The following is a 57671-nucleotide window of genomic DNA, read 5'->3' as shown; positions in this document are numbered from 1 at the left end:
TCGCCGAACTCGGCGCGGTAGCCCAGGTTGAGCCGCAGGCTGTCGGAGAGCTGCGCGCTCACGCCGGCGCCCAGGCGCATGCGGGTGCGGTCGGTCTCGGCGCCGTCCACCGTCATCGCGCCGAGATCCGAGACGGCGGCGAAGCCGCCGGTGGCCGTGTCGCTTGCGTCATCGAGGCGATGGCGCAGGCCGACCTCGACCCACGGCCGCAGCATGCCGGCTTGGCGCCCGAGCGTGACCGAAGCATCGGCGAACCAGGCGTTGGCCTTGCCCTCGGCCACGTCGAGCGCGAAGGCGGAGCCGGTCTCGCGCACTGCGTCGCGCCGGCCCTCGACCCAGGTCACGCCCGCTTGCGGCCGGACCGACCAGTCGCCCACCTCCAGGTCGTAGGACACCGCCGCGTCGGCGACGAAGCCGCCCAGGTCGTACTTGCCGGTGATCGTCTCCTGCGGGCGCACGCTGCGGGTCGTCTTGGCGTCCGATGCATCATAGGCGAGCGCCGCGTGGAGGCCGAGGCCGCCGACGGCGACATCCGCGAAGGCGCCGACGATCACGCCGTCGAGCTTGGTCCGGGCGCCGAGGCCGTCCACCTCCTGCGTCGTGCCGATGCCGCCGATCCAGGCGCCGAAGCGCGAGCCCTGCTCGGTGGCGTAGCCGATGCCGCCCAACGCACCTTGCGTGTCGGACTTGGCCGAGGAGGCGCCGGTGCCGGCATCGCCGCCCTGGCGGCTCCATTGCGCCAGGCCCTGGGCGAAGCCGTACCAGCCCGGCGTGGAGGGTGCGGTGAACGTGACCGTGCGCAGCGCATCGGTGACCGCCAGGCCGTTGTCGATGCTGGCCTGCGAGGCGGTCGCGTAGCTCTCGGGCGTCAGCCGCGCGAAGCCCTCGGGGCGAATCGCACCGGTGGCGTCGGTGAGCTGCGGCAGGATGCCGGTGAAGGCCTGCACCATCTGCCCGTCGCCCAGCAGCCCGTTGGCGTAGTCGATCGCCGTCTGGACGTTCGTCGCGTAGTCGTCGTCGTTCTGGAACTCACCGACGATCTGCACGCGGTTGCCGCGGGTGACCACGTAGCCGAAGATCGTCTCCGACTTGTTGATCGTGGTGAACCCGCCGGTGATGCCGCCGTCCGCGACGATAAGGTCGATCGCGCCGCCGACGGGAGAGGAGCCGAGCGCGCCGGTAATGTCCATGGTGGTGCCGCCGGCGATGGTCAGCTTGCCCGAGATGTCGAGCAGGTCGTGCGCCGTCGGCAGGACCTCCAGCGCCAGGCGCGAGCCGGCGAGGAAGCTGACGTTGCCCTCCACCGTCATGGTGCCCGGCGAGTTGCCCGGCGCCAGGGTGCCGCGCACCTCGATGTCGCCCACGACCTTGCCGGCCGAACCGAACACCGCGCCCTGCGCCACCACCAGCGTCTCGGCCGACGTGATTGTGGTACCCGCCGAGCCCCACAGCGTGCCGCCGGCCACCGTGACGCGCTGGTACGCGGTGTTGCCCGTCAGGCGCAGCGAGCCGCTGCCCAGCTCGAAGCGCTCGAAGCTGTCGAAGCCGGTGCCGTTCCACTCAGTGGGTGCCGTCGCGGTTCCGCCGGTGCGCAGTTCCAGCGTGTCGGTGCCGGCGCCGCCCGAGCGGCTTCCGCTCACGCCGCCGAGGCTGGCGAGCGTCAGCCGGTCGTCGCCCTCGCCCAGGTCGACGTTGCCCGTCACCGTGCCGAGCACGGCCAGGTGGTTCGCGGCGGCGCCTCCGGCAAGGACCGGAACGGTGAGCGTGCTGCCCGCGTCGATCGTCATCTTCGCGCCCAGCAGATCGACGACGTCGAACGCCGCATTGCGGTCGATCACCAGTTCACCCGGGCCGCCGCTCTCCATTTCCTCGAAGCCGGTGGCGTCGACGCTGGAGAACTTGCGGACCTGCTGCGCATTCTGGAACAGCACCAGGCGGTCGGTCCCCTCGCCGCCCTCGATCGCACCGCTGAGGGTGGCGTTGCCTTCGAGCGTGAGGACGTTGTTGCCCGCGCCCATCGTGGTCGTCCCGCTGGTGACCTGCGCCCCTTCATCGATGACGAGGTTGCCTTCGATGGCGATGGTGTCGAACGCGGCGTTGCCCTGGACCACGAGCGTGCCCGCACCCAGGCCGAGCAGGGTCTCGAAGTTGACGACGTGACCGCCCGCCAGCGTGGAGGTCTGGTTGGCGGCGGTGTCGAAGGCAATCGTGTCCGCGCCCGCGCCGCCGTTGGCCACACCCTGGATCGATCCGCCCGCGACGATCAGCGTGTTCTCGCCGCCGTCGAAATTGAGCGTCTGCCCCTGGCCGATGGTGCCGCCCAGCGTCAGCGGCGAGGCGCCGTTGACGTTGATCGTCTCGAAGTTCGCGATGCCGCCCGCGATGGTCGCGGCGCCGGTGAGCTGGAGGGCCAGGGTGTCGTTGCCGGCCCCGCCGTCGAGCGCGCCCGAGAGCGTGCCCTGCAGCTCGATGTCGAGCAGGTCGTCGCCGCCGCCCAGCGAGACGCTGCCGGTGAGCGGGGCGCGCAGGGTGACCGTCTGCGCGCTGTCGTCGCCGATGATGGCGCCGATAGTGTGCGCTCCCTCTCCCGCGGTGAGCGTGAGATCGGCGCCGTCGCGCAGCGTGATGGTGGAGAAGTCCTGCGCCGCGGCGATGGTCAGCAGGCCCTCGCCCGCCACGTCGAGCGATTCGAAGTTGATCACGTCGGGCAGGCCGCTGACGGTGCCGGCGATCTGGAACGCGACGGTGTCGATGCCCTCGCCGCCGTCGATCAGCCCGGTCGCCGTGCCGCCCTGGAGGACCAGGCGATCGTCGCCGGTGCCCAGGTCGATGGCGCCCTGCACCAGACCGCCCTGCTGGAGGGTGACGACGTCGCTGCCGCCGCCCAGCGCGATGGCGCCGCCGACGGTGCCCGCCACGGTGACCTGCTCGGCCGCGTCGGAGCCCAGCAGCACGGTCTCGCTCTGCGCATCGAAGGTCGCGCCTGCGGCCACGGTGACGCTGGAGCCGGCGATGGTGAGCGCGTCCATGTCGGTGGTGCCGCGGATCGACACCGAGCCGGCGCCGCGCTGCGAGAGCGTCTCGAAGCCGCGGAACTGGTCGAAGTCCACCGATCCCTGGCCGTTCAGGTCCACGACAAGGGTGTCGGTGCCGCTGCCGCCATGCGCGATGCCGCTGAACTGGGAGGTGACGCCGTAGACCAGGCTGTCGTCCCCGCTGCCGAGGTCGAGGTCGCCCTGGAGCGTGCCGTAGCTTTCGAACACGTCGTCGCCGGCCCCGAGGCTGACGTTGCCGATGATCGTGCCGCTCGCGCGGTTGACGATGCGGTCGGTGGTGTCGATCGTCTGGATGCCTCCGGCGATGACCGCCTCGCCGCCCACCGGTTCCAGGCCGGAGAGGCTCTCGCCCCCGGCGTAGGCATAGCCGTCCTCGCCGATCACGGTGTCGGCGCCGCCGCGGATCACGCCGGCGTTGTCGAGCTCGAAGAAGCGCAACTCGGCATCGACGTTGCCGCCACCGTAGCCGTCCTCGTCCAGCGCGGCGAGCGTGCCGTAGCCTTCGCTGCCCCCGCCGACCACCAGCACCGCAACCGAGCCCGTGCCGGTCGCCTCGATCACGCCGCCCGCCTGGTTGTCGACGGAGATGATGCCGTAGTCCCGCTCGGCCACCGCCAGAAGACCCGTGGACAGGTCGGCATAGCCTTCGCCCGAGGCACCCGGACCGCTGGCGCGCACCGTGCCGGTGTTGACCAGCTTGGCGGTGACTTGCGGCGTGGCCTCGCCCTCCGGGCAGTCCTCGGCATCGAGCGGCGCGTCCCCGCTGTCGCGGACGAGCATGCCAGTGCCGGCGCGGCCGCTCGCCTCGACCATCCCGGAGTTGGTGAACGCGAGCGTACCTTCCGAGCGGAGGTCCACCGCCCTGCCGTATTCGCCCGCGGCGCTGATGCTGCCGCTGTTGGCGAGCACCGCCTTGCCGCCATAGTTGTCGAGCTCGAGGCCCCGGCCGTCGTCGGCGGTCTGGACCATCTGTCCCGCGTTGGTGAACGCCAGCGATTGGCCGTCGGCGCCGATCGAATCGGTGTAGATGCGCGCCGCGGCACCGCGGTGCGAGGTGATCTTGCCCGAATTGTCGAAGCCGAGCGCGGCATTGCCGTATTCGGCGTAGATCACGACGCCGTCGCCCTGCGCCTCGATCTCGCCCGCGTTGGCGAAGCTGGCCAACCCTTCGGTGGCGTCGACGCCGTCGAAGGCGCTGACGATCTTGCCGGCGTTGACCAGCCGCAGCGTCGATGCCGCCTCCTCGCCGCGCACCTCGATGCCGGCATAGCCGCCCGAACCGTCCTCGGGGATGTCGAAGTTCGCCTCGTTGCGCACGGTCCCGCTGCCGGTGGCCCGCAGCCCGTGGGCCTGGGTCGTCGCCGAGGTGACGGTGACCGCCACGTCGATGCCGGCGGCCTCCACCCCGTGCATCTCGAAACCGGTCGGCAGACCGTTACCGCCCAGGTCGAACGTGCCGCTCTGGGTGAAGGACTGGCCGTAGGCGTCGATGCCCTCGCCCGCCACCAGCGCGCCGCTGAGGTTCAGCGCGGCGCCGCCGCGGACCAAAAGCATGTCGTCGCCGCTGCCCAGGTCGATGTCACCGTCCACCGTGCCGCCCGCCGCGACGTAGAGGTCTTCACCCCCGCCGAGCGCGACATGACCGTTGATGGTGCCCGCGTTCTCGACGGCCTCGCGGCCGTAGGCGCCGACGATGGCCGCGCCCGCCAGGCCCTTGGCGTAGCCCTGCGCGTGTCCGGTGATGACGCCCTGCGCGCCGTTGACGATCCGGGTGGTGCCGTAGCCGGTCGCCTCGATGGCGTTGGCATAGCCGCTGACGATCTCGCCATCGTTGACGATCATGCTGCCCTCGTCGACCTCGACGGCGGTGCCCAGCACGGCGATGCGTCCGGTCCCCTCGGCGCCTCGCTCGTTGCGCAGCACGCCGCTGGAGAGCCGCACGCCGGTGGAGACGTTGCTCGCGGTCGCCGCCTTGTCGTCCTCGGCCAGGGTGCCGCGGTTCACGATCAGGCTGCCGTCGGCATCGAGCAGGATACCGGCCGAAGCGCCGCTCTTGCGGATCTCCGTCCCGTCGCCGACGAGCACTTCGGTGCCGTAGCCGGTCTTGAGCCCGGTGCCACCGGTGAAGCCGATGCCGCCGGCGTCCGCGCGCAGTTCGACCCGGCGGGCATACGTGGCGTCCACCTGGCCCTGCACCCCCGCCGCCAGCACGAGGTCAAGCGCCGCGACGCCTTCGCCGAAATGGGTGGCGCTGGATTCGTCGCTGACGACGATGCTGCCCGTCACGCCCATGTCGACGACGACGCGGCCATCGCCGGCCAGGCGCAGCACGCCCTCGTAGTCTCCCACAGAGCCGTTGCGCAGGACGAGCTCGGTCTGCGCCCCCGCCGCCTCGTAGACGAGACCGTCCTCGAAGCCGGCCACGGCGCCGGTGAACACGTCGCGCGTGCCGCTGGCCCCGGCGCGCAGCCACAGGGTGTCGCTGCCTGCCCCTGTGTCGAGGCTGCCGGTGACGAGACCCGCGGTGTCGAGCACGCCCGCGGCGGACAGCCGGTCGATCGACACGATCAGCGTGTCGTCTCCGCCGCCGAACGCCAGGTCGCCCTGCACGGTGCTGCCTTCGCCCAGCCAGGCGACGTCGCTGCCGCCGCCGAGATTCACGTCGCCTGCGAGCGTGCCGCGGTTGGCGAGCGCGAGCCCGCCGCCGCCGTTCACGTCGACCGCCACGCCGCTCTCGGCGCGCACGGTGCCGCCCTGCGCGTTGACGAAGGTGGAGCGGCCGAACCAGTCGGCGGTGTTGACGGTGACGCCGGCGCCGCTGCCGCCCTCGACCACGCCGGCATTGTCCAGCCGCGCCCCGAGGTTCAGCACGACGCCCGAGCCGGTGCCCGAGATCGTCGCCCCGGCCCGGTTCTCCAGCTGCGCGTAGTAGCCCAGCGAGACGGCGGTGCTGTCTGCCCCGGTCGCGCGGATCTGGCCTTCGTTGGCGCCGCTGCCCTGCAGGTCGAGCGTGACCGAGTCGTCGCCGCTGCCGGTGATCTCGCCCTTGTTGACGAAGGCCGCCTCCAGGCCGTCCAGGCCGAGGCTGTAGGCGGAGACGCCCATGCCGGTCTGGTAGCTGCCGTCGAGGACGATCGCGCCCTCGTTGACGAAGCTCCCGTAGTGATAATCGCTGTAGCCGACATCGACGAGCACCTCGCTGTCGGTGCCGGTCGCCTCGATCCGCCCCCGGTTGACGAAGTTGAGGCCGCGGCCGGTCTCGTCCGCCTCGCCGCTGACGGTCAGCGCCGCGCCGGCGCCCTCGTAGGTGATCGTCGCCAGGCTGGTGACGGTGCCGGTGCCGGTCACGTCGAGGCCGCCGGCGATGGTGCCTTCGGCGATCGTCGCCACCACGTCGCAGCCGCAAAGGTCCAGGGCGAAGCGCTCGAACCCGGTCGGCAGCGCGCCCGGGTCCACGGTCCCGGAGGCGGTCAGGCGGATGCCGAAGCGGTCCAGCCCCTCGCCGCCGCTCAGGCCCCCGGCCGGGAGTGGCGCGAGGGTGTCGCCGCGCTGCTCGATCCAGAACACATCGTCGCCGCCGCCGAGGTCCACGGTCCCCGAGACGCTGCCGCCCAGCTTCTGGTAGAACGCATCGTCATCGTCGCCCAGGATGACGTCGCCCTCGATCGGCTGCTCGTTGACGATCTCGTCGCCCTCGTAGGCCAGGGCGGCGGCGGCGATGCGGACGCTGGGCCTGCTCCTGGTCTGGAGGCGCAGGGCCGTGGTGCCGCGATCGGCGAGGCCGCTGCCGGCGGTCCAGGTCAGCAGGTCCTGGGCATCCACCGGCTGCGCGACGACGTGGGCGCCCGCGGCCTGGGGCTGCAACGCGGCCAGGTGCGCCGCGGAGAGCGGCGGCACCGCAGGGATCTCGTCTGCCGAGGCGGACCTCGCCGGCGATGCCGAGAGCGCGATCGCCATCGCCGCGCTTCCGGCCAGGAGGCGCGCGCGGTCGAGGGGGTAGGGCCGGGGGAAACGGGGGGTCATATTGCTGCTCCGATCTGAATCTTCGCGGCCCGGCCGAACCCGGACGCGTCTGAACAGCGGGGGCAGATGGCGCCATTCGCGCCCTAACGCCAACCGATTATCTTCCCACTCTTGTGCAACGCCATGAAAAACTCTGTTACCCGGCGATGTCAGTAGCTATCGTGCGGGCGGAGTGATCCGGATCATATTCTAAGTATTTACACGATACTTGGCGCAGGCGATCATCGCACAGGCCGGCGGCAAGCTGTTCCAGCGCGCGCACGAATTCCTCCGTGGTCGCATCGCTGGGACGGGTCAGCGCCAGTCCGGCCTGGCGCAACCGGTAGGAGAGCAGCAGCGCTTCGAGCGTGTCGGGAACGAGGAGCTGGGGCAACCCGGCCCGCAGCATCAGGGCGCTGGCGCCATGGCCTGCGCGACCGACGAAGATCCGCGCTTCCCCGGCCTGCCGTGACAGGTCGATGGGCTCGGGGCAGAAGCGCAGCCGGCCTTCTGCCTCCTGTCCGGCCGCGCCCGGCCAGTGCCACAGGACCGGCCAGCCCAGCCGCTGCAGCGCCGCCCGCAAGGCGGGCCCCGGTCCTGCGGAAGGGGGCATGTAGACGAGCACGCGCGCGCCCTTCCCCTCGGGCCAGTCCACGGCAGCGCTGGCGCCCTGGAGTCCGCCCAGGTCACCCCGGAATGCCACTTCGGGCACCGGGGCGGCGAAATGGTCGAGCTCCGGCCAGGTGGTCGCGAAGCGTGGCGCGCCGGCGAGAAGATCCGCCAGGCTCTCCACCGTTCCGCCGCTGACCTGCCGGATGGCGCCATCCGCTGACCCCGCCTGCCGCGCGAGGACGTCGTCCGGGACCGGGCGCCAGGGCAGGAGGCTGGCGGCGATGTCGTGGACCCCGGGCGCGATGAAGCTCGATCCGATGCGCCAGGCGGGCAGGCCGGCGATTCGCGCCGCGAGCAGCGAGGCGGGCGCATGCTCGGCCAGCACCGCGTCCGGCTGCACGTCATCGAAAAGCGCCCGCCACTGCGCGGCGAGCGGCCGCAGGGCCCCGCTCGCCGCGAAGCCGCCGTCGGCGATCACCTGGGCGTAGGTCAGGGTCTCCGCGCGCGCAACCGGCCCGGCGAAGCGCGGCGCGGCAGCCAGCGCGTCGAAATCGCCGGCGCAGGTCGCCGCTACCGTCTCGGGATAGCGCGCCGCGAATGTGACCCGGTGACCTGCGGCGCGCAGCGCCTGCGAGACGCGAGCCAGGATGCCCAGGTGCCCGTAGCCCCGGCCCAGTTCCCAAGTCGCGAGCACATGCATCGCCATAGCCTCCGAATACCGGCCTCCAGACACTGCCCTGCAGACAGACAACCGCGAGCACAATCGGCGCTGCTGCACAGCGGTGGGCAAAACAGGGGCGCTCTCGTCAGTCAAGCATCGCGGTTCGGCCCAATTCTATGTCGTTCGTCGCAACAACTTCGACTTTCGTCGAAGTTGACTGCCCATGTACGGGCAGCCCCATCATTCAGCCCGGCTTGAGAGAAAGGGGGGTAGAGACGCATGGAAAGGGCAAAGCTTCCGGACATCCGCTGCAATCGGCGCAGTCGTCCCAGAATACTCGCGGCGGCGGAGCAACTGGCGGCGACGGAGCAGAAGGCGGGACCGCTGACGATGGAAGCCATCGCGTCCGCGGCCGGCGTGACCCGGCGCACGCTCTACAACCACTTCGCCAACCTCACCGAGCTGTGCATGGCGGCGTCCGAGCCGCTGTTCGCGCACTGCGCGGCCGTCCTACCGCCGCTCGAAGCCGACATGCGGCCGATCCGCATGCGCCTCCATGCGCTGGCGGTGGACGTGCTCGGATTCCAGCGCGATCCGCTCCACGGCCGCCTCAAGGCCATGGTCGAGCTCCAGTCCGGTGCGATCCCGTCGCTCGCCGAGGCCTACCGCCAGCGCGTCAGCCTGCCGCTGCGGCGGCTGGTGGCGACCCGCCTCGCGCTACCGCTCCACGCCGCCGGCACCGGAACCGCGGACGCCGGCGACCTGCTGGCGACGCTCGACGCCGTGGAACGCCTGGACTACTTCATCGCCGACCTGAGCGCGCGCGGCAGCAATGCGATCGTGGTCGACCTGCTCGTCGATCGCGTCGGCGGCAGCCTGCCGCAGCGGTTCGCGGCGTAGCTGGGTCGTCGCGCTTCGGAAGAACGCGGCGCCGGCGGGGCCTGCTCACGAGCGGCGCGAGCTTGGCCGCGGGACAAGCTGATCCAGCGCATCGGCATTGTCCCGGCCCCACGCATACAGAAGCTCCACCGGCTCGACGAACCTTCGACCCAGCGGCGTGAGGCGGTATTCCACCATGGGCGGTATGGCGCTCTGCACATGCCGGGCGAGCAGACCGCTGGCCTCCATCTCCCGCACCGTCTGGGTGAGCATCTTCTTGGAGATTCCCGGCAGGCTGCGCAGCAGTACGCCGGTGCGGGCGGCTCCACCGTGACGAACGTGGAGCGTGTGCAGGACCATGCTGGTCCATTTCGTGGCAAAGAGTTCCAGCACCCTGCGGGGTGCGCAGTCTTCGCGCCATTCATCGTCGGGCGTTCCGGGCTGCATGAGGTTACCTTCTGGTGCCTGGGGTCGCAAATGGTGCCGTCTAGAACGGGCGGGCGGCAATGCCTAGGTGGGACACCATGAGGAGACGATCACGATGAAAACGGCATTGGTGGTGGGCGCGAGCGGCATCGTCGGCAGCGCAACGGCGAGGCTTCTGCTCGAGCAAGGCTGGACGGTCCATGGCCTGGCGCGGCGGCCTCAGGATCAGGCCGGGGTGCGGCCGGTGGCGGCGGACCTGCAGGATGGAGCCGGCACGGCCGAGGCCCTGCGTGCCATCAATCCCGACGCCGTGTTCATCTCGACATGGCTGCGGCAGGACAGCGAGGCGGAGAACATCCGCGTCAATTCCGCCATGGTCCGCAACCTCCTGGATGGCCTGCCCAGACCTGCCGGCCCGCGCCATGTCGCGCTGGTCACCGGCCTGAAGCACTACCTCGGTCCGTTCGAGGCCTACGGCAAGGGCGTCCTGCCGGATACCCCGTTTCGCGAGACGCAAGACCGGCTCCACATCGAGAACTTCTACTATGCGCAAGAGGACGAACTGTTCGCCGCGGCGGCGCGCGACGGCTTCACCTGGAGCGTGCACCGTCCGCACACGGTGATCGGGCTCGCCGTCGGGAATGCGATGAACATGGGCACCACGCTGGCGGTCTACGCCACGCTGTGCCGGGAGACCGGCCGGCCTTTCACGTTCCCCGGATCCGCAGCGCAATGGTCCGGGCTGACCGACATGACCGACGCCGGCCAGCTCGCGCGTCACATGCTGTGGGCGACAGAGACCGAAGGGGCGCACAATGAGGCCTTCAACGTCGTCAACGGCGACGTCTTCCGCTGGCGGTGGATGTGGGGCCGTATCGCCGCCTGGTTCGGTATCGAAGCGGCGCCGTTCGACGGCACGGTGCGTCCCTTGGAACAGCAGATGGCGCACGATGCGGGGCTGTGGCACGAGATCGCCATCCGCGAAGGACTGGCAGAGCGCGACCTCGCACGCCTCGCCTCACCCTGGCACACCGACGCTGATCTGGGGCGTCCGATCGAGGTGGTGACCGACATGTCGAAGAGCCGTCGCCTCGGGTTCACGGCCTATCAGCCCACCGACGACGCCTTCTTCGCGCTTTTCGAGCGCCTGCGTACCGAGCGGCTGATCCCGTGACGGGGCAAACGGCGGGCCGCCCCTTGGCGAGGAGAAGGGCGCGGAGCCAGTCAGGACGTCGCGTTCGTGGCCGCGGTCACCCCGGTGCAGCGTAGGAAAGGAGACGACTGCTGGGCGAGGTTGATGAGGGCAGGAAGGTCCAGCAGCTTCCCGGTGCTGCGCGCCGCCACCGCCTGCTGCAACCGGGCCTTGCCGCCCTCTGTCCTCGGATTGCAGGCCGGATCGTAGCCCATCGGCAGCGCACATTGCGCATAGAGGCCGTCCCCGCCCTTTTCGAGGCACGTGGCCGCCAGCTTTTCCGCACCTTCGGCATCGTCGCGCAGCAAGGCCACCCGCACGTCGAGCGGCAACAGCTCGGGCACGTTACCAAGCCTTTCACGCCCCACGCCGAGCGTCGCCTGCAGTGCGGCGACATCGCGCGCCGCATAGTCGGCCTTGCCAGCATCGATCAGGAGATCGCGGTAGCCCCACTTGAGGCGGCTTCCCGCCTTGAGCGCCTGCCGTTGCGTAGCGAAGTCACCCGCCGCGTAACGTGAGCCGGAATACTGCGCGTAACTCACCGGAAGGCGCGGATCGACGATGGTTCCGGCGGAGAAGGTCTGCGCCGCCGACAGGTCCGGCAGGGGCTGCCCTACCGGCACCGTCAGCAGGGCCGAGCGCGCCTGCTCGTCGATCGCGCTGGCGCGCTTCGCACTTTGGACGAGCGATATCCAGTACGGGTCCTGGCGGAGCTCCGAAAGGCGGGTGTCGGCGAGCGGCATGGCGTCCGCCCGCGCGGCATAGGACTTCTTCACGTAGTCGGCCAGCTTGGCTGCGCGCTTTTCGCCGCCCATGGCCTTGGCCAGCTCCGCGGCCAGTGTCTTGACTACGCCGTCCAGCGTCTGGTTGATCGCCCAGCCTGCGGCGAGCGCCATCAGCTTGCTGCCGAGGTCATCGTCGTCCTTGGTCTTCACCACTTGGCTGGTGAGATAGGCCGCGCCCAACCGCGCCGCGAAGGCAAGTGCCCGCAGATCTGGCTGTTCGGCCTTCCCGAGCAGGAGCACGGCGGCATCCGCGCCGCTGGCGGAGAACTTCGCGCAGTTGACCAGGTCGTAGGCAAGGCGATCCGCCTCAAACTCCTGACCGGCGCGGCGGAAGGGAACGATAGCATCGTTCGAAAGGCTCTGAATCGAATAGCCCGACAGCAGCAACCCGGTGCTGCCAAACTCGGAGCGAAAGCGGATGTCGAGCTTGTTGCTCCCCGATTCGATCTGCAGTTCGCGTCCGATGATGATGAGGCTCGACAGCGCCCCAAAACCCCGCTCGATCGTGGACTTCAACCGGGAGCGCTTCGCCTGATGTTCGTAGAGGACGTGGGCAATCTCGTGCGCGACGGTGAAGGCCAGTGCATCGGTGTTCTCGGCCTCGTTGAGGAGTCCCACGGACAGGCGGATCACGCCGCTGTCGTGCGCAAAGGCCATAGGCTCGGCATGCCCGTCGATCACGATGCGAATGGGCGGCACCGAGCCTTTCCAGCAGGTCAGCAGACGGTTGGAGATCAACCCGACGTAACGCTCGAACCGCGAGGCCTCCGTTACCCACAGATTGTGATCTATTGCGTAGGAATAGCGCTTGTCCGGCGGGAGATCGTAACGCGCCAGGGCCTTGTCCTGCTCGGACGCGAAATCATGGGTGGACAGCGTTCTGGTGAGCTTCGCCAGATCCGTCTGCGCCCTAGGCACCGCAGGATCTGATACCTCGGCCGGCAGGGCCATGTCGGCGAGCACCTTGGGTACCGTCACGGTCGGGACCGGTGGCGCCGCGGGAGCCTTGGCGACCTTGGCAGCCTTTGCCTTGCCCTTGGGCTTGGCGAGCACCGGGGCGGGCGCAAGGATCAGCGCGGCGGCGCAGAAAGCGCCGACCAGCCGGCGCAGCCTCATCAAACGCACTTGGCGACAGGCCAGGTTGGAACCGACCGGATGTCTCCGATGCCGTTGGCTCCGCCTGAGACGGTGCCCGTGTGATAGGTGCGGATGTCGGAAGAAGATGACGTGCCCGTCATCCAGCCTTCGGTCTTCGCGAGGCGGCGCACGCCCCCGATCTCCACGCAGACCAGCGCCACGTTTTCGATCCGCGCCAGCAGCTTCACGTCCGCCGTGTTCACCGGGATGCGGTTGAGCGTATTGCCTTCGACGATCGCGATTGAGGTTGCAGGGGTCGCCAGCAGGCCTGCCGGCGCAAGGGCGGAAAGCAGGACTAAGCAAAGGGCCAAGCGGCAAAACAGACGCACCATCGATCCCCCGATCTCGGTAACAAGCCTGAAATTCTCAGATCATCCGGCCGGCCCGAACAAGAAGCTTCCTATGATCGTGACCACAACCAGAATAGTCATCGGGACTATAAAGTGAATGAACCAATAATGATAGCGATTCGTGCTGCGGGCAATTCGACGCCGCTCCGATTTCTCGATGTCCCTTTCGTTCGCGTCGAGAACGCTCCCGTAGACCCACGCTAGCGAGGGTAGCAGCGATACCCAGTTCACAGGCGGGATCTGGGCTACGAGGCTGAGCACCAGGCCGATAAGCAGCGGAATGCACGCGGCCACGGTCAGGGCGGTCACGATCAGCATCACGCGGGCGATACCGTTCAGGCTGACCTCAGCCTTGCCCGATTGCCGGTGCGCGATACGCATCATTCGGTCTGCCGCTTTATCCACGTCGATCACGGCTGGAACCAGAGACAGGATGAAGCCGATTGCCAGCACCAACTTCGTCGCGTCCCACGCGGAGATCCCGCCGTGTCCGAACACGGCATGCTGGTCGCTGCTGATAAGGTTCTCCAGCACCACGCCGTGAAGCACGGCACCCGGCACGTCCTCGTAGAGGACCGAGGAAACGTGGTCGGGAACCGAGGCGATCTCGGTTCCCACGATCACGTACCGCCCTTTCAGCGGCTGCATCTCGGGTGCGATCTCCGCAAGCCGCATCAGCTTGCCCATGGAGTAGACATCGACGCCATAGCGGCAAGCGGCATCGGCACCACCCTCGATGCCCAGCAGCTTGGTCCAGAACAGGCGCCAAGCGAGAACGGGCTTGCTCGAAAGAAAGCCCATTCCGCCGGCATGACAGGCCGCGATCCTCTCGCGCAGGGCGTCGTCGCCGCCCGCGATCAGGGCACTGTCGGCGAGCGACATGGCGGCTGACCGGAAGCCGGGCCAAACGGGCGCGACGGTCATCGGCAACCTTGCCGACGTGTCCTCGGTGCTCGGCGCCACTCTGTAGAAGGCATAACCGGCGCGCGGAGTGGCGGCAGTGCCCTGGCTCGCGCTGGGGACCCGCAGGATCTGCGGACAGAGCGGATGGCGGGCCCGCAGCCCCTCGCGCTCGCAATAGGCATGGAACAGCACGGCGGCCGGAGACGCAAGGTAGTCCGCTCCCTGGACGATCGTCTCGCCCGCACAGCGTGATTCTGGCGGCTGCCCCATACGGTATGTGAACAGCGAATAGTGCTGGTCCGGGTCATGGCGCCGCAGCGACACGATCTCGACCTCGCTGACCTGCCGTCGGCCGGTGCCGCGCGGCGGAGAGGGCCAGTCGCGCAAGGTGGGCGCGACGTCGTCGGCCTGCGCCACTTCGCCCGGGTTGAGGAAGGGGATGCGGCAGGCGGGCGGCACCGAGAGGAACGCCGGCTTGCTCCCGAGGACCAGGCGTGCGGGCCAGCCGCTCGGCGTGACGCCGGAATGCAGAACCCGCTGCTCCTCCAGCGCATCGCGGATCGCAGCCGGCGCCTCAGGGTCGTACAGCAGACCGTCGGCCAGGGCGGGAGGCTGCAGGCGGTCGGCGTGGAAGGTGTAGTCGATCAGGAGCGCCTCGGCCCCTTGCGCCAGGATCGGCTGGAGCACCAGGGATATCTGCTGACTGCGAGGCGGCGGCCAGAGCCCGCGTTCTCCCGGCGGCGCGATCGCGTCCAGCCACGCCTGGTCGATCAGCACCACCGCCACCTTGGTCTGACCCCGCGTCGAGGCCACCTGGTCCGCCTTGGCCGCGCCGGAGTGGAACGGCGCCATCAGGCGCAGCACCACCGCCTCGGAGTACAGGTCCGCCGTCTGCGAGCAACCCAGCGGATCGAGCAAAAGGATGATCGCAAACGGCACGAACGAGCGTGCCCACCGCCGCAGCGTGACACGCGGCGCTCTGAAACTGGCAATATCGCGCAGTCCGTTCAGAAGAACCCTGCGGATGTGCTCAAACATCTGGCCAGCAGCCCCCAAGCCCCGGCCGCAGCATCAAGGAGAATGCGCGTTCACGCAAGAACGTCCGGCAGGTTTCAACTTTGGGCGTCAAGCGGAACTGCCTGGAGCGCTGGCCAGTTGCCCGGATCCTCGCCGGCTTCTTCCCACCCACGAGCCGTCGAGGATGATCGCCCTGCCGCCTTCGCCGCAAGAGCCGGGCACCGCGCCCCGCCGCGCTGGACTGTTCGGCCCGCGCTCCTCTAACCGGACCTGCCCCTTCCCCGCGTCCGGACCTTGCAACCATGATTCATGCACTTGCCCCCATCGCCGTAATCCTTGCGAGCCTGCTCATCCCCCAGCCCGCATCGGCGCAGGAGCCGCGGTCCGCACCGAGCGCCGAGCGTGAGCGACCGCCCTCCGCCGTGCCGACGCCGGGGTCTGTCATTCCCGGAGGCGCCGAGACCACGGTCAAGTGGGAGAACAGCACCTTCCCCTCCGAGGCCGAAGGTGGAATCTGGCCGGAGGGCGCGCGGTTCGGCTGGACCTTCAACCATGAGTTCAACGCAGTCACGGCGCCCGGCGAGGGATCGACCGCGTTCTCCCTCATGGCCATTGCCCACAATCACGGCTCGCCAGCCAACGTGGTTGCGCTGGGGGCCGATACGGTCCTGCGATCCGACGATGCAGCGGGTTTCGGGGGCAACATCATCGTGCGCACGGAAAGTGCCGTCGCCCGTCCCAAGATGGTGGGCCTGGAGATCGACATCGAGCCGGCCACCGGGGTGACGCCAGCCAAGACGAGCATCGCGCTCCCGATCAACATGTTCAATAGTCGCAACCCCGGACCTGCCATCCAGACCGGCGGCATCAACGGCGGGACCTTTGCAAACGGCATCGTCCTCTACGGAATCGCGAAGTCCGGCGCCGGTCTGGCGGCGGGAGAAGGGGCGAGCATGAATGCGCTGGTGAACAGCAGCGTCTGCGAGTGCGCCACTGCCGCCTTCATTCATGGCACGGGAATCAGCCAGGGCGACGCCTATGGAACGAAAGGCCCCGGAGTCTCTCCCTTTGTCTACGGAGACGAGGGGAACGACCTTGTCGTGCGGCTCGGCTCGGCCGGGGGGCTGAAGGTGTATGCCAGCGACGGCGTCAGCCCGGTGCTGGAGGTCGCAGCAGACGGCACGCTATCGGCCGGCGGCCACCGCGGGGTGAGTTGCTCGGGCCCTCCTACCTCCGCCTTCCGCACGCTTGGCGGCATCGTGGTCCACTGCTGAGCGTATCCGGAAGGCGGCTCGCGCGCGGCATGCCCCGTCAGAAAGCGAGTCCGACCCCGCCGTTGGCACCGCCCTGCCCGCGCGAATTGTAGGTTCCGCCAACCTTGAACACGAGGCGACCATCATCAGAGGCTTTCGAGGCACCGACGGCGAACGCGCTCTCGCCCTGCCATGTCCCGACGCCCATGCCGATCATGCCCTGTGACGCTTCGAATGCCTGCGGGATACCGGCAAGCGCCATGGCCGAGGCGGTGGCACCCTCGGCATCGCGGCGGACTTGGCGCAGGTCATAGCTCAACTGGTTGAAACGCGTGTCGGCGTAGGCGTTCGCCGAGGCTATGGCCCTGCTCATGGCGCTGTGGACCTGACCGAGGTTCGCCGCATCGGTATCGATCGTTCCTGCGCCCACATGGGTAATTCGACGCGTCTGCGAGGCGGAGCCGACAGCGACGACGTTCTCCTCTCCGTCGTCGCTCGAACCCGCACCAAGCGCTACCGACCCGGCTCCGCCAGACCGCGCGTCGGCACCCACCGCCGTCGATCGAGAGGCGAGGGCCGCACTGCCGGCTCCGACGGCCACCGACCGGGCCCCCGCAGCCTCGACACCGTCACCCACCGCCGTGGCGGCCTCGCCGACCTCCGCCGTGGCGAATGACGGGATACCGGCTGCGACCCTGGGGGACGCAGCCTGGCCTACGATGCTGTCGCCGGTATGGAGTCCGGTCGCCTGCTCGAGTCGGGCAAGGCGGCTGAAGACGCTGGAGAGGCTGCCGTATCGTGTGATGACGTCTCCGTCGGACTGAACGATCATCAGGTTCGTGTTGTTCTCCGAATTGACGATGCGCAGCCCCGGGGGGCCCGCCTGCAGCACGAGGTAGCCGTTGTAGATGTCGTCGCGCCAGATCGCCGCATCGCCCAGACCCGGACTGCGGAAGACGAAGCGCTGGTTCGCGGATACCAGGAAGGCCGCATCGCTGAACGATGAGCCCTGGAAATCGATGCCGCGCCGCGCCACCTGCGGCGCCATTCCGATCACGGCTCCTTCACGGGCGACTGAGTTCGGCTGGATGTTGATGATGTTCTGGAACGCCGCACTGGCGGTTTCCGTGGCGATCTCGATTGCGTTGGTGTTCGGGTTGCCGAACCCGACGATCTGCAATCCGACCTTGGACGCGTTGGGATAGACGCCAGGCAGCCCGCCATTGAGGACGTCAATCTCGAGCCCGATCAGCTGGCTGTCCGCTCCGGGAATTGAAAATCCGGAGCGGGCCGAAAGAAAGCCGCCCCACACGCGCCCGCGATCTACTACAGAGGCGGCATCGGCCCAGAAGGCCACGGCGTTGGTGTCTGCGCGCCGCGAGATGAGCTCGGCAAGGAAGGTCTGGTAATGCGCCAGCGACGGGCCTGGCTCAAGCACGTCGGACACGCCGACATAATCGCCGACGTTCTGGTTCCCGAACTGGTGGTAGGGGTAAGTCGCCGGGTCGGGCGTGCTGCATCGCGGATGACGCTCGTCGCAGACGAAGAAGCCGTCGGCATCATTCACGACTTCCTGTGCCGCTGCAGGAAAGCTCAACACAAGCAGGGCAGCGACAAGAACAAACTTCATGAAATTTCCTCAACGCTCCGGTCGGCCCGGGATGTCACGCCTGCCCCGCTGCACTGCCACTTTCCTTGAAGATGCGGTGTGCGGTGTCGGCGCAGAACCCGGCGGCCCGGTCCTGTACAGGACTGACCTTGTCGACACGCCGGCTTTCCCCTTCGGTGTACCTAGCGCGGACGCCGCATACGACCGAAGGCCATCGCAAGCCTCATTAACTTATTGCAATCTGAAACTTTTGTGTTCTGCACCAACGATCGCGCCCGCTTCACGATCGATAGTCCCCCCACTGTTGCAATTGGGTGGCATTGCCTCGTCATACCCGTCCGTCTATGCGGACCTGCCCCCGGCGTGGGCCGGGCGTGCAGCTTCGAGGTGGATTCGCTTTGGACTCTGAGGGTGTACTGAATTTTCGCGGCCGGACCTTGCGCTGCGCCTTATTGCTCGGAGTTACGCTGACCATAGGCGGTTGCGCACTCGCGCCGCTGAGCGGGCCCACTTCGGCGGCCATCGGTGACGCGAGCCGGGAAGGATTCGACCAATCGTCCATCGCGGTGATCGATGTCAGCAACGACATCGCCCGGCGGCTGGTGGAACACGGACGCCCCCAGATGTTCGCAGACGTGCTGGGCGAGGGCCAACCGGTGGGGACCGTCATCGGCAAGGGCGATACGCTCGACATCTCGATCTGGGAAGCGCCTCCGGCCACGCTCTTCGGATCGGGCGGCGGCGATTCGCGCGTCACGTCCTCGGCTTCGACCGCACGCGGAACCTCCCTCCCCGAACAGATGGTCGACGAGGGTGGGCGCGTGGTGATTCCCTTCGTCGGCAGCCTGGCCGTGGTCGGCCTGACGCCCAAGCAGGTCGAGCAGCAGATCGTCTCTCGGCTCGCCGGGAAGGCGCACCAGCCGCAAGCCTTGGTAAGGCTGACCGGCAATGCCAACCGGACCGTCACGGTGGTGGGGGAGGTTACCAACAGCAGCCGGGTTCCGCTCAGCCCCAGGGGCGAGCGGTTGCTCGACGTGCTCGCGAGCGTGGGCGGAACGCGACAGCAGGTTACCAAGACCACCGTTCAGATCACACGTGACGGAACGGTAGCGAGCATGCCGATGGAAGCGGTGATCCGCGATCCGCGGCAGAACATCCGGCTTCAGCCCGGCGACGTGGTGACGGCGCTGTTCCAGCCGTTCAGCTTCACCGCTCTGGGCGCGACCGGTCGCAACGAGGAAGTCCTTTTCGAGGCAAGCGGGCTCACCCTGTCGCAGGCCCTCGGCCGGGCCGCCGGACTCCAGGACGCGCGGGCAAACGCCAAGGGTGTGTTCCTGTTCAGGCTTGAAGATCCGGCCGCGCTCGCCGGTCTGCAGGTGCCTGTGGGTCCGCCCACGCCGGACGGCAAGATTCCGGTGATCTACCGCATCAACCTGCGGGATCCGCGCACCCTGTTCGTTGCACAAAGCTTCCCGATCCGCGACCGGGACGTGCTCTATGTCACCAACGCCCCGATCGCGGACGTCCAGAAGTTCGTGAACGTCATCTATTCGTCGATCCTGCCGATCGCCACCGCGGCGACGGTTTCGCCCTGACGATCCGGCCCAGAATTCTTAGTGGAAACATCAATGCAAAAGATCTGGACCCGGATCACGTCCGTCGACAGGCTGTTCATTCTCGTCGTGGTTGTGCCCACGATCCTATCCATACTCTACTTCGGCGTGTTTTCGTCCAACGTCTACGTGTCAGAGTCGCGATTCATCGTGCGCAGCCCGGACAAGCCGCAGATGTCGGGCGTCGGGCTGCTGCTCAAGGGCGCCGGGTTCTCCAGCGCCAGCGACGAGATCTTCGCTGCGCAAGACTACCTCAAGTCTCGTGACGCGTTGCGCGCGCTCAACCGCAACGATGCCTTTCGCAAGGCGTACAGCGACCCGTCGATCTCAATCTTCGATCGGTTCGATCCCACCGGGCACTCTGGCTCCTTCGAGAAGCTCTACACCTTTTTCGGGACCAAGGTTCACCCCGAGCACGACGCCACGTCTTCCATCATCACGCTGTCGGTCCGGGCCTACAATCCTCGTGACGCGCAACGCTTCAACGAGCAGCTGCTGGAGATGGCGGAAGCCACCGTAAACCGCCTGAACAACCGGGCGCGTAACGATCTCATCCTGGTGTCGCGCAACGAAGTTGCAGCGGCCAAGCAGCGGGCACAGCGAGCCGCCCTCGCCCTCTCCGCCTTCCGCAACCGCGAGGGCGTGGTCGATCCGGAGAAGCAGGCCACGGTGCAGCTGCAGATGGTCTCCAAGCTGCAGGATGAACTGATCGCGACGCGGGCCCAGCTCGCCCAGCTTCGGGCGGTGGCGCCGCGCAACCCGCAGGTCGAAGTGCTCGAGGTCCAGGTTCGCAGCCTGTCCGGGGACATCGACGCCGAACTCGGCAAGGTGGCAGGCAACCGGCGCTCGCTGTCCTCCACGGCAGCGCAGTACCAGCGCTTGCAGCTGGAGAGCCAGTTCGCCGACCGCCAGTTGGCCGCCACAATGGTTTCGCTCCAGGATGCCGAGAACGAGGCTCGCCGTAAGCAGGCCTACGTCGAGCGGATCGTGGAACCCAATCTTCCCGACTACGCCATCGAGCCGCGCCGGGCCCGCGGCATCATCTCCACCCTGATGTTCTCGCTGATCGCCTGGGGCGTGCTCGGCATGCTGCTTGCGGGGGTTCGGGAGCACCAGCAGTGACGGAACCGGTGCCGCAGCGGTCTGCGCTCGCCACGGCATTTGCCGTCCAGCAGCGGGTCGTCGCGGCGCTGCTCCTGCGCGAGATCATCACGCGCTATGGCCGCCACAACATCGGCTTCCTGTGGCTGTTCGTGGAACCGATGCTGTTCACGCTGGCGGTCACCCTGCTGTGGGTGGGGCTGGAGCTGAACCATGTCAGCAGCCTGCCCATCACTGCGTTCGCGGTGACCGGCTACTCCAGCATCCTTCTCTGGCGCAACATGCCCGGGCGGCTGATCGGCTCGGTGGGGCCCAACCTGGCCCTTATGTACCACCGCCAGGTCAAGATCATCGACATCTTCTTCGCGCGGCTGTTGCTCGAATTCATGGGCGCGACGATCTCGTTCATCGTTCTGACAGTCGTCTTCACGACCTTCGACTGGATGTCCCTGCCCGAGGATCTGCTGAAGGTGACGCTCGGCTGGCTGATGCTGACGTGGTTCGGGTGCGGCCTCGCGATCCTCCTCGGGGCGCTTGCCGAGGAGTACGAGATCATCGAGAAGCTCTGGCACCCCTTCGCTTATCTCATCATGCCGCTGTCAGGTGCGGGCTTTATCGTCGATTCGCTGCCGAAGGTCGCGCAGGAATGGATCCTCTGGCTGCCGATGATCAACGCGACGGAGTACCTGCGCGAAGGCTACTTCGGCTCCGCCATGGTGGCGCACTACGATATGGGCTACATGGCCGTGGCGAACCTGCTCCTGACAGCGCTCGGCCTCGCCAAGACGCGCGTGGTCAGCCAGAAGGTCGTGCCCGAATGATCCGGCTGGTCGATCTCTGCAAAAGCTACCCCACTTCGCAGGGGCAGCACCAGGTGTTCCGCAACATCAATCTCACGGTCGCGAAGGGCGAGAAGGTCGGCATCCTGGGCCGGAACGGCGCCGGCAAGTCGACCATGATCCGGCTCCTCAGCGGCGCCGAGCGGCCCACCTCCGGGCAGGTCGAGCGGTCCATGTCCGTGTCATGGCCGCTGGCGTTCGGCGGCGCTTTCCAAACCACGCTGACCGGACTCGACAACCTCCGTTTCGTCTGCCGGATCTATGGTATCCCTTGGCGGGACAAGATCGATTACGTTCAGGAATTCTCCGAGCTCGGCGCCTATCTGCGAGAACCGCTGCGGATCTATTCCTCGGGCATGCGCGCACGTCTGGCCTTCGCGTTGTCGATGGTGATCGAGTTCGATTGCTTCCTGATCGACGAAGTCGTGGCCGTCGGCGATGCCCGCTTTCACGAAAAGTGTCATGCCGAGCTGTTCGAAAAGCGTGCGGACCGCTCTCTCATCATCGTTTCGCACGATGCCAACTACGTTCGGGAGCACTGCTCTACGCTCTGCGTGCTGTCCGAAGGAGAGCTTTCGACCTTCACCGATGCCGATGAGGCATTCGAATTCTATCACCGGGCCATCCACCTCCAGTGACCGGATCGCGTAAGCCGCAGCGCTGGCTTGCAGCGGCGAGGTATTTACCCTCTTTGTCGATCACCGCGGTTCGGGCGTGGATAACGCTTGAGCCACGGGACTGGTCGATAGTCGCGGACCACCTGGGTCGTATCGTGGGGAAATCACCCACTTTGCTGATCCTGAGCCGAACTTACGCTCGAGTGCTACGCGCGGCAAGGCGCTTCGACGAAGCCATCATCGCGAACGAGCAGCTGCTCAAATCCCGCCCACAGGATAGGGCGGCGATGTACGAACTGGGGCGAGCGTTGCATAGCGCGGGACAGCGCCGGCGCGCGGTCGAAACGCTCGCATTGACCGCGAACGAGGGCAGCGTCGCGGCGACGCGGGACTTATGCCGCTATGGTGCAAGGGGGCGTCTGAAGACGCGGACAGAAGGCATTTTCCCTCCGGAAGATTACGACAGTTTCACAAAGTCGAACCCGACACCCCAGCCGCCACCAACTTCGACGACAACGCATTTCGCCGTCCGGCTCGGGGCGCCTAGCTCTCCGAACAACCAAACGCTGCGTTCGTTGAAGGAGCAATCACACGCCGCCTGGCATGTCGCCCACGACGATGACTCTTCGCCAGGCCAGCAGCCAGGGATGTTCGACCTGGTCTTGCCCGCCGGGGCCGTGCTGGATCGCCACTGCTTGGCCTGGTTGAACTGGGCCATCGACCAGACCGCCTGCACCACGGTCCGGGCCGATCACGACCACTTCGTGGCGAACACGGACGCCCGCTGCGACCCTGTCCTCCTGCCGCAACCTGACTTCCTGTGGACGGAGAACGCGAAAGGGATCGCTCGCCTTGCAGCGCATGGGCCCGGAGAGGCGCGCATTGCACATTTGCCGCTCACGTTGATGACCCTGCCAGTCGACGAGGCTCCCGTCCCGCGTCCCCTGCCTGATGCTCCGCCACGGCCGATCACGGTCATCATCCCCAGCCGCGACAATCCGAAACTTCTACTTGCCGCAGTGTCCACGCTGCTGTCGCAGGCCAGTGAGCCTGATCTCGTCGAGATCATCGTGCTGGACAATCGCAGCCGGACGCGCAGTGCCGCAGTCCTGTTCGAACATCTCGCGGAGCGTGCCAATACCCGGGTCTTGCAGTTCGACGAACCGTTCAACTGGTCTCGTGCCAACAACTTCGGGGCTGTCGACGCTACCGGCGATACACTGCTTTTCCTGAACGATGATACGGAGATGCTGACGTCCGGCTGGGATCGGGTGATCGCCGGCCTGCTCGCTGACCCCAGGGTGGGTTTGGTAGGGTCCAGGATGCTCTACCCGGACGAGACGATTCAACATGGAGGCTTCGTGTTCGGAATGGACAACGGGCCTCAACACGAAGGGCGCTGGTTTCCGGCCGACGATCCCGGGCCGGCAGGGCGCTGGATCGCGGTGCGCCAAGCCGTGGCCGTGACTGGTGCATTCATGGCGATCCGCTCACAAGACTTCCACGCGCTCGGCGGCTTCGACGGCGCCAACTTCGCGGTGGACTTCGCAGACGTCGATCTGTGCTTGCGGGTTCGGAAAAGAGGGATGGCCGTCGCGTACTGCGGAGCGATCACCTTGCGTCATCATGAATCGGTATCGCGTGGCTTGAACCTGAGTCGCATCCAAAGAGCCCGCATGCGCAGGGAACGGCGCAGGTTTGAGGCTCGATGGGGAGAGGTCGCGCGCTACGATCCCGGTTACCACCCAGCCTGGACGCGGACGGGGTGTGCCTACGATGGCCTGCAGGCACCTGGACTGGACGAAATAGTTCGCCACGTCTTAGCAGGTGCACGCGCCTGGATCTGCTGAGGTCCCGCTGAAGAGGCGAGGGCGTGCCGCTCAGCCGCGGCCGGGCTCTGAGGCGCCGAAGATATCCGGAATCGTTCCGGTTGAAGAAACCACCGCAAAATTTCCGCTGAGGGTGAAATCTTCGACATACCCACCGAAATACACCGAACGTATTGCGCCGAGGTTCCGCCCTCCCGAAAGCAGCCGGAATTCATCGACGGGGATGCGTACCACTGTGGTGCCAGGCTCGAGTGACAGCCACTTTTCCAGCACGTCGCCGGATTCTGAAATGAGCGCGATTCTCATCTGCCGCTGCTCAGGCGCACGCAGGCTCACGATCCCGTGGAGTTCGGCAGCTGCGAAATTGACCGGGGACTCGAACTCCCGCTTGATATCGTCCCAATGGCAGTCGCAAGGGCCGATGCCGCGCGGGAGCGCATTTTCCTCGGTCGAGATGCGCACCGATGCGATTTCGGCTGGGCTCAGCCGCTCCTGCAGGTCAAGGTAGGTTTGTCGATAGACCCTGCTGTTCCACTCGTTGATGGCCGCCAGCACCTGGTGGAAGTTATCGGCTTCCTGGCGCACCAGGCAGAACTGGCCTGAGGAGAGTTCTACGTTGGAGGTATCGGCCGGGAGCAGGACTGAGGCTGCCACCTGCCGCCACCCCAAATCTTCCCACTGCCTTATCCACCAATCCATAGGCATGAGCAGGCTATGCGTGGGGTCCTTCCTAAGATCGCGCCGCGCTGCGTCCGGATCGTAGTCGTACGGATAAGTGCCAATGATCGGGAGCATGTGAAACTGCACGGCTCGGGGCCCGCAGACACGGTCGATCTCCGCGAAAGCCTTGGCGTAGATCTCGTCGGGCAGATGTTCCAGGGCATGTGACGAGTAGACCACGTCGAAGGTGTTGTCTGCAAAGGGCAGAGCGGCCGCCGAGGCGAGGCTGACCTTTGGATCGAGCGCATTGGCCACCGCCCAAGACGAGACATCGATGCCGAACGCATCGACAGCCATGCCGTTCAGTTCGCGGACGATAGCTCCGGTGGCACAGCCGATCTCCAACGTCCTCCTCGGTTGGAAGATCTCCTTTATGCCCCGACCCAGCTCTCGGAAAATGGCATTGGACGCCGCGCTCTCGCGATACCCTACGTAAGCCGTACCTCGCTCCCAACCGCGTTCGAAGTAGGCTTCGTCGAAATAGCTACCATCTTCGCGCGCCGTTTCCATGGATCATTGTCTCGCCAGATCTTTATCGCATTATCGCATCAGAACTTGAGTGATCCCAGCTTCGAGGGATCATCGAGGTGACTATGTCGTGTGTACTGAGCCAGAATATGCATCAGAGACTGGTGCAGATCTTCGACGATGCCGTAATTCTCGCAGTCCACATGCAGGCTGACGTCCGCCAGCGTGCGAGACGGATTACCTGCGAAACCGGTCATCGCGATCGTGGCGATTCCCATGTCCTTCGCCAGCTCCAAGACACGGGTAATGTTCGGCGAGGCGCCGGAGGAGCTGATCGCGATCAGCAGGTCGCCCGGTTCTCCCAGCGATTCGAGCTGGAAGGAGAACATCTGCTCGCTGCCGATGTCGTTGACGATGGCGGTGATCAGTTCCACCGTGGTCGAGAGGCTGTACACCTTGGGGCGAAGCGCGGTGTCGGTGCGAATGCCCTTAAGGCAGTCACACACAAGGTGGTTGGCGATCGCGGCCGAGCCGCCATTGCCGCAGGAATAGATCCTGCCGCCGGCGTGGGTCGTCTTCGCGATCAGATCGCCCGCGGCGGCGATCGCGGCAGGGTCGATGGTCGACGCGGCGGCGGCCATCCGCGCGAAGTATTCCGTCGCATAGTTGCCGGCGTCGGGAATGAGGGTGTCGGGGAAATAGGCCAAGGCGAGATTCCTGAGATTATCGGGGATTGTAGAAAAGGATGCGGCTGCCGAGCGGCTCGAAGCCGAACGAGACCTGCCGCAGACCGACGGCGTTGGCGATGTCCTCGTGCCGCTCTCGGGGCGCGTAGAACATCATGAAGCCACCTTGGCCGGCGCCCAGCAGCTTCCCGCCGAGTGCCCCGGCGCCCATCGCGCGCTCGTACCAGTCGTCGATCTCGGAACTGGAGATCCCTGCGGTGAGCGACTTCTTGAGCGCCCAGTTCTCGTCCAGGATGCGGCCGAAGCTGTCGATATTGCCGCGACACAGCTCGTCCCGAAGGACGTAGGTCAGCTCGACCATGCGCTTCAGCGTCGCCTGCTTGGCGGCGTCGCTGCCAGTCTCCGCCGATTGGTTCGCCAGGATCGCCGAAGCACTACGCGTGATGCCGGTGTAGAAGACGATGATCCGCTGTTCCAGCAGGTCGCGCAGATCCCGTTTCATGATGACCGGGCTCACCGAAACGCTTTCGTCCGGGTGAAACTCAATGAGATTGAGGCCGCCGTACGCCGCGGCATATTGGTCCTGCTTGCCGATCGGCTGGGCGCAGCGCTCAATCTCGATCTCGCAGCTGCCGGCGGCCAGATCCTCGGCTGAGACGTGGTGCCCCTGGTAGGCGCTCAGCACGTTGAGCAGGCCGACGGTGAAAGTCGAGGATGAGCCGAGCCCGGTTCCGCGGGAGGGGATGTCCGCGGTGGTCGTGATCTCCACGCCGCCGCGCATCCCGCGCATGGCGAAGGCAGCACGGACCAGTTCGTGGTCGATCTCGTCGATCGAGGTCACTTCCTCTGTGCGCGAGTAGGCCAGGCGGATGCCGCCGTCGAACTTGCGGTTGACGCTGACGTAGACGTACTTGTCGATGGCGGTGCTGAGCACCGCACCGCCATGCTCGCGGTAGAAGGCCGGCAGGTCGCTGCCACCGCCCACGAAGCTCATGCGAAGCGGGGTCTGACTGATGATCATCGCGTGTGGTCCGAACGGTTTTCGGCAGACCCGGAGGCCGCCAGGATGAAATCGACCGCCTCGACGATCGAGGGAGCCTCGTGCGTGGCCCGGGCTTCGTACTTGCCGTCCCGCCCCCCTTCGCCGGTGCTGACCAGGACCGAGCGCAGTCCCGCGGCGCTCGCCATGGCGATGTCGCAGGTACTGTCACCCACCATCCAGGAGCGGGACAGGTCGATGTTCAGGGCGGCGGCTGCAGCCTCCACCATACCCGGCGCAGGCTTGCGGCAGTCGCAGGCTCGCTTGAGCTCGGGAACCTCACCGGGGAAACCGGAATCGGGATGGTGAGGGCAGTAGTAGATCGCATCCAGGTAGGCGCCGCGGGCGCCTAGGCCGCTCTCCAGCTTGGCATGGATCCGCGCCAGCCCGGCCTCGTCCACTTCGCCACGGGCGAGGACCGGCTGGTTGGTGATGAGCACGACCCGGTACTCAGCCTCGTTCAGGCGGCGGACCGCATCGGCAGCATGCGGCAGCAGTTCGAGGTCCCTGTGGCTCGAGATATGCCCCCGGGAGGCGTTGATCGTACCGTCGCGGTCAAGGAAAACTGCACGTTGGGGGCATGTGCGTCGGGCCCGGGCGACGAGGCCGCTGCGCAGGTGCCTTTCGGCCTTGTCCAACCGAGCCGGGGTGCCGATGTCCTTGATGTATTCGAAGGAGATATGCCCCTTCAGCCGGGCGCCTTCGCCCAGCATGGCCGGGAACAGGTCCTTGGCGAAGTCGCCGGTTTCCATGCGCTCCACCCACGGTTCGAGCGCGCTGCGCTCGATCACGTAGAAGGCGGCGTTGACGAGATTGCGCAACAAGGCCCCATCAGCATGGGGATAGGAGTGGAACGAGCGGATCCAGTCCCGCCCATCCACCTCCACGAGATCGGAGTCGGCCGGGTGGTCGTTGGGATGGAGCAGGAGCGTCGCGTCCGCCCCGCAAGCCTCATGCCGCTCCAGCATGTGGCGCACGTCGAGGTCGAACAGGGTGTCGCCATAGACGACGACGAAGCGCTCCTGCAGCCGGTCGAGGCACGCCAGGGTGGCGCCCGCCGTTCCCCGGGGAAAGCCGTCGTCGATCAGAGTGAGGCGCAGCGGCAGGTCTAGCCCGGCGACGAACGCCTCGATCTGGTCGGCCGCATGGTTGACGAGGAGCACCACGTCGTCGACGCCCTGTCCGACCAGCGCTTCCAGCTGGCGCTGGAGCAGCGGGACGCCGTCGACATCGACCAGCGGCTTCGGCTTTCCGTTCAGCCGGCTGGCGAGGCGCGTGCCCTTGCCACCTGCCAGGATGACCGCCTGTGTCATCAGGGCGCTTCCTGGGCAACGATTTCGCGAACCGCTCGCAGGACGGCGTCGGTCGACCCGAGTTCGGGCGTCCAACCGGTCTCCATCAGCTTGTCGACCGAATAGCGGAACTTGGGAACGTCACCCACCCAGCCGCGATTGCCTTCGCCGAAGTGGATTTGCGCGGCCGGCCGGAACGCATCGCGGACGGTCTCGGCGATAAAGCGAACCGTGACACCTTCGTCCGTCGGACCGATGTTGTAGACTGCGTAAGGCTCGTTACGATCGGCGATGTGGAGCATGGCCCCGATCAGGTCAGATACGTGCAGGTACGACTTCTGCTGCGTCCCGTCCCCCAGCACCTGCAGATCGTCCGGCGTGCGGATCAGCTTCTGGACGAAATCGAGGATCACGCCATGCGTCGCCGGCACGCCGATGACGTTGGGAAAGCGGAACACTGAGACCCGCTCGAGATAGGCTTCCTTGGCCGCCCGCAGTTGGGCTTCCGAGGCGAGCTTCATGGCGCCGTAGTTGGAAATCGGCTGGAGCGGGCCGATGTCCTCGAAGATCGCGCGGTCGCCGTGGTCGCCGTAGATGGCGGAACTGGACGCGAAATGGATCACCGGGATCCCGCGCCGGCTCATCACGTCGAGAATGGCCGCGGTGGTGAGGAACGTCTGTCGCAAGTCGACGCGGTAGTCCGCCACCCCGGCCGGGATGTCGGAGTTGGCCGCCATGTGCCAGACTTCGTCGATCTGCCGATCGCCCAGCGCCGCGTCGATCAGGTCCGGGTCGCTGCAATCGACCTCCACGAACGAGAAGCCGTTTCGGCTTTCCAGGGGCGCCATCGCCTCGCGCGTGCCGCGCGAGAGGTCGTCGGCGACAAGCACCTGATGGCCGCGATCAAGAAGGGCGGCCGCAAGGTTCACACCGATGAACCCGGCTCCGCCGGCGATAAAATGCAAGCTCACGTTATCTATCCTCCGATGCCGCTCTCAGGCCAGCGCCAGGGGCCGCGCATGCGACCGGGACCGGGTGCGGGCGATCCGCTCCACGATCAGTTTCTCGACCCGCCGCGCCATTTCCTCTTCGCTGGGAAAGGTCGCGGCGAAGTCCACGCCGTTGGCACTGCGCAGCGCGAGTGCCTCAGCATCGTCCAGCATGGCCGCCATGTCGCTCGCCATGCGCACCGGATCAGCGTCGGCCAGCAGGGCGATGTCGCGCCGGTTGTCGTAGTTCACCTCGTTCCCGGGGCGATCGAGATCGATGACCGGCAGACCGCAGGCCATCATCTCGTAGGGCACCAGGCTGGGGTTCGTGGTGGAGAACACGAGGCCCGCCGCCGACGTCGCATAGAGCCGCGCGAGATCGTTCAGAGTCGGCACGATGTCCAGGTAAGTTACCGGATATTCCTGCGGGTGCTGCTTGGCACTGCCCGAGCCGAAGAACAGAATCTCGTAGTCCGGCTTGAGGCGATGGAACTCTCGCAACGCCATCGTCCCGATCAGGAAACAACGCCGGGCCATTTCCGGCTTGGCGAAGAACAGCACGCGCTTGGCCCGCGCCTCTCCGTTTCCTGCCGCGGCATTGTAGATCCCGCCGTCCACCGGGAACCGGAACGAGTCGGCTTCCATGGCATAGTCGCGCCGCAGGATGTGCGCGCACCACGGCCCGGAGGTCACGGCGTAGAGGTTCTTGCGATAGGTGTTCTCTGCCAGGATGTACTCGGACCCCATCGGATAGAAGGCAGGCTCGAAGTCCTGCACGAAGTACATGATCTCGCCGATCAGGGACCGGACCGATTCGGCCAGCGCCACGGTCGACCAGTGCGTCGCCATCAGCACATCCTCTTCGTCGACGCGACCGGTGAAGCGACGAACAGGGCCCTCGAAGGGGTAGAAGTGCTCGCGCACCGCCTTGCGAAGCTGGGTTTCGGTCATGTCCGTGTCGGAGAAGTAGAGCCGGACGTCATGGCCGAAGCGCTCGAGATGATACGCGGCGCGAAGGATGTTGCGGTGCCCGCCGCCGCCGATGATGAGGCCCGGCACGATCCAGCCTATCTTCAGGGATCCCTCGTTCCGGATACGCACCGGCGCCGGCGTCTCCAGCCCGTAGGCCACCAGTGCCTTGCGCGCGGCCTTCTCGGCCGAGAAGGCCGCCATGGCGGACCGGCGCGCGGCGGCACCCATGCTCTGGCGCAGGCTCGCGTCCGAGGCGAGCCGGCCAAGCTTGTCTTCCCATTCCTCCGGGGTGGAGGCGAGGTACCCGACCTCGCCGTCCGCGATCGCGGCGCGGAAAGGCGCGGTACGGCTGGCGACGGTCGGGACCTCGACCAACGCGGCCTCGAAGAACTTCAGCTCGCTCTTGCCCTCGCTGAACAGGTCGCCCTCCTCGAGCGGCGCGAGGTTGATGTCGCATTCGGAAAGGCTGCGCAGCATGTCGAGTGCGGGCATGAACCCCGCGCGCTCGATCCGCTCGGCGAAAGGCACCCAGCTGTCGTCAAGATCCAGCAGCCCGACGAGCCGGAAGACCACTTTCGGGTGCCGGCGCATCACCGCCTGAATCGCCGATGCGCACTGCGCGAAGTCGCGCGAATGGGTCTTCGAACCCGAGAAATAGCAGATGCGGACCTTGTCGTCCTTCTCGGCGGAGACCGAGAGAAGCCGGTCCGCCAGCTCACGCTGGGCTGCGTTGAAGGTGTTGGGAACGATGTGCGCATCGCGTCCGAGTTCAACCATCTTGTCGCGCAGCAGCGGCGTGGTGGTCGTCGCCCGTTCGCAGCTGAACAGCAGCGAACGGTAGGCGCGCACGCCCCACTCATAGTCGGCCCGCTGCGCAGCGGTCAGCTCCGCGACGCCGGCCACCGTATCGACGATGGCGGGCTCGAAAACGTAGTCATCCACATCGTAAACGGTGCGAATGCGGTGGACGCGGCAATACTCCAGCACTTCGACGAGGCGCTTGGAGGGGTCGAACGGGGCACGGAAGAACACTACCACCCGGGGCCTGAGACCCTTGTCGACGATCTCGCCGCAATGGCTGAAATCCATGACTTCGGTGCGGTAGCCCCAGAACTCCAGGCCTTCTGCGATGTTGTGCACGCGGTAGCGCTTGGATTCGCCTTCCCAGCACCCGATCAGGAAGAGCACGTCGCAGGTAAATTCGGTATCGTTCATCGGGGCTGGCTCCGGCCTGTAATCTTTCGCGACGTGCGCCAGACCCAGCGCAGCGGACGGGTGATGCTCCAGCTGAACGACCGGCGGAACCGCGTCAGCGTCGCCTCGGCGTATTCGACCCGGTACCGCAGCGCATTGATCTCGCTCTCGAGCGCTCCGGTCCTGGCCATAGCCTCGGGAAGCCGCGCCGCGTCGGTGCGTTGGGCGTGCACTTCGGTCTGCGCAGCGGCAAGCTGCGCTCCCTGTTCCACAAGAGCACGGCGCACGGCATCGAGATCCGCCGCAAGGCGCGCATGTTCAAGCCGAAGCGAAGCAGCTTCGCGCTCCGCGTCATCGCGTTGGGCCTGGGCACGATAGCGTTCGTGCTCGACCTCCGCCGTGCGTTGCTGCGTTTCGAGCAAGCTGCGCCGGACGCTATCCAACTCGGCGCGGGCATCCGCCATGGCGCTCAGAGAACCCCGGAGCGCGGCCAGTTCCTGCTGAACTGCGGAGAGCGCCGGCTCGCGGCCCGCCATCTCCGAGAAGGCTCCGACGGACGAGCGGAGCACGCTCACCTCCTGGATCAGAGCGGAGATGGCCTGGCCCTGCTCGGCCGACTGGGCAAGCGCCTGCTTTTCCTGCTCCAGATCCGCGATCCGGGCGATGTGATCGTTTTCCGCCTGGCGCAGGACGCCGACGTCTTTCTCGAGCGTCAGCACATAGGCGTCGTCGTTCATGGTCAGCAGTGGCTGGATCGCCGCGCGCCCGTCCATGGGGGAGTCGCTCGCCAGGAAGATGAAGTAGTCGGCGTGATCGATGTCGATCCGTTCGGAAACCGGCACGAGGCGCTCCAGCTTCTCCGGCCGCTCGCGCCCGACGAGGGAGGTGAAGCAGTTGACCTGGAAGTAGGGTTCGACGTACAGGAACCGCGCCTTGAGCAGGCCGTAGAGCTCTTCGAAGCTCATCTCGTGAACATGGAAGTGGGTGCGGATGTCGTCGAGCGGCCGCGGCGTCGAGATCGCCAGCACACCGCCTTCGCGCAGCGCTCCCTTGATGAGGTCGAGGACGTGCTCCTGCTCCTCGATGTGCTCGATCAGCTCGAAGCACGTGACGAGGTCGTAGCCGTCACCGGGCTCGATCGCGGTGGCATCCTGGACCTTGAACGAGACCGCGGGGTGGAAGTAGTTCATCCGGGCGTGGTCGATCGCGTCCGCAGAAATGTCGAAGCCGAGCACCGACCGCGCGCCCGCCTTGCCCAGCCACTGCGATCCGTAGCCCACGCCACAGCCGACGTCGAGCACGTCCGCATCTGCCGCAAGTTGCGCCGCAAAGGCATAGCGGGCGACGTGTTCCTGGAACATTTTCTGCGCGAACGTCGGTTCGCAGTCGGGTGCCCCCGGTACGATGCGTTCCCCCGTGAAACCCAGACTCAATGCGATCTCCTGTTCATCCAACTTCGGCCGGCTTTTCGCTCGTTCTCGCCGCCTCACCGAGCAGCCCGCCGAAGCGCTTCACCATATTCTTGTAATCGCTGAGCAATGGCACCAGCTCACGGCCGGCTCGTCCTAGCCGCTGCCGGTCCCCTGGGGAAGCCGCAAGTCGGAGCAAGAGTTCGCCCAACTTCCGGAAGTCCCCAACCGGAAACGACACCCCGCTCGATCCGAAGCGGACGAGTTCAGGAATCCCGTCAACCGGCGTGGACACCACGGGCAGGCCGAAGGACATGGCCTCGACGATGGCGCGCGGTGCACTTTCCTGCCGCGAACAGCACACGAAGACGTCCGCGGCGGCCAGGTACAGCGCAACGTCCGAGACGGCGCCCACCATGCGCACCTGGGCGCGGCGGACTGCATCCAGCCTCTGCAGCGCGGCGGTCAGCACCCGCTCGTACCCGGGATCGACCAGGCCGCCGGCGATGATGATGCGCAGGCTGGCGCCTGCCCCGCTCGGGAGCGCTTCCAGCGCACGCACCACATCCGCCTGACGCTTGCGCGCGGAAATGCTCCCCAGCAGCAGGACGCAGCAATCCTCGGGCTCGAGGCCAAGCTGTCGTCGCGCCTGCGGACGCTCCCAGCGCGCCAGGTCGGCGGCATGGCGTTCCGGCGGGATGGCATGGCGGATCACCTCGAAGTTGTTTCGGGTGGCAATCGGCAGCCAGCCGGCACGGGTGGCCTCCGCCACCTGGACAAGGCGATAGCACTGGGCGAACGCAGCATAGGCCCTCGCCCGAAGGTGGCGGGGGAAGCGCTGGAAGTGCTCCCTCCAGGTGCCGCCCTCGTGCTGCCACCAAACCGAGCCGAGCCCGGCATCGGCTGCGGCAGCGACGGCGGCATGGCACTCCAGCGTGTTCGCCAGCACCGCCTGCGCGCAACCTGCGGCGAATGACCGGGCAAGGTCCGCGCGATAGCGAGCATGCTGCGCACGCGGCGCACCGCGCCGCGGCGACGGTATGACGGACACGGCGATGCCCTCGGCCTCGAACGCCGCGCGCAGCGGGCCTTCGCGGCCGCTGACCAGGAACGCATCCGCCCGGCCTTGGCGGCGGAGCCCTGCCAGCAGATCGAGCAGCGCCGTCTGCGCCCCCTCCCGATCCAGGTTGTGAGTCACGGCACAGACTCGAACCGGCGCTTCCTGGCGCAGCGCCGGGACGCGCCGCATCGGCGCGTATTGGGCTGCCCCCTGCCCGAGGTTGCCATTGTACCAGGGGTCTCCCATCCTGCGAGTCGGCGCTTGCGGAACCGGGTCGCCGGCAGCCATGCGCGCATCCACGCTGGCGCAGCAGATCACGCTCGAGCCAAGCGCCCGCGCCCGCTCGGACAGACGCATCCCCAGGGTTTCCCCGTCAAGCGCCCCCCCGACAAGGGGGCCCAGGCGATCGGCCAGGGCGCGGGGCATCGCAGCACAGGATGCCGATACCGCGAAGCACTCGTGGGGTGTCCGCGCGAGGTACTGGGCGCCGCTGCGGTGGGCGGGCAGGCCCGCGAAGGCCGGCTCCGGGCGCGAGGCGCTGGCCGGGAAGACGTGGCCCGCATTCAGGACCCGCCCTCGCCCGTCGACGAGCCGCGCTCCCGCGAGGCCCACGCCGGGCAGGGCCGCATGACCGCACAGCTGCGCCAGCCACTCCTCCCCTTGCGGCTCAGCCCCGGCTTCGAGGAAAACGACCACGTCCCCCCGAGCGCGGGCGAGGCAGGCGGCGATGACATCGTCCGCGGTCCCGACGTCCGCGTCGGCGATCCACTCCCAGCGCACGCTGGCGACCGTTCCGGCAGGCGCACCACCTGCGACGAGAACTTCAGCACTCTCTGGAACCTTCCCGAGCACGCCCTCCAGCCAGGCGAGATCGGTCGAGCCGTTTTCCAGGCCATAGACGATCACGCTCACCTTGCCGGGCGCATTGAACCTCGGTTCGAACAGGCCGATCCCGGCCTTTTCCGCCCATGCTGGACGGACGACCGCGGCCGCGACCCCGCGTCGCTCCAGCGCCTCTCGAACGGCATTGCGGCCCGCTTCGATCGAGCCGGGCTTCTGCGCCGCCGAGACCGCCGTCGATCCGGGGAGTGCACGCCAGTGATAGAGAACCCGCGGTATGTGGCCCACACGCTCGGCCAACTCGCCGGCACGCAGCGCGAGGTCGAAGTCTTGGCTGCCGTCAAAAGCGCTGCGAAACCCGCCCAGGCGGTCAAAGAGACTCCGGCGCAGGGCCACCGCATGTCCGAGGTACATGTGCGACAGCAGGAGGACGGGCGACCACCCCGGCTTGAACCAGGGCGCGAAATGACGCCCCTGCTCGTCGATCTTGTCACTGTCGGAATAGACCATGTCCAGCTGCGGGTCGGCCGCGAAGGCCAGCGCGAACTCGGCAAGGCAGTCCGGCGCCAGGCAGTCGTCCTGGTCCATGAACAGGAGAACCTCCCCGCTTGCCAGCGCAGCCGCGGCATTCGTGGCGGCGCTGATGCCCCCGTTCGCCGCAAGAGCGGTGACCTTGATCCGGTCGTCTCCCTCTGCCAGTGACCGAAGGTCGCCAGAAAGGCCCGCATCTGCGCTGCCGTCATCGCACAGACAGAGCTCCCACTCCGTAAGGACCTGAGCCTTGAGCGACGCGATCGCGGAGTCGAAATGGCGCCGTCCGGGCCGGTAGACCGGCATGATCACCGACAGCTTGGGCAGGCTCCCCCGATGGCGTGCGAGCGCCTTGCGAAGGTCCGCCAGCGCTGTGGCGGTGAGACGGTTGTGCACCTGCCAATCGAGGTAGGGATCGAGCGGCCGCAGGAGCGGCTTGAGGCGCAGGGGCAACCACGCTCGCGCCCGGGCGCGCTCAACGCGCGCGTACCACTGCTCCAGGTTCACGCTGCGGTACTCTACCGATGGCTGCCGCGCGGATCCCCTGCCGCAGCATCGATCGCCCGATTGCGCCGCGCGCCTACCCCGAGCACCCATTCAGTCATTGCAGCAACATCTCGTTCGAAGGCAGGCGACACACGCGAACGGCAAGCCGCCGCGAGGACAAAGCCGGAGCGTAGCCATCATCTACGATGGCGTCCACAAGAAGCGCTGTTAACTGCTTGCAAGCCCTAACGAAGATGCGGTCACATCCTCACGCGCACGATACCCGCCCGCGGCGCCCATTTCACCCGACGGCCGGACGTCTGGCAGCCCCCGCGATGGCCCGATCGTCCGCGCCGAAGATCGCAGGCGCGGGGCCGACCCGACACATTATGTCGTTCAATGGCTTCCGAGCTTCGAGAAAGGCTAGGAACGACGCGAGGCGTCACGAGCCGAGTGACCCGGAAACCTTAAAGAGTGCAAAATTTTCGCAACTGTCTGGGCTGTGATGGGACGGAGAATTGGAGCGGGTAGCGAGAATTTAAACCGGCCTATATTGTTGTGAACAATTAACATGTTAAACAACATCTGCCAGAAAAGCCCCCCACGCGGTCCCGGAAATCTTTTGGCTGCGGCTGGATTGCCATGGATCGCGAAGGCTGTGAATCACCTTCGCAGAACCCCTCACCGGAACCTCTTTGCGATTTGCATCACCGACAAACAGGCCTCGGGTTGTAAGTCGTACTGCCGTTATCGCTTGCCAGCACAGATGGTCTGGCCGGAACCTGAACCTGCAGTAGATCAAAGGATTCTAGGCCAGCCCTGGAACACGACCCGCTTCTCGACATCTAGCCCTTCCGGCTGCTCGCGCCCCACAGACGCTCCGCCTCCCTCGTTGACTTCGGGCTTTGATGATCTGCGCTTCCGGCAGCAGTCGACCAGATCAAGTCATTTCACGATCATCGCTTAAATCTCGGCTCACTCCGAAACCGGTCATTCACACGCAATCCAGCGGCCGGATGGGCGTGCGCGTCATATCATATGGTCGTGATCCAAGCTCCTCCCGCTATTGGCGCCATTCGCAAGTCGGTTGGCGCCGTTCGCCACTGTGCTGGCACCGCGACGAAACTATCTTCGCAATCCTAAAGAGGAGAAGGTGGCCCATGTTGGTCAGTGACAAAAAGACGGCGCTGGTAACCGGTGCATCATCGGGGATCGGCAAGACTATCGCTCAACGGCTGATCCGGGACGGCTACCAAGTCTATGCCGCGGCGCGGCAGATAGACAAGATGGCTGATCTGCGAGAACTCGGTGCGCAGACGTTGCGGATGGACATCTCGGTCGAGGCCGACATCGCCGCTGCAGTCGCCACCATCCTCGCGCAGACCGATGGCGTGGACGTGCTGATCAACAATGCCGGCTTCGGTCTTTACGGCCCGATGGAGGAAGTCGGCATGGACGAGGCCCGCTATCAGTTCGAGGTCAACCTCTTCGGGCCCGCGCGCCTGACCCAGCTGCTGCTTCCTGCGATGCGCGCTAGGAAGGGAGGCAGGATCGTCAATATCACCTCCATGGGCGGCAAGATCTATACGCCGCTTGGCAGCTGGTATCACGCAACCAAACATGCGCTAGAAGGCTGGTCGGATTGCCTGCGGATCGAGCTTGCGCCTTTCGGTATCGACGTGGTGGTGGTCGAGCCGGGTCTGATCGAGAGCGGCTTTGCCGACGTCGTTTCCGAGGGGCTGCTCAAGCGCTCAGGAAGTGGACCCTATGCGGCCATGACCAGAGGCGTCGTGGAGGGCACGCGCAATAGCTACGGCCGCAACAGCACGACGCCGGCGCGAGTTATCGCCGACGTCGTGGGCGATGCCGTCGCGGCGAAGCGGCCGCGCACCCGCTATGTCAAAGGCAAGCTCGCCGGCACGCTGATCACGCTGCGGACATGGCTCGGCGACCGCATGTTCGACCGGATTCTGATGAGCCAGCTCCGCTGAACGGGCAGGACGACCACGTGCGAGCGTTCGACCTCGCCACTCGCTTTCTCCCGACATTCTCCGCACAGTTCGGCATCAACAACATCGCCCCGGCCCGGAGCGCTAGCGCTTCTCCTGACACGCGTGGAAGAATTCGGATTTGCTCCATCTGTCCGGCTTCGCAGAGGCGAGACATACTGCGAGACAGTGTATGCCACACCGTTGTCGCGTGCACGTCTGCGCGATCGGCGGCGGGGCCCCTCGTATAGCTGTGAGCGCGCTACGGGTTGCGATGACCATGAGAGCCAGGGTCACGCACAGGGGTTAACAGACATAGCGCAGCATCGAGCCAGTCGTTGACAATGATCGAACGCAGGTCCGAGCGCATCTTGAAAGCGTGCCGCGCCGGTGCTCGGCAATGCGCTGCAGAACCTCGGGACAATGACGATCGCCGAACAGGTTGTTGCCGCGCTCAAGCGCGGGCTGCCGAGCGGCCGCGCGGACGTAGCCGAGATCGCGCGCGACATGGGCATGAGCGAGCGGACTCTGCAACGGCGGATCACCGAGGAAGGAACCAGTTTCCGGGATCTTCTCGTCGAGGCGCGCAAGGATCTGGGGAGGCGCCTGCTGTCCAGCGAAACAGTCCAGATCGATGAAGTGGCGTACCTGCTCGGATACCAGGACGTCACTTCCTTTCATCGGGCGTTTCGCGAGTGGGAAGGCATGTCTCCCGGACGCTGGCGAGAGCATCATGCTTCTCGATCCAAAGCGATCGAGTGAGACGCGGACATAGCGAAGGCCAAGCGCCGATGTTCTAAGCCGACGGACACTCCCGATCGGCTCGCCGTCGGGCTGCGCTATGGCCGATGCAGGCATAGCGGGCGAACTGGTGCCCCTGTCGCCGGAATCCTACGATAGCCTGCAGCAACATGCGCTTTTTGCCGGAATAGCGATGCGTATCGCGTCAACGGAGACGTTGTGAAATACGAACCCGATCAGAAGCAGTTTAAATATTCGGCGCCCGAAAGGAGCCTGGCTTCGGCGTTGGATATAGGTCGCGTGTTGGTGGTCGATGCCGACGCCGAAGCGCGCGACGCGATCATCACCTATCTCAGCGCGCGCAATAGTCTCGCCGTCGGCTTGGCGGATTCGGCGAACGTCATGCGTCATCTCGACACGGGCGGGTTCAGCCTCGTCATCCTGGACGTGCAGTTCGACGGGTTCGACGTCCTCCGCCGGATCCGCGAGCGATCAGGCGTGCCGGTTATCATCATCACTGGGCAGCATCAGGATGACGTCGATCGGATCATTGGATTGGAGCTCGGAGCCGACGATTATCTTCTGAACCCGTTCAATCTGCGCGAACTGCTGGCAAAGGCCCGCGCCACGCTGCGGCGACAGGAGATCGGGCAGACGCTGTTGAATCGGCATCGCAACGATGGGGGGTTCCGATTCTCTGGGTGGGAACTTCGCCGCGCAACCCGAGCGCTTGCGCGATCGGATGGCACCGCAGTATCGCTCACCAAGCGCGAATATGCGCTGCTGATTGCCTTTCTGGAGGCGCCCCGTCGCATTCTTTCGCGGGAGCATTTGCTGCAGTCGACGCGCGCTCATGACGATGTGTTCGATCGCAGCATCGACGTCCATATTCTGCGTCTCCGTCGTAAGCTGGAAGCCGATCCCAAGAACCCGACGTTGATCCAGACCGAGCGCGGCGCCGGCTATATTCTCAACAGCGCCGTGGAGCAGATCTTCTGAGGGCCATGCCATGCCACGCGCGTCGTCCTGATCCGGGCTTTGCGGCGACCCTGATATTCAAGGACAAGAGGCAGGATTTCACATTCGAGACGGCGCATTCGACTGGGCCTGGTTTCGGCAAAGGGCGCCCCGCAGGGTACCCCTTGCGTGATGGTCAGCGAAGCGCCTTTGCCCCCTCCAGGACGCCCGCGTCATACACTGCCCGGCCCCCGACCAGCGTCAGCACGGATCGGGTTTGTGGCAACGCTTCCGTTTCAACGCTGAACACGTCCTGCGAGAGCACCGCGAGATCGGCGAGATTGCCAGGCGTCAGCGTGCCTTTCCGCTCTTCCTCGAATTCGGCATACGCGGAGCCCGCGGTGTAAGCGCTCACCGCCTGCTCGCGGCTGATCGCCTCGTCAGGGCGATCGGGATGGGTCGTCACCCCGACAATGTTCTGCCACGGATTGAGCGGCCCGTCCGATCCCAGTGCCAGCGGGATGCCCGCCGCCAGAAGAGACCGCAAGGGCTGCGCGCGTTGTGCGCGAAGATCGTCGAGGAACCCCTGCCCCAAGCTGGGATCGATACCGACGAGGTCGAGATGGCTACCCTGCTGCGACACGACGATACCAAGCTTTTTGGCGCGGGCGATCAGATCCGGAGTCAGGCCATCGCCATGCTCGAAACGCGTTCGCCGCTGCCGCCAGGCTGCAGCGCCGCCTGACCGCTCCATGGCATCGAGCATCTGGGTTGCCGCGCGCGTACCGACGACATGAACCTGCAGTTGATAGCGGTTGCGCAGGGCATCGCGCAGCATGCCGTCGACGATCGACGAAGAGAAGAGCGGCGGAAGTCCTGCGAAGCTGTACGGGCTTCCGGGAGCGGTGTTGCGCGGTTTGGTTCCCCGCGGTGTCATGCTGCCCTCGAAGATCACGCCGTCCAACGCCCATTTTGTGCCACTGACCGTAATGAGCGGATTGGGACGGGCCGGAAAACGCGCGGCCGTCAGATAATCCGGACCCTGCTGCGTGGAGTTATTCAAGCGGGTGATGCGCACTCTGATCGGTGTCGGCATCGTTGCCAGTAGCCGGGCTGTACGTTCCACCGTGCCGGACAACGGCATGTCCTGGATCGAGGTCAAACCATATTGAGACGCCCGTTCGAGCGTGTGCCGGAATGCCGCTTTCGCATCCGCGTCGGTAGTGATCGCCGCCAGCCGGCCGGCGACGGTACCGAAGAGCGCATATTCGCGCACGACCCCGGTCAATCGGCCGTGCTGGTCCCGTTCGAAGCCTCCGCCCATCTGCTCGCCGATGTTCTCCGTGATGCCCAGCATTTTCAGCGCTGCGCTGTTCAGGATCGCGCCATGGCCGTCCCAGGTGGAAAGCCTGATCGGACGGTCCATGGAGAGCGCGTCGAGTGCGGCTCGATCGATGCCGGTGTCGTGGAACGCGGTGGTGCCGATCACCCCCGTCAGCATCGTTCCGGCGGGCAGGGTTGGAATTGCATCGCGAACGGCAGAGCGCAACTCTTCCCAGTTCGGATCGGCACTGCGCAACGCGAGCGACACCTGGCCCTCGGGCTCGAACTCGAGGTGAACATGCGCATCATCGAGTCCAGGGACGACGGTTCGGCCGCCGAGATCGATCCGCCGCGTCCGGGCGTCGGCCAGGCGCTGAACGGCCGCGTCGCTCCCCGCCGCAACGATGCGATCCCCACGTATCGCCAGCGCCTCAACGAACCTATCGGTCGATTCTGCGGTGAAGATATGCCCATGAAACAGGATGAGATCTGGCGCCGCGGGCTTGGCTTGTGCGGGGATCGTCGCGATCATGAGAGTCAGCGCCCCCGCGTCCGCCACGCGCCGCAGGAATGGCCGCGCCGTTCGCGATGTCCCATCGGGCGTAGAAGACGGCATCTTCTTGCCGACGTGTTTGCAGATGTGGGGCTTAACAAGCATCTTTATTGTCTCCCGGAGATCGGCGCCTCTCGGCGCAAACGGCGGAAAGCCGCAGACGCGCGCCCTTCCTGGAACATCTTGGGCGGCGCGACATCGATCGGCGCAATGGGGCTCCGCGGAGATGGGAAAAGTCGGATCTGAGACTTCCACAAACAAGGCTCCATCGATGTGCGACATCGCCGTGCCTGCTCGGCAAAATTTATTTCCGCATATCGTCGGTTTTTTTGGATTTCGGTTTGGATCGTACTATGAGCTGATACTGCCTTCGTCGTCGCGTATATTTCAGGCGCAACACGGCATTGCATTTCGGAATCACGTCTGACATCGTTCTCCCTGAATTCTATTCCGCATGAAGGAACGAGAACCATCAGAATTCGACATCGACGATCCCACTACATGGTCTATCCCAATGGACTTTGGGGAAGGACTTGACGTGAGGGCGCTCACGCCCATCATAGCGCTTGCCGTTTGCGCAAGATGGTGGCGCTCGCGCAAGCCGAGCCGGTCGAGCATCAATTCCTCCTCGTCCGCGTGCGGGCGCGACGGAACAGAGGCATCGCAATGATGCTACAAAACGGATATCGACGGCGCCCAGCGCTTCGCTGGCATCAAGCAACCGCAAAAATTTTGTGCCTACGCCGGCCATGGCGCTCACGTTGCGATCGTAACTCAAGACCATCGGCCTTGAAGTCAGTTCGATAATCACCCCTCCAACGCTCGAGCCGGATTGGAGGAGTTGTGACGATGGTAATCTCGTCGTGGACTTGGCATTGCGGTAGGATCAGCGCGCTTTTTGCCCAAATCCTTGCTGCTTGGTGTGGCGGGGATGATGCCAGCTCTGGCAGAGACCGCAGCGCGAGATGACATGCGAACGGTACCGGCAGCGGTAACGGTGGCAATGATCTGGATCCATTGCCCGAAAAGGGTAGGTTTGCTTTGCACTATCGGATCGGAGCGCAGGCAAGCGACGTGTGTGAGGCAGACGTCAAGCAGAAGACGGCACAATTTCGCGCCGGTGCCAACTGTCGGCGGATGAAGCCCCCAAAGACGTGCCGACATCTCCCGCAGCCATGTGCATCGTAAGGATTGCCTGTAAGTAGACGTCGAACCGGGAACGCTTTGCGCGCGCAAACGAGGCATGCGCCATCGGACGTCGGCTTCTGGAAACACTGCTCGTTCGGTATACGGCATGCGACGTGCTGAAAAGTCGGCGAAAGCGACGGGTCCCAACCGGCCCCGGACCTTCGTACATACAAACCGTGAATGGCCGCTCGAGATAGAAGCAGCGGGTCGGATCGCCCTTGGCGAAGGATTCGCTTTCGCCGGCCTGGTCGACGTTCTCTCACTACAGGGGCGTTCTCACGAGCGGTCATTCATCGGAAGCGCTCGACTTGCTGGTAACGCGGGTGTCTTCGTCACCGCCACGTGTCCTCGCTTTGTGGGTCAGGGGGACGGGTTTGCCAACCATTCGCTTATGGACTGTCCGGTCCACTCTCGAAAAGCGCGACGAAAATTTCCCACGTCGTAGAAGCCCAGGGTATAGGCGATCGCCTTCATCTTCGGCGAAGGTTCGCGCAGCAACATATAGGCATGCCGCTGTCGGAAGCGCTTCACCACCTCGTGGAAGCTGAGGCCTTCCTCGCCCAGCTGTCGCTGGATCGTCCGGCGGCTCATCCCCAGGGCGGCGGCGACCTCATCGAGCGAAGGGAGGTTCCCGGCAGACTCCCGAAGCAGATCCTCCATTCGCTCGGCCAAAGTGCGCGTTTGAACAAGCTCACTGAGATACTGGTCGCACTGCTGGTGGAAAAGGGTCTGGACGAACTCGTCGCTCGTGGGGATCGGCCGATCGAGATCGCCGCGAAGCCCGTAGTAGGCGGTGGACTTGCGCGAAAAACGCAAGCTCGGCGCGCGAAAGAGCCGGTACGCCTCGAGCGCATCACCATCCTCGAACGCGAAGTCGATCCGCAGGCTGCGGGCGGGCTGGTTGGTCAGTTCCTCGATCACCGGCTCCAGCGCGGCCACGGCGGCTTCGATGCAGTAGCGCCGCGCCGCGGGAGACATCTCGATGCGGGTCTCGAAGTCCATCCGCCATTCGTCGCCGTGCTCTTCGATCGTCGTGACGAGAGGATCGCCGGCGATCAACGAGTAGCGGGCCCAATGCTGGAGCGCCTCGCGAAGCGTCGGCATCGACATGGTCGCAAAGCCGACCACCCCATAGTGGCGCACGCGCGAGGAGTAGGCACTGGTGATTGCGAAGCCGGGCGGGGTGCGCCTTGCGAGAAGGTCGAACATACGGGCGATCGTCGGTAGATCGAACGGCTTCAAGGCGTGGATATCGGCCCAGCTCGCGCCGCTGCCATCGAGGATCGCGTCGGCGCTCATGCCGGCGTCTTCCGCAAGCTTCAGATATGTGCGCAGCTTCGATGGCTTGAACACCGTCGCTTCCATGCCTCCCGCGACTGTCCGTTGTGCAGTCGGGCCATCTTCAGCAATGGGAGGCGACATATGTCAATCCAGACCGCATGGCGGCGAAGCCCATATCCGTGGCGGGCGTGGTCGCCAGCAGGCAGCCTATCCCAGTTCCAAGCCCGCCATGTCACCCGTCTGCCGCCAGCGGCGCAGCAGTTCGATATAGGCCATCGGCCCGGGGGCGTAGAAGTCGTTGAGCAAGGCGCGGCGCTCTCGGCGGCCTTCGTAGCTGTAGTATCCCGGGGTGCAGCTCTCCAGGAAGGCGCGGCGCCCCTTCGCGCCTTCGACAATCTCCTCGACCCAGGCCCTCTCCGCCTTCCGGCTGGGCTGTATGGTCGCTGCGCCCCGCTTTCGCGTCTCGGCGATGATATGGGCGATGGTCTGCGTCTGCTCGTCGGCGGTGTGGACGTAGTTCACCGCCGCGCCCGCCTGGGCGATCGCCATCATGAAGAAATTGGGAAAGCCGTGAGTCTGCATGCCGTGGAGCGTCAGCGGTCCGTCGGCCCAGCGGTCGGCGAGCGCGCCTTCCGGTCCGACGATGTCCAGTCCGGCCTCGGCGCAATAGTCGACGAGAAAGTCGAAGCCGGTGGCCAGGACCAGGCAATCGAGCGGGTATTCCACGCCGTCCACCACCGCCCCGGCGGAGGTGAAGCGCTCGACGCCTTTGCCCTTGGTATCGACCAGGATCACGTTCGGGCGGTTGAAGCTGGCGAGGTACTCGTCGTGGAAGCAAGGCCGCTTGCAGAAGTAGTGAAACCACGGCTTCAGCGCCTCCGCCGTGGCCGGGTCGACGACCTCGGCCGATACCCGCTGGCGGACGGCTTCGGCCTTGAGCAATTCGGCGCGGCGTAGCGCTTCCGGGTCGGCCACCGGCGCGCCGTTCTCCAGACGCGGCATGACACCGCGGATGATGTCCGTCCAGCTATCGCCCACGAGGTCGACCGGGGCATAGCCGCCGCCGGTCAGCGTGGTGAAATTGTCGCGCCGCTCGCGCGCCCATCCGGGTTGCCGGCCGGCAAAGCTCGCCGGATCGAGGGGACCGTTGTTTCGCACCTCGACCGAGGCCGGCGTGCGCTGGAAGACGAAGAGGTGCTGGGCCGAGGCGGCAAGGTGTGGGATCACCTGGACGCCGGTGGAGCCGGTGCCGACGATGCCCACGACCTTGTCCGCCAGGCCGGTCATGCCGCCCGTCTCATCGCCCCTAGTATAACCATAGTCCCAGCGGCTGGTGTGAAAGGCGTGGCCGGCGAAAGTCTCGATGCCGGGAATCCTGGGCAGTTTGGGATTGCTCAGCAGTCCGGTGCACGACACGACGAACCGCGCCGCGATCTGGTCCCCCCGATCGGTGCGGACGATCCAGCGGCTTCGGGAGGGGTCCCATTGCAGGTCGCGCGCTTCGGTCTGGAACAGCGCGGCGCGGCGCAGGTCGTAGCGCTCCGCGATCTTCCCGCAATAGCTGTGAATCTCGGACGCGCGCGGATAGCGCTCGGTCGGGATGTGGCCGAGCTCCTCCAGCATCGGCAGGTAGATCGTGGCTTCGACGTCGCATGCGGCCCCGGGATAGCGGTTCCAGTACCAGGTGCCACCGAAGTCGGCCCCCTTCTCCACCACCCGGATGCTGTCTATGCCGTCTTCGCGCAGACGCGCACCGGCGAGCAGACCGGCAAAGCCCCCGCCGATGATGAGGACCTCGCAATCCTCCTCCAGAGGATCTCGGGCGAAATCGGGATCCGCGTGGGGATCGCGCGCCAAGGCGGCAAAGCGTTCGGCTAGCGGCTCGTACTGCGCCATGCCGTCGCTGCGCAGGCGTCTTTCCCGCTCCTCGGCGTAGCGGCCTTCGAGAGCGTCGAAATCGAGGTCGCTCATCGGGCGGACACCTGCGGCTGCGGCGCGGCAAGCCGGGCGCGGTGCGAGACATAGGCGCGGATGTCTTCGATCTGCTGCTCGCTGAGCCACTTGCGGAAGCTGATCATGCCGCGCGGTTCGAGCGCGCCATCGACCAGAACCGCCCGCCAGGCATCGCGATTGGCGAGGGCGCCCGATCGGCGCAGGTCGGGCAACACACCGACCGAGGCCGCGCCCGAGCCATGGCAGCGATAGCATTGCTGGGTGTAGAGCAGCCGGCCCGCATTGATCTGCGCCGTGGTGAAGCTCTCGTTGGTGATCGTCAGCGGCGGCGCTTCGCCCGGATCGAAGGCGGGCAGCTTGTCGGTGCCGCCAAGCTTGAACACCAGTACGCGGCCATTGGGGCGTGCCTTGGGCTTTTCGGCACTTTCGCCCAGGCCGAAGCCTCCGCCATAGCCGGCCACCACCCCGACATATTGCACGCCGTCCAGCCGGTAGCTGATGGGGCCGGCGATGATGCCGTCCTGCGCGGCGAAGCTCCACAGCAGCTTGCCGTTGGCCGCGTCGCGCGCTTCGAACCGCCCTGCGCCGGTGCCCTCGAACACCAAGCCGCCAGCGGTCGCCAGCACGCCGCCGTTCTGCAGCGTGGGGTGCACGACCGACCAGACCTCGCGCTGCCTGACCGGATCCCAGGCCACCAGATGCCCCTCGACGCCCTCGCCACCCTTGCGCGCGACTTCCGGGTCGTCGGGCGCTTGCAAGTTGCGATCGTCGATCGCCTTGTTCCACAGGCCGGGGGTGAACTTGAAGTGGGGATCCCCGCCGTAGACCATTTTCGAATGGTAGACCGGCAAATAGACGAGCCCGGTCTTCGGGCTGAAGGCCATCGGATGCCAGCTGTGGCCACCCAGCGCGTTGGGGTACATCAGGAAAGCGGAGTCGTGATATCGCGCCTTGGGGTTCTCAATCGGCCGCCCGGTTTTCATGTCGACGCCGCTGGCCCAGTTCATCGGCACGAAGTTCTTCGCCGAGATCAGCTTTCCGGTGGTCCGGTCGATGACATAGAAGAAGCCGTTCTTCGGCGCCTGCATCAGCACCTTGCGCTCGACCCCGCCGATCTTCAGCGTCGCCAGGATGATCGGCTGCGACGCGGTGAAATCCCAGCTTTCGCCGGGCGTTTCCTGATAGTGCCACTTGTAAGCCCCGGTATCGGGATCGAGCGCTACGATCGACGACAGGAACAGGTTGTCGCCCTTGCCATCCGAACGCACCTGGTGGTTCCAGGGGCTGCCGTTCCCGACGCCAATATAGAGCTGCTTCAGCTCGGGATCGTAGACGATCGCGTCCCAGACAGTGCCGCCGCCGCCGTATTCGTGCCAACGACCCGACCAGGTGGGCAAGGCCTTCTCCTTCAGCACGGTGTCGGAGGCCGCGCCGTCAGGCTTGGCGCCTGGCGCGCCCGGCACGGTGTAGAACCGCCACGCCTGCCTGCCGCTCGCTGCGTCATAGGCCGTGACGTAGCCCCGGACGCCGTATTCTGCCCCGGCGTTGCCGATCACAACCTTGTCGCCGAACACGCGCGGCGCGCCGCTGATGGTGTAGGGCTTGGCCGGATCGGTGGTCTGCACCGACCAGACGACTTTGCCCGTCGCCGTGTCAAGCGCGATGAGGCGGCCGTCGAGCGCGCCCAGGAAGACCTTTCCGCCGGAAACCGCGACGCCGCGCGTGATCACGTCGCAGCAGGCATCGAAGCCTTTGCGGCCGGCGATCTCGGGATCGTAGCGCCACAGCTCCTTGCCGGTCTTCGCATCCAGCGCGTGGACCTTCGACCATGCCGCCGCGACATACATCACCCCGTCGACCACGATCGGGGTAGCTTCCTGTCCGCGATTGGAGTCGAGTTCGGCCGACCAGGTAAGGCCCAGCTTGCCGACATTTCCGACATTGATCTGATCGATGTCGGCGAAGCGCTGCTCGAGATCGGTGCCGCCGTGAACCGGCCACTCCGCGGATCCGCCGCCCGAAGCCGAACAGCCTGAGAGTAGAGTGGCGGCGAAGAGGGAAAAAAGAACATTGCGGGGCCGGATTGCGCTCTTCCGATTTGCTGACACGGTCATCTCCTCGCAAGGCCGCGAATGCGGCTCCGCAATGTTCAAGGCAGGGTATCGAATGACAGGACCTGGGGCGGTTCGGCCAGGAGGTCTCCCGCCAGCGCCAGGAATTCGAAGGTGTGGGGCTGCTCCATGTGCCGGGCGAAACCGGCATCGTCGCTCCACCGCTCATAGACCATGAACTGCGCCTCCTCTTCCGAGGAACGGTGCAGCTCGCAAGCCGTGCTGGCCGCTTCTTGCCGGGTGGCGGAAAGCAGCCGACGCAGTGTGGCCTCAAGGTCCGCGACCCGCTCGGGCTTGGCGCGCAGCAGGACGATCTTGGCGAGGTCCGCCATCAGAAGTCCACGCGCAGGGCGACGCCGTAAGTCCGCGGCTGACCAAATCCGGCGGATTCCACCGAGAAGTTCTGCGCACCGGCCGAACCGCCGGTGTAGTAGAGCTTGTCGGTCAGGTTTTTGACGAACAGGCTCCCTTTCACGCCGCTTTCGAACATGTTGCTCCAATCGAGCCGCATGTTGACCAGTGTATAGTCGGGCAGCTTGGTCCCGGGCTGGATCGTTCCGCCGAGATTGGAGAAGTAGAACGGCGACTGGTGATAGAGGTCGACGTGGTAGTTCAGTTCGCCCAGATCGCCCGCGAGCGGCAGGGCGGCGTCGGCCGAGATGGTCCCGGCGAATTTCGGCACGTCGCCGAAGGGACCGTAGAACACCGGGTTGCCGAACAGGCGGGATTCGTTCCTCGTGAACTTCGCGTCGGTGTAGGTCGCCGAACCGGCCAAGGTCAACCAGTCGGCCGGGCGTAGGCTGACATCGGCCTCGAAGCCGCGGATGCGGGTCTTGGGCACGTTGATCGTCGCGGACGAGGCCGTTCCGGCGATGACGACATAGGCGGTCTTCTGGATGTCTTTGATCCAGGCGTTGTACACCGCCAGGTTCGCGCGCAGCGGCATGTCGCCGGCGTGGCCTTCGAACTTCACGCCGGCCTCCACGTCGCGCACCCGCTCGGGCAGGAAGAAGTTGCCGCCCGGATCGTTGGCCGCGGTCAAGGGCGTGGGCGTCGGCGGGTTGAACGGGTTGAAGCCGCCGCGCCGCCACGACCCCCGCGACGACAGGTAGACCATCACGTCGGGCGTGACGTGGTAGTCCAGCGTGGCGGTCCAGCTCGGATCGCTTTGCTCCACACTCTGCCGCTGACCCGCGCCGAAAATCGACTGCGCGCCCTGGACAAGTGTGATCTTCTCCCAGGTATAGCGGCCGCCGAGCGTGAGGTTCAGCGCGTCGGTCAGCTTGTAGGTCGCCTGCGCGAAGACGGCGGTCGACTTGTTGCCGGTGGTGGCGTTGTAGGCGACCGAGGCGTTGATCGCACCCAGCCACAGCGGGGACAAATACTCTTCCTTGGCATGGATGTAGAAGGCGCCGAGCAGCCACGTCAGCCGTCCGTCCGCGGTCTTGCCCTGCAGCTGCAGCTCGTTCGAATAGGTCTTGGTGGCGCTTGTCTCCACCGGCAGATCGGCCCCGGTGAGTACCGCATCCGGCGCGTACTGCTGGATGAACGGGTAGGGCGAATAATCGGTGTCGTAATTGATCGCATTTTTGGAAAACGAAAAGCCGAACACGTTCTTGAGCGTGATGTCGTCGGTCAGGTCGAGCGAGGTCTTGTTGACGACCATTTCGCTGCGCGCGCGGTGATCGAAATCGGCGTTCTGGTTGACCACGTGGTCGCCCTGCGATCGCTGGAACTCCGGCAGGCTCTGGAACCCTCCGGCATAGACGAAGCCATTGGGATAGTTCCTGAAGATCCGGCCGGCCAAAAGGTCGGAGAAGAACGGCTGGTTGTTCGGCGAATAGGTGCAGGAATTGAAGCCGGAAGGATCGCCGCAGGGAATCGTGTAGAAGGCGGTGTTCGGGGCGTTGGTGCCCGTCGTGTTGCCGATCTGCAGCATCGTCACGTTGCTGATGCCGTCGGCAGGATTGAGGGCGAGGGTGATGCGGCCCGAGCGCTCGTTCTTGTCGCCCAGCATGGCATCGTCGTAGAGGTTGCGGACGAAGGCCCCGCCCGAGGTGAGCGTGCCCGCGAGGCGCAGCAGAACCTTGTCGTCACTGATCGGCAGGTTCAGCGCGCCGTCGGCGATCAGCCGATCGAAATTGCCGTATTGGATCGAGGCGTAGCCGCCGAAATCGCGCTCGGGTTCCTGGGTCTGGAAGAGCACCGCGCCGCCCGTGGAATTGCGGCCAAACAGCGTGCCCTGCGGGCCCTTTACCGCCTGCACGTTCTGCAGGTCGTAGAAGGGCGTCGAGGCGATCACCGGGAAAGGCACTTCGTTGATGTAGGGCTGGACGCCCGGGGGCGAGCCGGAATAGGCATCGACCGATTCGCCCCGGATCACGTAGTTGAGCTGATTGTTGTTGTTGCCCGACCGGACGATGAGGCCGGGAATCGCCGTCTGCAGATCAGCCTCCGTATGGACCCCGCGGGCTTGGAGCGCGCTCGCGCTGAGCGCGGAGACGGCCACGGGCACGTCTTGGACACTCTCGGTGCGGCGGCGGGCAGTGACGAGGATCTCTTCGAGCCCTCCGCTCGCTTGCTCGCCCCCCTCCGGCGCCGCCTGAGCCCAAGCGGGCGTCGAAAAGACCGTCGCGAGTGCGGCCGTGGCGCTCAACAAATTGCGATACGACATGTCACTTCCCCTCCTGTGGATGACGTCCGGCGGTCGCCGCGCGCATTGCATGCGCGTCAATCGGGACCGAAGGCGTATCCTTCTTGTTTGGCGCCTTTTGCATATCATCGGCGAGGGCCCGCAACTGCCGCACCGTGCAATTCGCGCCAAAACTGGCGCAAGACGCGCCCCGAGGCGGTGCGGGAATTGAAATCAGGTGATTTCCCGGACAGTAGAGCGAAAAATGATCCGCATCGCCGCCGCAGATGCGACCGTGCCAAGCGGAAGATGACCTAGCCCGCTTGACGCTGTCTCAATTCCTCATCGAGGGAGGATGCCGCGGCAGCAGTGCCTGTTTTCGCGGCGTGCCGTTGCCCTATGGCTGGATTGACTTGCCCGAGACGCTCGACATGACGTTCATGACCTATGCCGGGATGGTCGAAGAACTTGGGCGCGAGATCGCCGGCGGCACAACGCCTGGGCCATCCCGCTCCACGGGCTGACCGCTGGGGAGCGGGCGGCGACATCGCTCACCGGTGAAAAGGAGCGGCACAGCCTGCTGCACGAGTTCGTCGACGGCCCGGTCACGTGGCACTGATCCCGCCCTCCGTGCTCCGCTCCCGCGTCAGTGTTGCCACTGCCCATCGCCGGAAGCCGTCTGCGGTGGCGCCATGACGGGACGGTCGGAAGTCCGTGCAATCACTCCGATGCCAAGATCATCCGCGCAGTCATCGACGCTTGGTGACGATGGCGCCCTGGATTCCGACGCCGGCCGGCGCATTGACGTAGAACGTGCCCGCAACTTCCTGCGCGTCGGCTCCGAAGAACTGCGCATTCACGCTGCCCACGCTTGCCCCGCCCCGTGATACGACTCCCGCCAGGCTGGAATCCCGCACAGCCAGTGTCCCCGCCATTTCGAAGCTGCCGAAGTCGGTCCGGCCACCCGAAGCGCGATCGGTTCCCGCCAGCGCCAGCGCGCCGCCGAACGTCTGCGCACCGAAGTCGACATCGAAGCTCGATGTTCCCTTCACATCGTAACGCGCCGACGCGCCAGTGCCTGTGCCGTAGGCCAAGCCCTCGTAGCGGGCTTTGCCGGTGCGCGCGGCGAGGAAGTTGCCGCCGGTGGCAAAGCCATAAGTGAAATAGAAGTCCTGCGTCGAACCTGCCCGCGTTCCGGCCCAGTGCCCGAACGACGCATAAGTCAGCGCCAACTCGCTGTTCGCACTCCCGGGCTTGTAGAGTTCCAGCAGCACCTGCTGAGGACCGTAGCCATTGTCTCCGGTCTTGGCGTAGGCAGTGAAATTGGCGTCCTTGCTCACGACCTTTTCGTTGATGGTGAACCGTCCGCCGACCATGTCCGACGAGTATGGGGCGTAGTCGAAGGTCTCCGAATTGAGCCATGTGATGCTGCCGCCGCCGCTGCTGCCGCTGCGCGCATAGAAATACTGTCCCGAAGTCAGAGTTGTCAGCGTCTGGCCATCCGGGGTCAGAGTCGCATCGCGTGATCCGACGAGCGAACCCACCGCGGCCATGCCTGCGGCGTTGGACGTCTGGAACGTCGCGCCCAGTTCTTCACCATTGGGTCCATACAGGCGCCCGGCAATCGTTCCCGAGGCCTGGCCGTAACTGCTGCCGTAGACGGCGTTCCCGGCGAACGTCCCCCCGTCCGATGACAGGCTTCCTCCGGCGCGCAGTTCAATCCCGCCCCCGGACACACCCTTGTCGGTGACCAGCCCGTCCTCGGTCGCATAGGTTTGAGTCGTGAAAATCCCTTGCGCGAAGTCGACGCTCAGCTTGCCGCTGCCCTGGAACGACATCGGCTCTTCTCCGGGCATCGTCACGAGCCCGAACATGTCGATCCCGTAAGCAGCGGCACCCGTTCGCGGAACCATCGCCGAGGCCGTAGGCAGCCCATACGTGAACGACGTGAACTCCGTGGACTGTCGACCTTCGATCACGGTGCTGCTCTGCCATGATCCCATCGCAACGTAGCGTTTGGCCGCCGTGCCGGTATACGGCTGCTTCACCAGGATCAGCGTTTCACTGCGCGAACCGTCGGTGCGCCGGTACATGGTGTCGTAGGCGTCCTGGCTGCTGACGTCGGACGCGCTGAACGACTGGTTTCGTCCGTCGGAGCTTACGCTGTATGAGCCGGATCCTGCATCGTAGCGGATCGACAGGGCGCTGCTCTTGCTGGTGCCCTCGATCGCCGTTCCGGTCGGGAGATCCCATGTGCCCTTGAGCGTGGCGGCATCGTTGATGAACGACTGGCTGACCTTGAGGTCGGTCATGGTCGTATTGGCGCTGGGCGACGGCGTGGGAGCTGGGGAGGGAGCCGGTGAAGGCGTCGGTGCCGGCGTGCTGGCGACATCACCAGAGCCCCCGCCGCAGCCGGACAGCCACAGAACTGCGGCAGCGCTTGCCGCCAAGTAACCAATTTTCATGCATGCCCCACGCAATAATCGCATCAGGCTCATGGCCGGGGTGCCCTCGAAAGGTCAAGTCCGGTCACGGCGTTGGTGTTAAATTATTGAAATGAACAAATTGAGGCTCATCTTGATTGTGAACCCCTGGACAGCCGTTCGGCGACTGCGGTAAGCCGCCCGTCAAACGGGGGTGTACCATTTCAATTCGCCGACTGCTGGTCGCGACGATGCTGGCAGGCATCGCGACCGGCGCGGGCGCGCAAGACCGGGGTGTCTTGCCTGCGCCTGCTTCCGAGCCAAACCATCTCTCGGCTGCGCAGGTCTTCGCGCTGGCCGGGCAGGCGCGTGACCGAGGTGATTTTGCCACTGCCGAAATCGCCTATCGCGCGCTGACGAACGATGTCGATCTCGAGATCCGCACCGAGGCGCGCTTTCGCCTGGGCCTGATGCTGGCCGACGACCTCAAGCGCTACGGCGATGCGGCACTCGAGTTCCGCCGCATTCTCGACGACAAGCCCGGCGCCGCGCGCGTTCGTCTGGAGCTGGCGCGGATGCACGCTATGCTCGGCAATATGGCTGGCGCCCGCAAGGAACTTCGCGCGGCACAGGCCGCGGGGCTCCCCGGGGCGGTGGAGCAGCTGGTGCGTTTCTATTCGCGCGCGCTCAATGCCCGCAAGCCACTGGGCGGTTCGATCGAAGTCGCGCTGGCGCCGGACAGCAATATAAATCGCGCCACCCGTTCGGATACGCTGGGCACGGTGATCGGCGACTTCTCGCTCGATGACGATGCCCGCGCCAAGTCGGGCGTCGGCCTCGACCTGCAGGGGCAGGGCTACTTTCGCCTGGGCATAGAGCCCGGGGCCGACCTGCTGGTGCGCGCATCGAGCGACGCCACGCTCTACCGCGAGGCGGACTTCAACGACGTCACCGTGGCGCTCCAGGCGGGGCCCCAATACACCTGGGGCGGCAACCAGCTGACGTTCTCTGCCGGCCCGTCGCGGCGGTGGTACGGAGGGCGCCTGTTCAGCGCCACAATCGCGGGCGGGGTGAGCTGGCAGCGGCCGGTCGGCAGGCGTGGCCAGGTGCGCCTCGACGGCAACATCGCTCACGTATCCAATCGGCGCAACGCGCTGCAGACCGCGGATGATTTCACGCTGTCGGCCAGTTTCGACCGCTCCTTCAGCGCGCGTTTCGGCGGTGGCATCCAGGTGTTCGGCTTCCGCGAGGCAGCGCGCGACCCGGGCTATTCGCTGGCGACGGGTGGAACCTCCGCTTACCTTTTCCGCGAAGTGGGCCGCACGACACTGGTCGGCACGTTGGTCTACAGCCATCTCGAGGCAGACGCGCGACTGTTCCTCTATCCGCGCCGCAGGATCGAGGACCGCTTCAGCGCCAGCGCGGCCGCCACCTTGCGCACCTTTACCGTGGCCGGCTTTGCGCCGCTGGTTCGGCTGCGCTGGGAGCGCAACCGCTCGTCGATCGCGATCTACGACTACCGCCGCCTCGCCGCCGAGTTCGGCGTGACGAGCGCATTTTGAGGACAGGCATTTCAACCTCTCCGCCAGGCCGGGGGGCACGGCGGGAAGACGGGGGCAAGACGATGAACAAGACCACGTGGATCCTGCGCAGCTCGGGCCTCGCGCTCGCCCTCGTGCTGGGCGGTTGCGGTGGCGGCGGCGGCGGTAGCGTGAGCAGCACGCCCGCACCGGCCCCGAGCCCGTCACCCAGTCCGACTCCGACGCCCGGCCCGACCCCGACGCCCAGCCCGGCGCCCAGTCCGACCCCGGCGCCCAGTCCGACGCCCAGCCCGACGCCGACGCCGACCCACCGCCGGCGGCAAACGTCGACCTGTTCTCGCCGCTGGTCAGCGTAACCTTCACCAGCAACTCGGCGACCGGCAGCGCCTCGTTCCCCAGGTCGGGCGCCATGCCCACGATCAGCGGCGCGCAGTCGGGCGCCACGATCGCCTACAATGCCGCCAACCAGAGCTACACGATTACCGTGGGCGGCGGCAGCCAGACCTTCGCGCCCGCCAACAGCGACGCGGCGCAGTCAACGGCGCAGGTCACCGTCTACGTCAAGAAGAACGGGTCGACGACCGACTCGCTGACGCTGACCAAGCCCGGAACCTCGGGCTATTTCACCTACCGTTACGTAGGCTCGGCGTTCTGGCAGCGGACCGTCGACGGCAGCTCGACCATCAGCGGCAGCTTCGATGCCATCGCGTACGGCGTCGAGACCTCCGATGCCGCGGTGCCGCGCACCGGCCGCGCGGACTATGCCGTTGCGCTGCTGGGCGTTGAGACGACCCCGTCCGATGTCTTCGCGATCACGGGGACCGGCATCACCCAGGTCGATTTCGCCAGCGGTTCGTTGATCACCCACGGCACCGCCGAGGGGGTCTACAGCACCGCCAGCTTCTCGAGCGAGGCGCGACTGTCGGGCACCACCAACACGTTTTCGGGCGATTTCCGCTTCGTGGACTTCCGGTGGTTCAACGGTACGCTTTCAGGGCGCCTCTACGGCCCTGCGGGAGAGGAGCTGGGCGCGACCGTTGCCGCTACCGACAGCAGCGGCATGGCGATGGTCGGTGCGATCACCGGCCGCCAGCAGGCGCTCGGCCCCGAGAACACCTCGATGAAGGCGCTGACCAGCAACGCATTCTTCAGCAACGATTCCGCGCTTCTGAATGTGACGCTGCAGGGGTCATCAGGCACCAACAACGCCGCTCAGACGTTCTCTTCGGGCTCGGCCGCGCGCGGCTCGCTCGTGCTGAACTACGACGCCGAGCTACACGCCTATACCGCGATCGCGCCGGACCGCTCGAAGTTCTTTGATCCCTCCAACCCGGCCTGGGGCGACAGCTTCATCGATACCACCAGGGTCAGCGACCTTCGCGACTCTCCTTATGCCACCTTCACCGGGCTGACCTATGTGAAGACCGGGCGCTGGGAGACCGAGACGGGCACGGAAAGCGGCACCGCCTATCGCCTGCAGGACGTCGCCTATGGCCTCGCCACCGGCGCTGACGCGCTGCCGCGCACCGGCGGCGCCAGCTTCGCGATCGGGATCAACGGCACCGCAGCCGACGCCGATTTCGTGAACCTGGCCGCGATCGCCGGCTTCGGCTACCTCACCGCCGATTTCGCCGCCGGCACGCTCGATGCCAGCGGGCAGATGCTGTTCACGGAGGACTACTACATGTCGGGCCGCGCGGCGAAGAAGCTGGGCGGCCGCTTCGCGATGAACGGCACGATCTCGAGCAGCGCCAACCAGTTTGCCGGATCGCTCAGCTTCGATGGCCTCGGGACCTATGCGGGCAGCTTCAACGGCCGGTTCTATGGGCCCGGCGCGGCAGAGCTCGGCGGCACCTTCACCGCGTCGGACGGCAGCGGCGGCTTTGCCAGCGGCGCGTTCACCGGCGGGCGCGACAGCTCGGCGCAGCCCGACGTCGGGCTGGCATCGCTTACCGCGGCGACCGGCCTGACCGTCACCGCCGTCGCTCCCGATGCCTCGCTCGCCGACGTGACGGGCGTCTCCTACGACCCCGCTATCGGGGGCTACCGCGTCAGCTTCAATGACAGCCACCTGTCGGGTGCGCCGACCTATACCGCGCTGCTCGGCACCGCCACGCGCGATGCCGTCGCCTCGAATGCCGGCGCCGACGTCTATCGCACGACAGTGAACGACCTCGACGTGACCGCCACCGTCAACCGGCCCAACGCCGACAACCCGGGGCTGGTGCTCACTTATTCGAGCTTCGCCACGATCCGCGCCCCGGAGCCGGCCAGCCCGTACAACACCGATCCGCGCAACGGCCGCTACGACCTCAGCTTCGGCATCGCCACCAGCAAGCAGCAGATGCCGCTGTGGGGCAGCGCGACCTTCACCGGCATAGCGCAGGGCACCGGCAAGGTGAAGACCAACGCCTATGGCCGCGGCTCGGTGCCGAGCACTACCAGCTACTACGACGTCACCGGCACCTCGACGATCACCGCCAGCGGCAGCATCAGCCTCAACAGCTTCCTTGCCGGCTTCAACGGCAATTCGATTGGCGGCACGTTCTACGGCCCTGCCGCGCAGGAAGTGGGCGGCCGCTTCGCCACCTCCCAGAGCGATGCGAGCGACACGCTGATTGAACTGAACGGGATCTTCGCCGCCAAGCGTTGACGCGCGCGTCCCGGTCGGCCTGGCGGTGGGGAGCGATTCCATCGCCCGGGCCGCCCGGAAGTGCCCGGCGCGAGCGGGCTCAGCGGGGTGGCCTGATCCCGCAGGCGATCTGCGCGCACAAGTTGCGTAAGGCCCCGTCGGGCACGTCCTTCAGCGCGGCGGCGGGCCTTCCTTCGCGCAGGCGCCGGCAGTCTTCCTCGGCGGGTTGACCACGCGCACGCGCACCGGCGCGCGTACGGGACATAGCGCCTGCCGCGTATCGATTAGACTGGCCCCACCGAGACCGGTACGTCGCTGACCGGCCGGTCGCCGCTGGCAGCCCCGCATCCAGCCCGCACCGCGGCGCCGGTCGCCGCGCAAGCCGCACCCGTGCGGCGGCGGCGACTCGTTTCGTGGCCATCCTAACGCTTGTCACGGGCCGCAGGCGCGATGACAGCCCCCGCAAGGCGTCTTCGTGTGGTCCCAGCAGACCCGTCGCCATGCCGGCGTCACGCCCCGCAAGCGCGTTTGAAGCCTGTCAGCCACGCCAACGCATCGCGAACGACGCCGCCCCTTGGCGGAAGAGCGCACAGGCTGCGAGCCTCGTCCCGTTGGCGCCTTGCCTCGGCAAGGCCAACAGCCGGGTAGACGCCAACGGCGAGAGCCTTCTCCTTGCCAAAGATGTGGCAATTCACTCGCCACAGCTTGCCGCCCGAAGGCTTCATCGAAAGAAAAGGCCCCTGTGATGAGGTGGACGGCCCCCACCCAAACGGCATCGAGT

38 protein-coding genes (1 of these 38 running past the window's edge) are annotated in these 57671 nt (G+C 66.1%); 15 read left to right on the top strand and 23 right to left on the bottom strand.

Going from position 1 to position 57671, the window contains the following annotated elements; translation table 11 throughout:
- Both ACFFJC_RS04155 and ACFFJC_RS04150 read right to left on the bottom strand, forming a co-directional pair.
- Positions 1 to 7079, bottom strand: the 5' portion of a protein-coding gene (locus tag ACFFJC_RS04155) for an autotransporter domain-containing protein (RefSeq protein WP_379486235.1). The gene continues 46 nt to the left of window position 1, outside the view; the window shows 7079 of its 7125 coding nt (coding positions 1-7079); it begins with the start codon at positions 7077 to 7079; its stop codon lies off the left edge, out of view.
- Between the two features lie 136 nt (positions 7080 to 7215).
- A complete protein-coding gene (locus ACFFJC_RS04150) occupies positions 7216 to 8370 on the bottom strand; it encodes a glycosyltransferase family protein (protein ID WP_379486234.1) in 1155 nt (384 codons plus the stop codon).
- 240 nt (positions 8371 to 8610) lie between these two features.
- On the opposite strand from ACFFJC_RS04150, the gene ACFFJC_RS04145 reads away from it, so the two are divergent.
- Complete coding sequence (locus ACFFJC_RS04145; RefSeq protein ID WP_379486233.1) at positions 8611 to 9231, top strand: TetR/AcrR family transcriptional regulator; 621 nt, start codon at positions 8611 to 8613, stop codon at positions 9229 to 9231.
- Between the two features lie 45 nt (positions 9232 to 9276).
- Here ACFFJC_RS04145 and ACFFJC_RS04140 read toward each other — a convergent pair whose 3' ends face one another.
- Positions 9277 to 9657, bottom strand: a complete 381-nt coding sequence (locus tag ACFFJC_RS04140; protein WP_379486232.1) for a winged helix-turn-helix transcriptional regulator — start codon at positions 9655 to 9657, stop codon at positions 9277 to 9279.
- 94 nt (positions 9658 to 9751) lie between these two features.
- Here ACFFJC_RS04140 and ACFFJC_RS04135 point away from each other — a divergent pair, with 94 nt between their 5' ends.
- The gene (locus ACFFJC_RS04135; RefSeq protein WP_379486231.1) at positions 9752 to 10810 is read left to right on the top strand and encodes an SDR family oxidoreductase; all 1059 of its coding nucleotides are present in this window, start codon (positions 9752 to 9754) and stop codon (positions 10808 to 10810) included.
- A 50-nt stretch (positions 10811 to 10860) separates the two neighbouring features.
- Here ACFFJC_RS04135 and ACFFJC_RS04130 read toward each other — a convergent pair whose 3' ends face one another.
- From ACFFJC_RS04130 to ACFFJC_RS04120, 3 genes are read right to left on the bottom strand one after another with little or no spacing between them, the layout of a single operon-like run.
- Positions 10861 to 12729, bottom strand: coding sequence for a M48 family metalloprotease (locus tag ACFFJC_RS04130; RefSeq protein ID WP_379486230.1), 1869 nt, complete (start codon positions 12727 to 12729; stop codon positions 10861 to 10863).
- The gene (locus ACFFJC_RS04125) at positions 12729 to 13082 is read right to left on the bottom strand and encodes a hypothetical protein (protein WP_379486229.1); all 354 of its coding nucleotides are present in this window, start codon (positions 13080 to 13082) and stop codon (positions 12729 to 12731) included. The genes ACFFJC_RS04130 and ACFFJC_RS04125 overlap by 1 nt, the downstream gene beginning before the upstream one ends.
- Positions 13083 to 13121: 39 nt before the next feature.
- On the bottom strand, positions 13122 to 15041 hold the full coding sequence (locus tag ACFFJC_RS04120; protein ID WP_379486228.1) for a CHASE2 domain-containing protein: 1920 nt from the start codon (positions 15039 to 15041) through the stop codon (positions 13122 to 13124).
- A gap of 281 nt (positions 15042 to 15322) precedes the next feature.
- Here ACFFJC_RS04120 and ACFFJC_RS04115 point away from each other — a divergent pair, with 281 nt between their 5' ends.
- Positions 15323 to 16294 (top strand): hypothetical protein, encoded by a 972-nt coding sequence (locus tag ACFFJC_RS04115; protein WP_379486227.1) that lies wholly within the window; start codon positions 15323 to 15325, stop codon positions 16292 to 16294.
- 37 nt (positions 16295 to 16331) lie between these two features.
- Here ACFFJC_RS04115 and ACFFJC_RS04110 read toward each other — a convergent pair whose 3' ends face one another.
- On the bottom strand, positions 16332 to 17903 hold the full coding sequence (locus ACFFJC_RS04110) for a YadA family autotransporter adhesin (RefSeq protein WP_379486226.1): 1572 nt from the start codon (positions 17901 to 17903) through the stop codon (positions 16332 to 16334).
- 353 nt (positions 17904 to 18256) lie between these two features.
- Between ACFFJC_RS04110 and ACFFJC_RS04105 the strand changes: the two genes are divergently transcribed.
- The 5 genes from ACFFJC_RS04105 to ACFFJC_RS04085 all read left to right on the top strand — a co-directional run bounded on the left by ACFFJC_RS04105 (position 18257) and on the right by ACFFJC_RS04085 (position 23902).
- Positions 18257 to 19477: a polysaccharide biosynthesis/export family protein gene (locus tag ACFFJC_RS04105; RefSeq protein ID WP_379486225.1), complete on the top strand. Its 1221-nt coding sequence runs from the start codon at positions 18257 to 18259 to the stop codon at positions 19475 to 19477.
- Positions 19478 to 19510: 33 nt separating this feature from the next.
- Positions 19511 to 20617, top strand: coding sequence for a KpsE/RkpR family capsule polysaccharide export protein (locus ACFFJC_RS04100; protein WP_379486224.1), 1107 nt, complete (start codon positions 19511 to 19513; stop codon positions 20615 to 20617).
- Positions 20614 to 21417 (top strand): ABC transporter permease, encoded by an 804-nt coding sequence (locus ACFFJC_RS04095; protein WP_379486223.1) that lies wholly within the window; start codon positions 20614 to 20616, stop codon positions 21415 to 21417. The genes ACFFJC_RS04100 and ACFFJC_RS04095 overlap by 4 nt, the downstream gene beginning before the upstream one ends.
- Positions 21414 to 22073, top strand: a complete 660-nt coding sequence (locus tag ACFFJC_RS04090; protein WP_379486222.1) for an ABC transporter ATP-binding protein — start codon at positions 21414 to 21416, stop codon at positions 22071 to 22073. Before ACFFJC_RS04095 ends, ACFFJC_RS04090 begins: the two co-directional genes overlap by 4 nt.
- A 152-nt stretch (positions 22074 to 22225) precedes the next feature.
- Positions 22226 to 23902: a glycosyltransferase gene (locus ACFFJC_RS04085; protein WP_379486221.1), complete on the top strand. Its 1677-nt coding sequence runs from the start codon at positions 22226 to 22228 to the stop codon at positions 23900 to 23902.
- A gap of 30 nt (positions 23903 to 23932) precedes the next feature.
- Here ACFFJC_RS04085 and ACFFJC_RS04080 read toward each other — a convergent pair whose 3' ends face one another.
- From ACFFJC_RS04080 to ACFFJC_RS04045, 8 genes are read right to left on the bottom strand one after another with little or no spacing between them, the layout of a single operon-like run.
- Positions 23933 to 25111: a class I SAM-dependent methyltransferase gene (locus ACFFJC_RS04080; RefSeq protein WP_379486220.1), complete on the bottom strand. Its 1179-nt coding sequence runs from the start codon at positions 25109 to 25111 to the stop codon at positions 23933 to 23935.
- 38 nt (positions 25112 to 25149) lie between these two features.
- Positions 25150 to 25776 (bottom strand): SIS domain-containing protein, encoded by a 627-nt coding sequence (locus tag ACFFJC_RS04075; protein WP_379486219.1) that lies wholly within the window; start codon positions 25774 to 25776, stop codon positions 25150 to 25152.
- A 16-nt stretch (positions 25777 to 25792) separates the two neighbouring features.
- Complete coding sequence (locus tag ACFFJC_RS04070) at positions 25793 to 26776, bottom strand: GHMP family kinase ATP-binding protein (RefSeq protein ID WP_379486218.1); 984 nt, start codon at positions 26774 to 26776, stop codon at positions 25793 to 25795.
- The gene (locus ACFFJC_RS04065; protein ID WP_379486217.1) at positions 26773 to 28107 is read right to left on the bottom strand and encodes an HAD-IIIA family hydrolase; all 1335 of its coding nucleotides are present in this window, start codon (positions 28105 to 28107) and stop codon (positions 26773 to 26775) included. Before ACFFJC_RS04065 ends, ACFFJC_RS04070 begins: the two co-directional genes overlap by 4 nt.
- Positions 28107 to 29057 (bottom strand): NAD-dependent epimerase/dehydratase family protein, encoded by a 951-nt coding sequence (locus tag ACFFJC_RS04060; protein ID WP_379486216.1) that lies wholly within the window; start codon positions 29055 to 29057, stop codon positions 28107 to 28109. Before ACFFJC_RS04060 ends, ACFFJC_RS04065 begins: the two co-directional genes overlap by 1 nt.
- Before the next feature lie 24 nt (positions 29058 to 29081).
- Entirely contained in the window at positions 29082 to 31262 is a 2181-nt protein-coding gene (locus tag ACFFJC_RS04055) for a rhamnosyltransferase WsaF family glycosyltransferase (protein ID WP_379486215.1), read from the bottom strand.
- Positions 31259 to 32695, bottom strand: coding sequence for a methyltransferase domain-containing protein (locus ACFFJC_RS04050; RefSeq protein WP_379486214.1), 1437 nt, complete (start codon positions 32693 to 32695; stop codon positions 31259 to 31261). The genes ACFFJC_RS04055 and ACFFJC_RS04050 overlap by 4 nt, the downstream gene beginning before the upstream one ends.
- Positions 32688 to 35588: a glycosyltransferase gene (locus ACFFJC_RS04045; RefSeq protein ID WP_379486213.1), complete on the bottom strand. Its 2901-nt coding sequence runs from the start codon at positions 35586 to 35588 to the stop codon at positions 32688 to 32690. The genes ACFFJC_RS04050 and ACFFJC_RS04045 overlap by 8 nt, the downstream gene beginning before the upstream one ends.
- Before the next feature lie 1139 nt (positions 35589 to 36727).
- Between ACFFJC_RS04045 and ACFFJC_RS04040 the strand changes: the two genes are divergently transcribed.
- From ACFFJC_RS04040 to ACFFJC_RS04025, 4 genes are all read left to right on the top strand, one after another.
- A complete protein-coding gene (locus ACFFJC_RS04040) occupies positions 36728 to 37558 on the top strand; it encodes an oxidoreductase (protein ID WP_379486212.1) in 831 nt (276 codons plus the stop codon).
- A 387-nt stretch (positions 37559 to 37945) separates the two neighbouring features.
- Complete coding sequence (locus ACFFJC_RS04035) at positions 37946 to 38317, top strand: helix-turn-helix domain-containing protein (RefSeq protein ID WP_379486211.1); 372 nt, start codon at positions 37946 to 37948, stop codon at positions 38315 to 38317.
- Between the two features lie 79 nt (positions 38318 to 38396).
- The gene (locus ACFFJC_RS04030; protein WP_379486210.1) at positions 38397 to 38519 is read left to right on the top strand and encodes a hypothetical protein; all 123 of its coding nucleotides are present in this window, start codon (positions 38397 to 38399) and stop codon (positions 38517 to 38519) included.
- Positions 38516 to 39295 carry a winged helix-turn-helix domain-containing protein gene (locus tag ACFFJC_RS04025; protein WP_379486209.1) on the top strand — a complete coding sequence of 260 codons (780 nt, stop codon included), beginning with the start codon at positions 38516 to 38518 and terminating at the stop codon, positions 39293 to 39295. The genes ACFFJC_RS04030 and ACFFJC_RS04025 overlap by 4 nt, the downstream gene beginning before the upstream one ends.
- A 154-nt stretch (positions 39296 to 39449) precedes the next feature.
- Here the strand turns inward: ACFFJC_RS04025 and ACFFJC_RS04020 are convergent, their stop codons facing one another.
- The 6 genes from ACFFJC_RS04020 to ACFFJC_RS03995 form a co-directional block, all read right to left on the bottom strand.
- Entirely contained in the window at positions 39450 to 41234 is a 1785-nt protein-coding gene (locus ACFFJC_RS04020) for an amidohydrolase (RefSeq protein ID WP_379486208.1), read from the bottom strand.
- A gap of 1443 nt (positions 41235 to 42677) precedes the next feature.
- Positions 42678 to 43682 (bottom strand): AraC family transcriptional regulator, encoded by a 1005-nt coding sequence (locus ACFFJC_RS04015; protein WP_379486207.1) that lies wholly within the window; start codon positions 43680 to 43682, stop codon positions 42678 to 42680.
- 123 nt (positions 43683 to 43805) lie between these two features.
- A complete protein-coding gene (locus tag ACFFJC_RS04010) occupies positions 43806 to 45569 on the bottom strand; it encodes a flavin-containing monooxygenase (protein ID WP_379486206.1) in 1764 nt (587 codons plus the stop codon).
- A complete protein-coding gene (locus tag ACFFJC_RS04005; protein WP_379486205.1) occupies positions 45566 to 47659 on the bottom strand; it encodes a PQQ-dependent dehydrogenase, methanol/ethanol family in 2094 nt (697 codons plus the stop codon). The genes ACFFJC_RS04010 and ACFFJC_RS04005 overlap by 4 nt, the downstream gene beginning before the upstream one ends.
- A 41-nt stretch (positions 47660 to 47700) precedes the next feature.
- Positions 47701 to 47994 carry a putative quinol monooxygenase gene (locus ACFFJC_RS04000; protein ID WP_379486204.1) on the bottom strand — a complete coding sequence of 98 codons (294 nt, stop codon included), beginning with the start codon at positions 47992 to 47994 and terminating at the stop codon, positions 47701 to 47703.
- Positions 47994 to 50336, bottom strand: a complete 2343-nt coding sequence (locus ACFFJC_RS03995; RefSeq protein WP_379486203.1) for a TonB-dependent receptor — start codon at positions 50334 to 50336, stop codon at positions 47994 to 47996. The genes ACFFJC_RS04000 and ACFFJC_RS03995 overlap by 1 nt, the downstream gene beginning before the upstream one ends.
- A gap of 281 nt (positions 50337 to 50617) precedes the next feature.
- Here ACFFJC_RS03995 and ACFFJC_RS03990 point away from each other — a divergent pair, with 281 nt between their 5' ends.
- Complete coding sequence (locus tag ACFFJC_RS03990; protein ID WP_379486202.1) at positions 50618 to 50818, top strand: hypothetical protein; 201 nt, start codon at positions 50618 to 50620, stop codon at positions 50816 to 50818.
- Between the two features lie 225 nt (positions 50819 to 51043).
- Here ACFFJC_RS03990 and ACFFJC_RS03985 read toward each other — a convergent pair whose 3' ends face one another.
- Positions 51044 to 52606 (bottom strand): transferrin-binding protein-like solute binding protein, encoded by a 1563-nt coding sequence (locus ACFFJC_RS03985; protein WP_379486201.1) that lies wholly within the window; start codon positions 52604 to 52606, stop codon positions 51044 to 51046.
- 410 nt (positions 52607 to 53016) lie between these two features.
- On the opposite strand from ACFFJC_RS03985, the gene ACFFJC_RS03980 reads away from it, so the two are divergent.
- Entirely contained in the window at positions 53017 to 54279 is a 1263-nt protein-coding gene (locus tag ACFFJC_RS03980) for a surface lipoprotein assembly modifier (RefSeq protein WP_379486200.1), read from the top strand.
- A 388-nt stretch (positions 54280 to 54667) separates the two neighbouring features.
- The gene (locus ACFFJC_RS03975) at positions 54668 to 56911 is read left to right on the top strand and encodes a hypothetical protein (protein ID WP_379486199.1); all 2244 of its coding nucleotides are present in this window, start codon (positions 54668 to 54670) and stop codon (positions 56909 to 56911) included.
- 488 nt (positions 56912 to 57399) lie between these two features.
- Here the strand turns inward: ACFFJC_RS03975 and ACFFJC_RS03970 are convergent.
- Positions 57400 to 57671 (bottom strand): Arm DNA-binding domain-containing protein (locus ACFFJC_RS03970; protein WP_379486198.1); only part of this gene is annotated, 272 nt, incomplete at its 5' end.

This window comes from Novosphingobium soli (genome assembly GCF_042432915.1).
Lineage (GTDB): Bacteria > Pseudomonadota > Alphaproteobacteria > Sphingomonadales > Sphingomonadaceae > Novosphingobium > Novosphingobium soli.
Note: the sequence above shows the minus strand (reverse complement) of the source record. Positions and strands in the feature narration are given on the sequence as shown.

Excerpts from the sequence above, each read along its gene's own strand:
- ACFFJC_RS04090 (WP_379486222.1), top strand. The coding sequence starts at position 21,414 with ATGATCCGGCTGGTCGATCTCTGCAAAAGCTACCCCACTTCGCAGGGG.
- ACFFJC_RS03995 (WP_379486203.1), bottom strand. The coding sequence starts at position 50,336 with ATGTCGTATCGCAATTTGTTGAGCGCCACGGCCGCACTCGCGACGGTC.
- ACFFJC_RS04135 (WP_379486231.1), top strand. The coding sequence starts at position 9,752 with ATGAAAACGGCATTGGTGGTGGGCGCGAGCGGCATCGTCGGCAGCGCA.
- ACFFJC_RS04000 (WP_379486204.1), bottom strand. The coding sequence starts at position 47,994 with ATGGCGGACCTCGCCAAGATCGTCCTGCTGCGCGCCAAGCCCGAGCGG.
- ACFFJC_RS04140 (WP_379486232.1), bottom strand. The coding sequence starts at position 9,657 with ATGCAGCCCGGAACGCCCGACGATGAATGGCGCGAAGACTGCGCACCC.
- ACFFJC_RS04015 (WP_379486207.1), bottom strand. The coding sequence starts at position 43,682 with ATGGAAGCGACGGTGTTCAAGCCATCGAAGCTGCGCACATATCTGAAG.
- ACFFJC_RS04080 (WP_379486220.1), bottom strand. The coding sequence starts at position 25,111 with ATGGAAACGGCGCGCGAAGATGGTAGCTATTTCGACGAAGCCTACTTC.
- ACFFJC_RS04120 (WP_379486228.1), bottom strand. The coding sequence starts at position 15,041 with ATGTTTGAGCACATCCGCAGGGTTCTTCTGAACGGACTGCGCGATATT.
- ACFFJC_RS04040 (WP_379486212.1), top strand. The coding sequence starts at position 36,728 with ATGTTGGTCAGTGACAAAAAGACGGCGCTGGTAACCGGTGCATCATCG.
- ACFFJC_RS04010 (WP_379486206.1), bottom strand. The coding sequence starts at position 45,569 with ATGAGCGACCTCGATTTCGACGCTCTCGAAGGCCGCTACGCCGAGGAG.
- ACFFJC_RS04145 (WP_379486233.1), top strand. The coding sequence starts at position 8,611 with ATGGAAAGGGCAAAGCTTCCGGACATCCGCTGCAATCGGCGCAGTCGT.
- ACFFJC_RS04070 (WP_379486218.1), bottom strand. The coding sequence starts at position 26,776 with ATGATCATCAGTCAGACCCCGCTTCGCATGAGCTTCGTGGGCGGTGGC.
- ACFFJC_RS04130 (WP_379486230.1), bottom strand. The coding sequence starts at position 12,729 with ATGAGGCTGCGCCGGCTGGTCGGCGCTTTCTGCGCCGCCGCGCTGATC.
- ACFFJC_RS04055 (WP_379486215.1), bottom strand. The coding sequence starts at position 31,262 with ATGAACGATACCGAATTTACCTGCGACGTGCTCTTCCTGATCGGGTGC.
- ACFFJC_RS03985 (WP_379486201.1), bottom strand. The coding sequence starts at position 52,606 with ATGACCGACCTCAAGGTCAGCCAGTCGTTCATCAACGATGCCGCCACG.
- ACFFJC_RS04115 (WP_379486227.1), top strand. The coding sequence starts at position 15,323 with ATGATTCATGCACTTGCCCCCATCGCCGTAATCCTTGCGAGCCTGCTC.
- ACFFJC_RS04065 (WP_379486217.1), bottom strand. The coding sequence starts at position 28,107 with ATGACACAGGCGGTCATCCTGGCAGGTGGCAAGGGCACGCGCCTCGCC.
- ACFFJC_RS04125 (WP_379486229.1), bottom strand. The coding sequence starts at position 13,082 with ATGGTGCGTCTGTTTTGCCGCTTGGCCCTTTGCTTAGTCCTGCTTTCC.
- ACFFJC_RS03975 (WP_379486199.1), top strand. The coding sequence starts at position 54,668 with ATGCCCACGATCAGCGGCGCGCAGTCGGGCGCCACGATCGCCTACAAT.
- ACFFJC_RS04030 (WP_379486210.1), top strand. The coding sequence starts at position 38,397 with ATGGCCGATGCAGGCATAGCGGGCGAACTGGTGCCCCTGTCGCCGGAA.
- ACFFJC_RS04150 (WP_379486234.1), bottom strand. The coding sequence starts at position 8,370 with ATGCATGTGCTCGCGACTTGGGAACTGGGCCGGGGCTACGGGCACCTG.
- ACFFJC_RS04110 (WP_379486226.1), bottom strand. The coding sequence starts at position 17,903 with ATGAAGTTTGTTCTTGTCGCTGCCCTGCTTGTGTTGAGCTTTCCTGCA.
- ACFFJC_RS04020 (WP_379486208.1), bottom strand. The coding sequence starts at position 41,234 with ATGCTTGTTAAGCCCCACATCTGCAAACACGTCGGCAAGAAGATGCCG.
- ACFFJC_RS04100 (WP_379486224.1), top strand. The coding sequence starts at position 19,511 with ATGCAAAAGATCTGGACCCGGATCACGTCCGTCGACAGGCTGTTCATT.